The 57,671-nt window shown below is 43.9% G+C and carries 47 protein-coding genes (2 of these 47 only partly in view); 25 read left to right on the forward strand and 22 right to left on the reverse strand.

Annotated features, from left to right (window positions below; translation table 11 throughout):
- The 3 genes in view from MHM87_RS05010 to MHM87_RS05020 are tightly spaced (at most 1 nt apart) and all read right to left on the reverse strand, a layout consistent with a single transcriptional unit that may run on beyond the window.
- Positions 1–1,172, reverse strand: the 5' portion of a protein-coding gene (locus tag MHM87_RS05010) for a hypothetical protein (RefSeq protein ID WP_239257939.1). Its footprint begins 13 nt before the window's first position; the window shows 1,172 of its 1,185 coding nt (coding positions 1–1,172); the start codon lies at positions 1,170–1,172; its stop codon lies off the left edge, out of view.
- Positions 1,169–1,963 carry an outer membrane lipoprotein-sorting protein gene (locus MHM87_RS05015; protein ID WP_014999121.1) on the reverse strand — a complete coding sequence of 265 codons (795 nt, stop codon included), beginning with the start codon at positions 1,961–1,963 and terminating at the stop codon, positions 1,169–1,171. Before MHM87_RS05015 ends, MHM87_RS05010 begins: the two co-directional genes overlap by 4 nt.
- Before the next feature lies 1 nt (position 1,964).
- Positions 1,965–4,259 (reverse strand): MMPL family transporter, encoded by a 2,295-nt coding sequence (locus MHM87_RS05020; RefSeq protein WP_239257940.1) that lies wholly within the window; start codon positions 4,257–4,259, stop codon positions 1,965–1,967.
- A gap of 260 nt (positions 4,260–4,519) precedes the next feature.
- Between MHM87_RS05020 and MHM87_RS05025 the strand changes: the two genes are divergently transcribed.
- Positions 4,520–6,769 (forward strand): acyl-CoA dehydrogenase, encoded by a 2,250-nt coding sequence (locus MHM87_RS05025; protein WP_014950257.1) that lies wholly within the window; start codon positions 4,520–4,522, stop codon positions 6,767–6,769.
- A gap of 152 nt (positions 6,770–6,921) precedes the next feature.
- Entirely contained in the window at positions 6,922–7,629 is a 708-nt protein-coding gene (locus tag MHM87_RS05030; protein WP_239257993.1) for a hypothetical protein, read from the forward strand.
- Positions 7,630–7,702: 73 nt separating this feature from the next.
- Here MHM87_RS05030 and MHM87_RS05035 read toward each other — a convergent pair whose 3' ends face one another.
- Entirely contained in the window at positions 7,703–10,213 is a 2,511-nt protein-coding gene (locus MHM87_RS05035; protein WP_239257941.1) for a TonB-dependent receptor, read from the reverse strand.
- A 479-nt stretch (positions 10,214–10,692) separates the two neighbouring features.
- Between MHM87_RS05035 and MHM87_RS05040 the strand changes: the two genes are divergently transcribed.
- From MHM87_RS05040 to MHM87_RS05055, 4 genes are all read left to right on the forward strand, one after another.
- Complete coding sequence (locus MHM87_RS05040; protein WP_239257942.1) at positions 10,693–12,711, forward strand: bifunctional diguanylate cyclase/phosphodiesterase; 2,019 nt, start codon at positions 10,693–10,695, stop codon at positions 12,709–12,711.
- Between the two features lie 5 nt (positions 12,712–12,716).
- The gene (locus MHM87_RS05045; RefSeq protein WP_014950261.1) at positions 12,717–13,295 is read left to right on the forward strand and encodes a thymidine kinase; all 579 of its coding nucleotides are present in this window, start codon (positions 12,717–12,719) and stop codon (positions 13,293–13,295) included.
- Between the two features lie 351 nt (positions 13,296–13,646).
- Positions 13,647–16,550 (forward strand): TonB-dependent receptor, encoded by a 2,904-nt coding sequence (locus tag MHM87_RS05050; RefSeq protein ID WP_014977109.1) that lies wholly within the window; start codon positions 13,647–13,649, stop codon positions 16,548–16,550.
- A 150-nt stretch (positions 16,551–16,700) separates the two neighbouring features.
- Positions 16,701–18,203, forward strand: a complete 1,503-nt coding sequence (locus MHM87_RS05055; protein ID WP_239257943.1) for a tryptophan halogenase family protein — start codon at positions 16,701–16,703, stop codon at positions 18,201–18,203.
- 15 nt (positions 18,204–18,218) lie between these two features.
- Here the strand turns inward: MHM87_RS05055 and MHM87_RS05060 are convergent, their stop codons facing one another.
- Complete coding sequence (locus MHM87_RS05060; RefSeq protein WP_014950264.1) at positions 18,219–19,244, reverse strand: LacI family DNA-binding transcriptional regulator; 1,026 nt, start codon at positions 19,242–19,244, stop codon at positions 18,219–18,221.
- A 185-nt stretch (positions 19,245–19,429) separates the two neighbouring features.
- A complete protein-coding gene (upp, locus tag MHM87_RS05065; protein ID WP_239257944.1) occupies positions 19,430–20,059 on the reverse strand; it encodes a uracil phosphoribosyltransferase in 630 nt (209 codons plus the stop codon).
- Positions 20,060–20,387: 328 nt separating this feature from the next.
- On the opposite strand from upp, the gene MHM87_RS05070 reads away from it, so the two are divergent.
- Positions 20,388–21,671 (forward strand): pectinacetylesterase family protein, encoded by a 1,284-nt coding sequence (locus MHM87_RS05070; protein ID WP_239257945.1) that lies wholly within the window; start codon positions 20,388–20,390, stop codon positions 21,669–21,671.
- Positions 21,672–21,889: 218 nt separating this feature from the next.
- Here MHM87_RS05070 and MHM87_RS05075 read toward each other — a convergent pair whose 3' ends face one another.
- The 8 genes from MHM87_RS05075 to MHM87_RS05110 all read right to left on the reverse strand — a co-directional run bounded on the left by MHM87_RS05075 (position 21,890) and on the right by MHM87_RS05110 (position 29,933).
- Complete coding sequence (locus MHM87_RS05075; RefSeq protein WP_014950268.1) at positions 21,890–22,111, reverse strand: XRE family transcriptional regulator; 222 nt, start codon at positions 22,109–22,111, stop codon at positions 21,890–21,892.
- 365 nt (positions 22,112–22,476) lie between these two features.
- Entirely contained in the window at positions 22,477–22,989 is a 513-nt protein-coding gene (locus MHM87_RS05080) for a WbuC family cupin fold metalloprotein (RefSeq protein WP_014950269.1), read from the reverse strand.
- Between the two features lie 13 nt (positions 22,990–23,002).
- Entirely contained in the window at positions 23,003–25,066 is a 2,064-nt protein-coding gene (locus MHM87_RS05085) for a glycoside hydrolase family 97 protein (RefSeq protein ID WP_239257946.1), read from the reverse strand.
- A gap of 94 nt (positions 25,067–25,160) precedes the next feature.
- Entirely contained in the window at positions 25,161–26,165 is a 1,005-nt protein-coding gene (ylqF, locus tag MHM87_RS05090; RefSeq protein ID WP_014977114.1) for a ribosome biogenesis GTPase YlqF, read from the reverse strand.
- Between the two features lie 38 nt (positions 26,166–26,203).
- Positions 26,204–26,986 carry an RNA methyltransferase gene (locus MHM87_RS05095; RefSeq protein ID WP_239257947.1) on the reverse strand — a complete coding sequence of 261 codons (783 nt, stop codon included), beginning with the start codon at positions 26,984–26,986 and terminating at the stop codon, positions 26,204–26,206.
- Positions 26,987–27,163: 177 nt separating this feature from the next.
- Entirely contained in the window at positions 27,164–27,469 is a 306-nt protein-coding gene (locus tag MHM87_RS05100) for a hypothetical protein (RefSeq protein WP_014977116.1), read from the reverse strand.
- A 4-nt stretch (positions 27,470–27,473) separates the two neighbouring features.
- Positions 27,474–27,755 carry a hypothetical protein gene (locus MHM87_RS05105; protein WP_014950274.1) on the reverse strand — a complete coding sequence of 94 codons (282 nt, stop codon included), beginning with the start codon at positions 27,753–27,755 and terminating at the stop codon, positions 27,474–27,476.
- A gap of 144 nt (positions 27,756–27,899) precedes the next feature.
- The gene (locus MHM87_RS05110) at positions 27,900–29,933 is read right to left on the reverse strand and encodes an aminotransferase class V-fold PLP-dependent enzyme (protein ID WP_239257948.1); all 2,034 of its coding nucleotides are present in this window, start codon (positions 29,931–29,933) and stop codon (positions 27,900–27,902) included.
- Between the two features lie 198 nt (positions 29,934–30,131).
- Here MHM87_RS05110 and MHM87_RS05115 point away from each other — a divergent pair, with 198 nt between their 5' ends.
- From MHM87_RS05115 to MHM87_RS05125, 3 genes are all read left to right on the forward strand, one after another.
- On the forward strand, positions 30,132–30,497 hold the full coding sequence (locus MHM87_RS05115) for a hypothetical protein (RefSeq protein ID WP_239257949.1): 366 nt from the start codon (positions 30,132–30,134) through the stop codon (positions 30,495–30,497).
- A 1-nt stretch (position 30,498) separates the two neighbouring features.
- Positions 30,499–30,705 (forward strand): hypothetical protein, encoded by a 207-nt coding sequence (locus MHM87_RS05120; protein WP_014977119.1) that lies wholly within the window; start codon positions 30,499–30,501, stop codon positions 30,703–30,705.
- A gap of 106 nt (positions 30,706–30,811) precedes the next feature.
- Entirely contained in the window at positions 30,812–31,468 is a 657-nt protein-coding gene (locus tag MHM87_RS05125; protein WP_039231375.1) for a crotonase/enoyl-CoA hydratase family protein, read from the forward strand.
- A gap of 58 nt (positions 31,469–31,526) precedes the next feature.
- On the opposite strand, the gene MHM87_RS05130 is transcribed toward MHM87_RS05125, so the two are convergent.
- Positions 31,527–32,042 (reverse strand): Mpo1-like protein, encoded by a 516-nt coding sequence (locus MHM87_RS05130; protein ID WP_239257950.1) that lies wholly within the window; start codon positions 32,040–32,042, stop codon positions 31,527–31,529.
- A 187-nt stretch (positions 32,043–32,229) separates the two neighbouring features.
- Here MHM87_RS05130 and MHM87_RS05135 point away from each other — a divergent pair, with 187 nt between their 5' ends.
- The 5 genes from MHM87_RS05135 to MHM87_RS05155 all read left to right on the forward strand — a co-directional run bounded on the left by MHM87_RS05135 (position 32,230) and on the right by MHM87_RS05155 (position 39,158).
- Positions 32,230–33,093, forward strand: coding sequence for an META domain-containing protein (locus MHM87_RS05135; RefSeq protein WP_239257951.1), 864 nt, complete (start codon positions 32,230–32,232; stop codon positions 33,091–33,093).
- Between the two features lie 678 nt (positions 33,094–33,771).
- A complete protein-coding gene (gene betB, locus MHM87_RS05140) occupies positions 33,772–35,238 on the forward strand; it encodes a betaine-aldehyde dehydrogenase (protein ID WP_014979913.1) in 1,467 nt (488 codons plus the stop codon).
- 18 nt (positions 35,239–35,256) lie between these two features.
- Positions 35,257–36,909, forward strand: coding sequence for a choline dehydrogenase (gene betA, locus MHM87_RS05145; RefSeq protein WP_239257952.1), 1,653 nt, complete (start codon positions 35,257–35,259; stop codon positions 36,907–36,909).
- Positions 36,910–37,079: 170 nt separating this feature from the next.
- Positions 37,080–38,297, forward strand: a complete 1,218-nt coding sequence (locus MHM87_RS05150) for a choline transporter (protein WP_014950283.1) — start codon at positions 37,080–37,082, stop codon at positions 38,295–38,297.
- 138 nt (positions 38,298–38,435) lie between these two features.
- The gene (locus tag MHM87_RS05155; RefSeq protein WP_239257953.1) at positions 38,436–39,158 is read left to right on the forward strand and encodes a TorF family putative porin; all 723 of its coding nucleotides are present in this window, start codon (positions 38,436–38,438) and stop codon (positions 39,156–39,158) included.
- A gap of 118 nt (positions 39,159–39,276) precedes the next feature.
- On the opposite strand, the gene rlmF is transcribed toward MHM87_RS05155, so the two are convergent.
- Both rlmF and soxR read right to left on the reverse strand, forming a co-directional pair.
- The gene (rlmF, locus tag MHM87_RS05160) at positions 39,277–40,266 is read right to left on the reverse strand and encodes a 23S rRNA (adenine(1618)-N(6))-methyltransferase RlmF (protein ID WP_239257954.1); all 990 of its coding nucleotides are present in this window, start codon (positions 40,264–40,266) and stop codon (positions 39,277–39,279) included.
- Between the two features lie 6 nt (positions 40,267–40,272).
- Positions 40,273–40,749, reverse strand: a complete 477-nt coding sequence (gene soxR / locus MHM87_RS05165) for a redox-sensitive transcriptional activator SoxR (RefSeq protein ID WP_014977126.1) — start codon at positions 40,747–40,749, stop codon at positions 40,273–40,275.
- Between the two features lie 106 nt (positions 40,750–40,855).
- Here soxR and MHM87_RS05170 point away from each other — a divergent pair, with 106 nt between their 5' ends.
- Both MHM87_RS05170 and MHM87_RS05175 read left to right on the forward strand, forming a co-directional pair.
- The gene (locus MHM87_RS05170; RefSeq protein ID WP_069944783.1) at positions 40,856–41,236 is read left to right on the forward strand and encodes a VOC family protein; all 381 of its coding nucleotides are present in this window, start codon (positions 40,856–40,858) and stop codon (positions 41,234–41,236) included.
- Between the two features lie 160 nt (positions 41,237–41,396).
- Entirely contained in the window at positions 41,397–42,740 is a 1,344-nt protein-coding gene (locus tag MHM87_RS05175; RefSeq protein WP_239257955.1) for a M24 family metallopeptidase, read from the forward strand.
- Between the two features lie 204 nt (positions 42,741–42,944).
- On the opposite strand, the gene MHM87_RS05180 is transcribed toward MHM87_RS05175, so the two are convergent.
- The 3 genes from MHM87_RS05180 to MHM87_RS05190 form a co-directional block, all read right to left on the reverse strand.
- Positions 42,945–43,412, reverse strand: coding sequence for a hypothetical protein (locus MHM87_RS05180; protein WP_014950289.1), 468 nt, complete (start codon positions 43,410–43,412; stop codon positions 42,945–42,947).
- Between the two features lie 319 nt (positions 43,413–43,731).
- Entirely contained in the window at positions 43,732–44,844 is a 1,113-nt protein-coding gene (locus MHM87_RS05185; RefSeq protein ID WP_239257956.1) for a hypothetical protein, read from the reverse strand.
- 185 nt (positions 44,845–45,029) lie between these two features.
- Positions 45,030–45,830: a PaaX family transcriptional regulator gene (locus tag MHM87_RS05190; RefSeq protein WP_039228509.1), complete on the reverse strand. Its 801-nt coding sequence runs from the start codon at positions 45,828–45,830 to the stop codon at positions 45,030–45,032.
- Positions 45,831–46,079: 249 nt separating this feature from the next.
- On the opposite strand from MHM87_RS05190, the gene MHM87_RS05195 reads away from it, so the two are divergent.
- Positions 46,080–47,762 carry an acyl-CoA dehydrogenase family protein gene (locus MHM87_RS05195; RefSeq protein ID WP_239257957.1) on the forward strand — a complete coding sequence of 561 codons (1,683 nt, stop codon included), beginning with the start codon at positions 46,080–46,082 and terminating at the stop codon, positions 47,760–47,762.
- A gap of 316 nt (positions 47,763–48,078) precedes the next feature.
- Here the strand turns inward: MHM87_RS05195 and MHM87_RS05200 are convergent, their stop codons facing one another.
- Both MHM87_RS05200 and MHM87_RS05205 read right to left on the reverse strand, forming a co-directional pair.
- Positions 48,079–48,630: a DsrE family protein gene (locus tag MHM87_RS05200; protein WP_239257958.1), complete on the reverse strand. Its 552-nt coding sequence runs from the start codon at positions 48,628–48,630 to the stop codon at positions 48,079–48,081.
- A 17-nt stretch (positions 48,631–48,647) separates the two neighbouring features.
- Positions 48,648–49,709 carry a major royal jelly family protein gene (locus MHM87_RS05205; protein ID WP_239257959.1) on the reverse strand — a complete coding sequence of 354 codons (1,062 nt, stop codon included), beginning with the start codon at positions 49,707–49,709 and terminating at the stop codon, positions 48,648–48,650.
- Between the two features lie 249 nt (positions 49,710–49,958).
- Here MHM87_RS05205 and MHM87_RS05210 point away from each other — a divergent pair, with 249 nt between their 5' ends.
- The 7 genes from MHM87_RS05210 to MHM87_RS05240 form a co-directional block, all read left to right on the forward strand.
- Positions 49,959–50,537, forward strand: coding sequence for a DUF4136 domain-containing protein (locus tag MHM87_RS05210; RefSeq protein ID WP_014977133.1), 579 nt, complete (start codon positions 49,959–49,961; stop codon positions 50,535–50,537).
- A gap of 175 nt (positions 50,538–50,712) precedes the next feature.
- Positions 50,713–51,372: a hypothetical protein gene (locus tag MHM87_RS05215; protein ID WP_239257960.1), complete on the forward strand. Its 660-nt coding sequence runs from the start codon at positions 50,713–50,715 to the stop codon at positions 51,370–51,372.
- Positions 51,373–51,541: 169 nt separating this feature from the next.
- Entirely contained in the window at positions 51,542–53,527 is a 1,986-nt protein-coding gene (locus MHM87_RS05220; RefSeq protein WP_239257961.1) for a class I adenylate cyclase, read from the forward strand.
- Between the two features lie 162 nt (positions 53,528–53,689).
- Positions 53,690–54,082 (forward strand): BlaI/MecI/CopY family transcriptional regulator, encoded by a 393-nt coding sequence (locus MHM87_RS05225; RefSeq protein ID WP_014950296.1) that lies wholly within the window; start codon positions 53,690–53,692, stop codon positions 54,080–54,082.
- Positions 54,075–55,316 (forward strand): M56 family metallopeptidase, encoded by a 1,242-nt coding sequence (locus tag MHM87_RS05230; protein ID WP_239257962.1) that lies wholly within the window; start codon positions 54,075–54,077, stop codon positions 55,314–55,316. The genes MHM87_RS05225 and MHM87_RS05230 overlap by 8 nt, the downstream gene beginning before the upstream one ends.
- Before the next feature lie 306 nt (positions 55,317–55,622).
- The gene (locus MHM87_RS05235; protein WP_239257963.1) at positions 55,623–56,213 is read left to right on the forward strand and encodes a DUF2780 domain-containing protein; all 591 of its coding nucleotides are present in this window, start codon (positions 55,623–55,625) and stop codon (positions 56,211–56,213) included.
- Positions 56,214–56,358: 145 nt separating this feature from the next.
- Positions 56,359–57,671 carry the 5' portion of a DUF748 domain-containing protein gene (locus MHM87_RS05240; RefSeq protein ID WP_239257964.1) on the forward strand. Its footprint extends 2,185 nt past the window's final position, so 1,313 of the gene's 3,498 nt are visible here — the first part of the coding sequence; its start codon is at positions 56,359–56,361; the stop codon falls past the right edge of the window.

Raw genomic sequence — 57,671 nt, forward strand, 5'->3', positions numbered from 1 at the left:
TCTAATGAAAATTGGACGTGGTCATCACGTCTTAAGAAGAAAAATGGATCTTCTTCGTCATTCGATGAAAAGAAATACCCGTCCACTTTCCAGCGCCAGTTGGCAGACAATCGACTGCTTGCCTCAAGATATGCGGAATAGGTGGATTTATCATCCAAGTCTTTTACAAAACCCAACAATATTTCCGACCCAGCGATATCATTGGCAATAATTCGCAATCCTAACATTAAGTCGTTTTGGCCAATAGCGAAAAAGTTATCATCTCGCTGGTCATACTGATACTCAGCCAAATAACCTAAACCATAACGACTGCCAAGGACGCCTTCTTGGGTATATTCGAATCCAGCAACGACAGCTGCAAAGTCCTCAGACTGCCCTTTACGATAAATACTCTCAAGTTTAAGTAACCAAGCGCCGCTCACCTTTAAAAGATCCAAGCCCACTTGATCAATTTGGGCGTAAAAAGGATTTATAGACACTGTTCCATCAGAAGATTGAGTGGTTACCAACTCAGGCTCTCTTGTCGTTCCTGTAAAATATGACAATCCCACTTCCCAATCACCAATTGATGACTGCCAACGCAAGGCATAGTCAACGTTGCTTTCTTCATTGGATGATTCATAAATCGCATCAGAAATTGCCAAAGGTGGACGTATACGCCCTTCACTGCTTTGGAACGTGCGTTCTCTAAAATACGGAAGAACAAAAGCAGAGAAATTGCCGTAGTTAGAAAAATAGGAAAAACTAACCATTGGCTGGCCTAGTTTGGCTTCCCCGTCAACCGATTCAACCGCATCAGTCTGGTTAATAATATCAACAAGGTGAAGTGACTCTGTCTGGCCCCAGAAAACCTTACCTATACCAACTTTTGTTTCCCAGTCATCTTGATAGTGTGCCCATTGTAACTCTCGGATGTCGCCATGAGTTCGCTCAGAATCGTGCTCATCAACACGATAAAATGGTTTGAAAATAAGCGTATCTTGCCCTTCGTTGAACTCACTATAGAGCTCAGGAGAGACAAATAGTGAGCTATATGTGCGCTCTTGCTGTGGATATAACGCATCTTGTAAGTAGTAACGCAAATCAACGCCGGCTGAACCTGTCACTTCTACCGCATTGATTGAGGGGGTTAAACTTACCGAGAGTGCGAGGCCGAGAATTTTTCTAATCATCTAACTCTCTTTAAACTGTTTTTATCAAAGTCGCTGTCTGTTAGTTCTGTATCAAATGACATTTCTTCAGTTAACAGATACGTTGACTTCCTAGTCTGTACGTTGCGCATAAAGCTTTTCATTGGTCTCCAATACTTATCTTTAAAAAGCTTATAATCAGATAATTCAAGCGTTTTCAACAGCGCTTCTTTTTGGTCATAAAATTCTATTTTTTGTACGCGATAATGTGATTTATCTATCCACACTTTTTGGTACGAATAACCAGAAAACTCGTATTGAGGAGTTTGCTTTAGAACATAACACTCCTCTCCATTTACTTTTTCTTCACCTAAAAACACATAAGAAAATTTCTCTACCTCAAACGAGGTCATATCTTCAAACGCAAATTCACTCCCGACAAAGGGGCCGCTTTTACTTTTAGAAGATATTCTTTTAACTCTCTTCAACGCAGGCAAAAAGATCCATTGTTCATCTGCCTCCAACGCATGTGAAAAGCTCAGAAAAGCAGTACCTTTCACATCACGTGGCGATTCAAAGATAGTTAATGCTTTGTCACCATCGTCCACTACTTCCAATGTCTTAACTTTGAGCTCTCGTGTTGCTTCATTTCCCTGTGCATTTTTCAGCACCATAAGAACCTTAGCTTCGTTTGTACCCCAGCCAATGTCTCTTGCTTTACGCTCTTTAGCTATGGCAATAGCCTTTTCGTCCCCCTGAATCTCAGCAGCTACGCTAAAATGCACCGCGATAAATACGATCAGTAAAAAAAACCTTTTCGATAATCTCTTCATATTAAGACTCCTTATGGACCGTCTTTGAATCTCCCAACCATGCAAGTAAAGCTGGCAAGAAAATAAAATCAACCAATAGCGCCGCCAGTATAATGATAATCGTCAACATACCCATATGGGCATTTAAAACGAAACTTGAAGACGCTAGTACTGCAAACCCCATTGCTAGTACAACTGTAGTAGTTGTTAATGCCATACCTACGGTTTCAAACGCATAAACAACACTGTCTGCCGCAGATAAATCTTGTGATTTCGCCACTTGATACTTCGTTAAGAAGTGAACTGTATCGTCGACAATAATGCCCATCGTCATGCTGATTACAACAGACAAGGCCATATTTATTTCACCAGAGATCAGCCCCCAAACACCGAAACCTATTGCAGCAGGTAATAAATTAGTAATTAAACTAATACCGCCCAGTTTTATCGACTTAAGGGCGAATAATATGAGTATTGATATTAGAACCAGCGCAAATACACTCCCCCAAACCATATTTTTCATATTGCGCTCGCCAATGTGCGCGAACATGAGAGGTGGACTAGCCGCTTCGATACGATACCCGTTTGTCTGGTTTAAAAAGTATGCTTTAGCCTCTTTTTCTAAGGCAGTGATATCTCGACTACCTAGATTATCTATTACCGCAATGACCCGAAGAGCAGACTTATCAATATCAATTTGATTTCCAAGGTCTAACCCAAACGGTAAAGACATCTCATACAACAGCAAATATTGAGAGGCCAACTCTCCGTCTGTAGGAATAACAGCGTAATCTGGGTTATCCCCATTCATGTTTTTGTTCAATCGTTTAAGTGTATCAGTAAATGAGAGGACATGATTAACCTCTTCCCTCGCCCTAAGCCACTCTGCGAACGATTCAATCTCCTGCAAAAAAGTGGGTTCTGTAATGCCGTATGGGGTATCCGTATAGATAACGAAATCAATGTTAGACATTCCACCAAGCTTTTCTTCGTTGACTTGCACCGCCTGCCTAAAGGTACTGCGTTCATCGAAATATTTAACTGCCACATCATTTAAAACATTGTTTGTCGCAAATAAACTAATGCCAGCAATTACGATAAGCGATACAGGAAGTAACTTGCGATGATGCGTATTAACTACTAGCGCCCAATGCTTAAACACAGTGTTGCGAATTGCTGTAGAAGGCTTAAGGGGGCGTAAGGTCAGCAAAGAAGGCAGTATCGTAAGTGAGAAAACGCAAGCTAACATCACACCAAGTGCAGTCATATTGCCCAAATGAGCAAGCACTGGCACTGCTGAAAAGTTGAGCATAATGAATCCGATAGCAGTCGTGATACTGGTTATGAATATTGGCTTTCTATTTACATCTATACTTTTCTGTATCGCTTCTTTTGTTCCTAGCCCTTGGCTTAGATAATACTTTACGCCGACAATAATATGTATGCAGTCTGCCACAGCAAGGGTAGTGATCATTGTAGGTGCGTTAACAGTGGCAGTACTCAAATAAATGCCGAACCAGCCGGTAATCCCGATGGTAATAGCGACTGACACTAAAACAACAACAATGGTAAATGCTGCGGCCCATAACGAGCGGACAATGAGGGCGATGGCAACAAAAATCAGCAAAAACATAAGTGGAATAAGTGTTTCCGCGTCCTGTTGAGCTGCAACAGCAAATGCGTCGTTCATTACGACCATACCGGTTAGATATATGTTGTGCCCTGGGTACTTGGCTTCATACATACTTTTCATTTCTTTTGCCGCAGCGGCAATTTCGATAACTTGCTGTGTTTGGTCTCCGTCTGGCAACTGAATAGTCGTATCCACCACCGTCACATCAGCTGATCTAGAAATTAAACGACCGTAGAGCTCAGGGCTATTGGTAAGGACATCACCGATATCATTAATAGCCTCTGCACTCAAAGATTGCTGGGTAATTAAATCCTCTACCACCAAGTCCCCATCTTCGTCATAGGTATGTTGAAAATTAGATATAGACTCGACTCTTGTAGAAAGGGGCAACTGCCACGCTTGTTCGGTAAGTTCGACGACAAGCTCAAGCGTAGCAGGCTTAAGTACTTTGCCGTCCTCCGGCACAATCATAAACGCTACGTTTTCACTTTTATTAAATATGTTCTGCATTTCTTCAAAGGCGAGCCGCTGAGGATTATCTGGTTCGAAGAACACTTTATAATCGCCTCTAAAATACAAATTCTGAGCCCCAATCATTGCGACCACAGTGACAATGAAAACGAGAGCAAGCGAAATAATAGGCGACCGGATAGCGAAAGGCAGGCGGTTATATTTATGGGGCATCACAACGTCCTTAGTCTGGTATAAGGAAATTTTACATTCAAAACAGTGATTAACATAACCCACACAAAAATTTAATTATCCATAAAATTCTCACGTACGTATATTTCACTATAAACAAGCCTTTTTATATTAAGCATAAACCATTGATAAAGATGGAGAAACATGTTGCACAGGGCTTGACGTAGCGAATTTTTTTGATCTTTTGTGAATTTGTTGTAGTATAAAGAAATACAACTGGTCAGATGAGCGGATGAGTTATTATGAGTATCAGAACTAGCTTAAAGAAAGTATTACCCCCAATTTCAATCACAGAGCAAGAAGCCTTAGATGCAGGCGACGTGTGGATTGAATCTTCTATTTATCAGGGTAAGCCTGACATGCAGGCGCTACGCGATATCCCTCAGGCAAAACTGAGCGCAGAAGAACAAGCATTCATGGACGGTCCAGTAACCGAGTTGCTGAACATGATCGATGATTTTGAATTAGGCAACGGCAAGCACATTCCTCAGGACGTTTTAGACTTCCTAGGTAAGAACCGCTTCTTCTCTATGATCATTCCAAAGAAATTTGGTGGTCTTGAGTTCAGCCCGTATGCAAACTCTACAATCGTTGCCACTATCGCAGCGAAAAGCGGTGCAATTGCAGTAACCGTAATGGTTCCTAACTCATTAGGTCCAGGCGAGCTTCTTATGCACTACGGTACGACCGAGCAGCAAGATTACTGGCTACCTCGTCTAGCAGACGGTCGCGATATTCCGTGCTTCGCGCTTACCAGCCCTGAAGCAGGTTCTGACGCAGGTGCTATTCCTGACGCGGCTATCGTGACTAAAGGCGAATTCAACGGTGAAGAAGTGCTTGGTTTACGCGTAAGCTGGGACAAGCGCTACATTACACTTGCACCAATTGCTACAGTACTTGGTCTTGCGTTTAAAGTGTTCGATCCAGACCAACTACTTGGCGACAAACTAGAGCTTGGCATTACCTGTGCCCTTCTACCTAAGTCTCACCCAGGTGTTGAACTAGGTAACCGTCACGACCCAATGGGTGTACGCTTCTACAACGGTACTACTCGTGGTCAAGATGTGTTCATTCCTATGGACTTCATCATTGGTGGTCAAAAGAACATTGGTCGTGGTTGGCAGATGCTAGTTAGCTGTCTAGGTGCAGGTCGTGGTATTTCACTTCCAGCAATGGGCGTAGCAACTGCACAATCAGCATTTAAAGGCACGGTTGAGTATTCATTCGTACGTGAGCAGTTTGGTCTTCCAATTGGTCGCTTTGAAGGTATTCAAGAGAAAATGGCAGACATCGCGGGTAAGACGTTCTTACTTGAAGCGATGCGTGTGTTAACAACTGAAGGTCTAGGCCTAGGTGTTAAACCATCAGTAGTTACCGCTATTGCTAAATATCACATGACTGAACTAGGTCGTGATGTGATGAACTCTGCTATGGACATCCAGGCAGGTAAAGCGATTCAACGCGGTCCTCAGAATACGTTAGCGGGCGGCTATGCTGCGCTTCCTATCGCGATTACGGTAGAAGGTGCAAACATTCTTACCCGTAACTTAATGATCTTCGGTCAAGGTGCAATGCGTTGCCACCCGTACCTGAAAGACATGGTTGACCTAATCCACAGCAACGAAAGTTCAGCGGATGCAGAGTTCAACAAGGTACTTCGTAAGACTGTTGGCTTCAGCGTTAAAAATGCATTCCGCAGCCTAGGTAAGGGCTACCTTCCTTTCCTACGCGAGAGCGAGTCTGCACTACCAGAAGTTCGCAAGTACGAGAAGCGTGTTAACAGCATCTCTGCAAAACTAGCACCACTTGCTGACTTGTCACTTGCGGTACTAGGCGGTGACCTTAAGAAAGCTGAGCTTTTATCAGCACGTCTAGGTGACGTAATGAGCTACCTATACGGTGCAATGGCGGCAATTCGTTTCTACGAGCAGCGCATTGAAGACAGAAAGCTTGCGCTACCGTATTTCGAATACGCTATGCAGTGGTCTTTACAACAAGCGGATCAGGCAATTGTTAACTTTATCAACAATTTCCCGAACACGGCGACACGTGGCTTAATGCGTCTTCTTACCAACACCTACACCAACAGTGTTGCGGGTATCAGCGATGACCTAGTGCGTGAGCTTTCTATTGCGTCTATGCAAGACAACAGCGTGAAAGAGCAGCTTACTCACCTTGTTCGCGTTACGCCTGGAGATGGCAACGACATCAACGAGCAAGCGTTCAAAGCGAAGCACGCGGTAGCGCACCTTCTTGGCAAAGTGCAAAAAGCACTTCGCAAAGAGCCTGTAGTGCCGTTCATTTCTTTTGAACATGCACTTAACAAGCTTCAAGAAAAAGGCGTAGTAACGGCTGATGAAGCTGCTAAGCTTCACGACTATAACGAAAAACGCAAGCTAGCAGTTCGTGTAGACGAATACACGTTCGATATGGAACTTGTTCCAGCGTCTCAAACGCTTAAAGCGATTGATGGCGGTCAAAACGCTGCGTAAACTGTCATAATTGCGGTAACTTGATTAACAAAGCCCCATCCTTGAGATGGGGCTTTTTATTTGCCCGTTAAATTACCTTTCTATTGTTTCGTTCGTACTCTACCCTTAGCTTATCGTGGTTTTCTTAAACAAGGATTTGTAAAGTGAAAACGATGCGCTTTATTGGCATTCAAACCGTTTCAACATTTTTTATTCTCTTTATCTCGTCGCTGCTATTCAATTCAAACACCAGTGCCCAGCACGATGATACTAACTTCGTCATTGGAGAACTAACTCATCCTCGAGTAAGTAGCTTCTATAAACCCCTAATAGCACGTGCGTACCAAGATATCGGCATTGAGGTTACATTCGAAAAAGTGGGTGGGGAAAGAGGCTTACGGCTTTTGAATGAAGGAATGACAGATGCAGATATTATTCGCTATGACGTAGTGTCTCAACCTGACAATAACATTGTAATTGTTCCTCCAGCACTGTCTCATGGCGCATCATTTCTATTGTGCATACGAGGAGCTGAGTGCAATAAAAGCATAATTCAACAACCAGATAAGGCAATAGCCGTTACTACCCGATTTTTCTTCAATATGCACGCCAAACCTGGCGAGTTAAATGCCAACATCTTTGAATTTGATGACTTTCACCACGTCATAAATTTACTGCTCAACGGGCGATTTGACTACGCTATTTTACCGAGTGACTATTTTGAAGAAGCCATTTTCGAACAATCTGGAATTGAGTATATACCTCTAGTGGAACACGAATTGGTACACGTTATTCATAAGAAACATAGCCATTTAATTGACCAACTTTCCGCAGCAATCACCAAGCAGCTTCAATTACTCAAAACCGCGGAGAGCAAATAAATAAAAAACGCCCGCATCAATTGCGGGCGTTAATTGAACAATAACTAGTACCTTCGCACTAGATATTTGCTCGTTAGTCGAACATATATTTAAGCGACAGCACTGTAGTACGGCCGTTCAATGGACGTGCTCTGATGTAGCTACCAACTTCTGCTGAACCCTCTTCTGACTCAGTGATGATAAATTCATCAGTGGCGTTATTCACATTAAGCGACACAGAAAATTGATCGTTTACCCAATAAGTGGCAAACAAGTTTACAAGGTTATAACCCTCCTGTTTAAGGTCGTTATTGTCCTGAACATAGTACTCTGTCGAGCCTTGTAGTGAGGCACCAACAGACCATGTATCAGTAACGTACTCAGGGGTAATAGTCCAAATCCAATCTGCTTGGCGGCGTGGAGTATTTCCTTCAAGTGCAGGATTGTTTACGTCTTTACTGATTTCAGCGTCTGTCCACGTTAAGTTACCGGATAGCACGAAATTATCAGTTGCTGTCCAGCGGCCTTCAAGCTCTAAACCTGTTGCTTCATATTCGCGCATAAAGGTTAAACCACTGGTTACCTCTGCTTGCGTATCTTCAGTAACAGTATCAAACAAGGTTGCGTTAACCATGAGGTCTTTCGTACCGTATTTGTAACCTACCTCGAATTGCTTCGTTGTATCGTAACCCGATGTTGTGCTTGTTAAGCTGCCGTCTGTATTCAATGTACCGCCAATCTGCAGTAAACGATCTGCAATAGCACGGCCACCTTTTGAGTAACGGGCAAAAAATGTCTGACTGGCGCTTAGCAGGTACGAACCACCGATTGAATAAGACGTATTATTCGCGCTGTAATCAACAATTTGAGAAGACGCACCGGCGCGATTTAAGTTGATAACACCACCGCTAATGAAGCCGCTGTTGATTGCTGAAGCATCTTCAATTTGTTCAATAGTTCCGTTACCGTTTAGGTCGAAGTCAGCATTTCCACCGCAACATGAGCTGATGAGTTCACCTGAAGCTTCGGTCGTGTCATGACGTACCGATGCATCAATAAGAATGTTATCTGACAATTCAAAACCAACGTTCATGTACGGCGCTTTTGTTACATAGTTTAAGTCCCACTCCCATGAAAGGAAGCTTGGTGACAACAAACCGTTTGAAACAAGTTCCACGCCATCGCCATCGGTAATTGTTAGAAGCTGTGAATTGTCACCGTCTAGAGTTTGTATAAATGTCTGCCAGCTTGACCAGCTTGTGGCGATGTCCTGGTTTGAGTAGTAATAACCTACTGTGAGGTCGATACCGTTATCAAATTCTTTACGCAAGCTGAAATCGTTGATCATATTACCCAGATCGTTGATTCTTGTGTCGAACTGAAGGTTTGTAAATGCTTGTCCTGTGTACACTTCACCAGCGCCAGGTCCGTTCGCGAGCACAACACTTGTGCTGTCGCAATTCAGCGCATTTCCGTCACCGTCTGTAGCGCCGGCACAAAGTGCAGAAGCGAAATTCGATACATCGCCAGGGCCCGCTGGAAATCCATCAGTAAATGGAGCAATAAAACCACCTGAGATATCTGAAATACGGAACTTGTTTAATAAGAACAAGTTTTCAGCCACTTCGAGGTCAACTTCAACGCCAAATGAGTTTACTTTTGATTCAATACCATCGCGGACGTCGCGATTCTCTGGGTTACCATAGCTGTCAAAAGTAGAAATGTTTGTGTTGTAAGCTGAGTTTAATGCCTGTGAGCTGGCATCGTAACCAGGTACCGGGCCATATTCACCATCGCCTTTCACCAATACCGGAGAAGGAAGGTATGTTGATACTTTGTCATCAAGGTTTTTATAGAAGAAACGGATGTGACCGTTATCTAGCATCTTAGTGATATTGAACTTAACCTGACCGCCTTGGTCGCCATTGTATCCCGTTTCTCGCGGGCCCTCTCCACCACGGGCAAAGCCAGCAATGTGGTAGTAAAGGTCGTCGCTAATTTCACCGCCATAGCGAAAGTCTAAACGAAATTCTTCGTAATCAACGCCAAATGACGTTCCAATGGCACCGCCACCTACTTCGCCCGTGTTACTGATCAAGTTAATAACACCGCCTGGCGAGTTACTGGCGAATGTTGACGCTGAACCACCGCGCACTGCTTCCACATTCGCTACTGACCAGTCGTAGCGTAAAAAGTTATCGGCATTGCCAAAGTTAATATCACCATATTCTAAAACAGGTAAACCGTCTTCATGGATTTGCAAGAATTTAGAACCACCCGTCGCAAGTGGGATACCGCGAATAGTAATATTTGCGTTACCGCCTCCGCCTGAAGACTCGGCACGAATACCGGGTAACGCGCGAAATACCTCAGCGGTAGAACGAGGAGCTAGTTTAAGAATATCGTCTTCGTCGAATGCACTTACAGAAACACTAGCTTCTTGCATCGTTGCACCACTCGGTGCAGCGGTAACCACAATCTGTTCGAATTTTTCTTTCGACTTTGCGTCAGCATCAGCTGTTGATGATTCCTGCGCAATAACCGAGCCCGAAAAAGCGGCGCAAATCGCTAGGGTCAAAGCGTTGAGTGTGTGATTTTTGTTCATTTTTTTCTCCGGCAATGTGTTGAATTTGTTAAATCCAAGGTAGCCTCTGCCCCTTTAACGTAGGGAGGCGGCAACACAATTCAAACTTAATCGATTAAGAATTTATAACAAAGGAACAACATTGTAAACATCCTGTGAAGAATTTTTACTCTTGCGCAGTGCCTTATTTAACATTTATATACTAAAGTTTTAGCTATATTTAGCGGTTCACATCGCAGATAAAAAATAAAAATCAATATCGATTTAGAACACTACACTTTCAGGTATTTAGAACGAACTGTGAAAAAACATAGACAGACTAAAAGCGGGTTGCTTTAGTCGAATTTTAAAATGCCCCCGTCATATGTATTATATTTAGCCTATACTACAATCATTTAGTGCACTTAAGTTTGTACGCTTCGTTCTATTCTGTACGACTAAATTTGCTTTTGAAGTAACGCATTAAATTTGAATCACAATGTAATTAAGGCTTTATCCGGTTGAACACGTATCAAGAATCGATATCACAAACTGAAATAGAACGAGACACCACCGACATGCTAATTGGCAATAGCTTTGTCGGCTTCTTGATGACGATATTTGCCTTTTCTGGCCTGGTATTTTTCTTTGAAAGCGACTCCCCTTCAACATTTGCAAACAAACTACAGATTTGGGGAGTAATGGTGTGCGTCTCACTTCTGAGGCTAATTGATGCATTGTATTGGCGCACTAATTTAGCAGGAAAAGCTTATAACCCGCGCCCTGCTTTGATTCGGTTTTCGACCGGGCTTTATGTTACGGGTTGTATTTGGGCGCTTTATTCAGTGCTTTTCTATTCATCCATGGCAACTGTCGAACTAGCAGCGACTATGGTTGTACTCGCCGCGATGTCCGGCGGAGCTGGTACAGTCCTGTCTCCTAACATAAAACTCGTCGGGTTCTATCCTACTGCTCTTCTTGTACCTATGTCGTTATGTGCGTTAATAGATGCTAGCGGGAAATTTTTTATTTTAGGTGTGCTTGGCTTGGTTTTCTGGTTTGGTATTTTCGCCAGTGCTTTTCGCTACCATCGCTTTTTCATCAGTACGTTACACCTTAAAGCTAAGAATAATAGTTTGATGGAACAGATGCGTATTGAGCGTAGTGAAACAGTTAAAGTAAACAAACTACTCATAGCTTCAAACGAAAAGCTCGATGCATCTAACGCCAACCTTGAAGCGGAAGTGGAAAGAAGAACGGCGGATTTATATCGGTTGTCTAACAGAGATCCACTGACAAATTTGCTTAATCGCAACGGCTTTCTCAAGCATCTCAACAATTTGATAGACACCACACGTGCCCTAGATAACTCGCTCGCCCTTCTATTTATCGACTTAGACGGATTCAAGCAAGTTAACGACAGTTTAGGACATAAAGTCGGCGATATTGTCCTTGCCGAAATTGCCAACAGACTTCGTAACTATACGGAAGAAAATCACCTGGGAAGATGGGGAGGAGACGAATTCGTCGCCGTAATTCCTTATGCTAATGTTGATACCGCAAAGGCCGCAGCACACGCTATGCGCAGTGGCGTCACTATTCCCATTATTGCGAACGACAATCAGGTAACGTTAGACGCCACTATCGGCATCGCTATGTTCCCCGTCCATGGCGACAGCGCAGTTGATTTAATTCAACAGGCCGACCTGACTATGTATGATCAAAAGCGTAAGCAAAGAGGCTCTATTGGCGTATTTAACGAAACGTTGCACAACGAAATAAAGCGAGAGCAGCGCCTTTGTGAACGCTTAAGATTAGCCATTGAAAATAGTGAGTTTACTGTTTTTTATCAACCTATCATTGACGTCACGACAAACTCCTTGTCGTCAGTAGAAGCGCTTTTACGGTGGAACTGCGACGGAGAAAACATCTCTCCTGCGGTGTTTATCCCCCTTGCAGAGCGCAGCGGGCTAATGCCTGAAATAGGTGCGTGGGTATTAAATAGAGCGCTTATCGACCTTTCACATTGGCAGTTCAAACCCGGCCTCGCAATGTCGATAAATGTATCAGTCGCGCAGCTGCTCGATGACAGCTTCTTTAAAGTTTTAGACAATGCCCTTAGCACAACTAAAATTTCACCAGAACGCCTCTATCTAGAAATAACTGAAAGCGTATTCGCTATTGATAAAGATCTAGTGACTAAACGAGTGAGCGAACTCGTAGCCCGTGATGTCAAAATATCAATTGATGACTTTGGTACAGGTTATTCATCTTTAAACCGTCTTCAATCTATGCCATTCAATTTTATTAAAATTGACCGCTCTTTTATACAGAATAGCTCTGAAGAGAGTGATACCATAATAAGAGCAACACTTTTAATGGCTAAAGAGTTTGGCTGTAAAACCATTGCAGAGGGCATCGAAACTGAGCAGCAAAGGCAACATTTGTCGCAGCTTGGAACCGACTATTTGCAAGGCTTTTACTTCGCTAGACCAATGAACGCCAACGACCTTATTTCTTGGTATAACGAAAACTACTAATAACCATGGCTCAACTTTATTTTTATTACTCTGCAATGAACGCAGGGAAGTCTACATCACTCCTCCAATCAGCTTATAACTACCGTGAACGCGGTATGCATTCAGTGATTTATACCGCAGCGCTTGACGATCGATACGGCGTTGGGAAAGTCACTTCTCGTATCGGCTTACAAGCAGATGCCAAGCTATACGCAAAAGGCGATGATTTGTTTGCCTCAATAAGCAAAGACTGCGAAGCGTTAAAGCCCGACTGCATTTTTATTGACGAAGCACAGTTCTTAACAAAGGCACAAGTAAAGCAGCTAGTGGACGTAGTTGATGAACTTGATGTGCCGGTACTAGCCTACGGCCTGCGTACCGACTTTTTAGGTGAAACCTTTGAAGGCAGTCACTATTTACTGGCTTGGGCAGATAAACTATCTGAACTAAAAACCGTTTGCCATTGCGGCAAAAAAGCAAGTTTCGTGGTGCGTTTAGACGAAAATGGCAATGCAGTAAAAAATGGTGATCAAGTACAAATTGGCGGCAACGACACCTATGAATCAATGTGTCGCAAGCACTTTAAAGAACTGGTTTGGGACTAAATCCCAACGTCGAGTAACCTAACTAAAATAAGCGGTCACTGAACCTCATATCTGTTGCGGGCTATAGCATTTATTGTCCGCTTCTCATTCTCTCAAAAATTTGCCACTCCCCCTTCTGCCCTTTGCCAGATTTCAATCGGCGTTATCCAAACTTTCTCGATACTATCTAGAGGTAGCAAGAAAAAGCATTAAGCATTCTTGCTAGCCACGAATAGCCGTTTATGACCTGTATTTGAAAACACTTTTCTTAAACAATTAAGAAAACACTTGCGTATAAGTAAAACAACTACTATTGTTAAAACGTTGTAAATAATAAAACCTTTGTTTAACACACTCAGCAAGGTATGACTCATGAAGCACACCAGTACGTTTAAACCTGCGTTAATCGCTATTTCAATTACCGCCGCCCTTAACAGCGGTTCAGTAGTAGCACAAGACACACCAGACGACGAACAAGTAGAAATTATTCAAGTTTCGGGTATTCGAGGCTCTTTGATGCGCGCCCAAGCGGTGAAAATGGACAACGATTCCATTGTTGAGGCCATTTCCGCAGAAGACATCGGTAAGCTTCCAGACTCTTCAATCGCAGAATCACTTGCCCGCTTGCCAGGCCTATCAGGTGAGCGCGTAGGCGGACGAACGTCGGGTATTTCGGTACGTGGCTTCAAAGAAGACTTTACCGGCACCTCGCTGAACGGACGAGAGCTTATCGGTATTGGCGATAACCGTGGCGTAGAGTACGACTTATACCCTGCTGAAATCATGACAGGTGCCACAATTTACAAAACCTCTGACGCGTCGCTTATTGTCCAAGGTATTGGCGGTACAGTAGACTTGCAAACAGTACGCCCTCTAGCAGCCCAGGAAACCCTTACCGTCACTGGGGTCTATGAACTTGGTGGCAACGATTCAGATAATCCAGAGTTCGACAATAGCGGCAACCGTTTTGCCCTTTCCTTTGTAGAAAAGTTTGCCGATGACACTGTGGGTCTCGCACTTGCCATTGCATCAACGGAGTCCCCCAGAAACGAGAGAAAATACGGTGTTTGGGGTTATGGTGAGAATGACGATGGTCAGGTGCTTCCGTTTGGTTTAGACACTCAGGCCATTAGCCGCGTACTAGAACGCGATACAATTTCAGCCATTCTTCAATGGCGCCCTACTGATAGACTAGACATCGTATTTGATGCGCTAGATATTGATTATTCTGACTCGGGTGTTATTCGCGGTTTCATCGAACCCTTCGCTGCGGCAAATGTTAGCGGTACAGGCATTAACAACTCGGGCACGCAAGTTAACGCGAATCCAGTATTGCGTACAGATCCCGCGCAAAAAGATGGCGAGCTTCAAACCTTCGGTTTAAATATCAAATACGACATAACCGATGAGTGGTCTCTTACTTTAGACGTGGCAGACAGTGAGTCGAACAAACGTGACTTGCGTGGTGAATCATACGCTGGTTTAGCGCGTTCTGGTGCGCTCGGCGAAGGGCAATTAGGTTCACGTCAATTCGAAATGAGCACTGATGGTATTTACTTTACCGGCAGTAGCGGCCTTGATGCATTCTCTGATCCCACCATGTTACAGCTTGCGGGCCCTCAAGTTTGGGGGGGCGGTATGGCTAACATTGCCGATCAGTTTACCACCGATGTGTTACAGGCAAATGGTCAACCTTACAGCTATTTCAACGCCCAAGACGGCTTCCTGAACTTTGCTGATTTTGAAGAAGAGCTGACCACAATACGTTTTGAGGCAGTTGGTTATGTAGATTGGGGAATCTTCAACACTTTTACGGCCGGCGTAAACTATAGCGACCGATACAAAGCAAAAGATAACAAAGGTTTCTTCGCAACCGCATCATCTTATCCATTTTCTGAAGCGATCCCTGAGCAGTATCTGTACAACGGTTTAGCTGACTTAACCTGGGCTGGCATGGGTTACGTTGTAGCCTACGACGGATTTGCCCCTTACAACGATGGTGAATATACGCTTAATGATGCAGGGCTTCTAGAACCTGATCGTTTAGGTGATACCTACACCATTGATGAAGAAGTAACTACATTATACGCCCAGCTAGACTTTGAGACTGAAGTTCAAGGTTTCAATGTAAAAGGTAACGTGGGTGCACAATATGTACAAACAGACCAAAGCTCAACGGGTTTCATTGGTATTGTAGGCCCGAACTTTGCCGTGTGTGACGACGATGGCAACCAAGTGGTTGATGCGGACTGTATTATTACCGATGGCGACGATTACTCTCACTTCCTGCCTAGCCTGAACGTAAGTGTCGAACTTAATGAGAATCGCTACTTGCGTTTGGCGGCATCGAAAACCATTAGTCGAGCGCGTATCGATCAAATGAAAGCATCGGGCTTTGTTAAGTTTGATCAAAATATTGAGCTGATTGCCACAGAAAATTCTGAGGCAGCGGTGAGAGAGTTCGGGTCGCCTTGGTCTAAATTTACGGGTAACCCAACCCTTCGTCCGTTAGAAGCCAATAACTTTGACATTTCATTTGAAAACTACTTCGATGAAGAAGGTTATGTCTCGATTGCGCTTTTCTATAAAGATTTGGTTAATTGGACCCGCGATGGCAACCAGCTTATTGATTTCACGAATGACGTGACCAATGACGGTGCTAACTACTTCATCCCTGGATTCCATGACAGGATCGTGGACGTTGCGGGTAACTACGGCCCGCAAGACACGCCTTACGAAGTGGGCGATTTAGTAACTCCGCCAGACCAAGGCTTCTATTCATTCTTCGAAGATGGCCTAAAAGGTGAAATGAAAGGGGTTGAGCTAACGGCCAATGTTCCTTTGAGAATGCTCACTGACTCTCTGGATGGATTTGGTATTGCCGCTTCTGCAACAATCCTAGATGCGGAGCTTGAAGATGGCACAGCCATTCCAGGCCAATCAGACAATACGTACAGCATTACAGCGTACTATGAGATGAACGGCTTTGAGATTAGGGTTGCGGCAACCGATCGTTCTGAGTTCCTCACATATCAGCGTGGAGGTTCAAACAAAATTGAGCCAGCAACTCGTAACGCCGTTACCCAAGTCGATGCTCAAATTAGCTACGATTTCGCAGATAGCGGAATTGAGTACTTGGAAGGGCTAAGAGTATCGTTACAAGGCGTCAACCTGACTGATGAGAAAGAAGAAACCATTGATGATGCGGGCATTGTTACGCTCCGCCGTGAGTTTGGTCCTTCTTATATGCTAAACCTCAACTATTCGTTCTATTAAAAGGGACCATCTCTTTTGAACGTACGAAAATAATGGCACGCATCTTTAGATAGTGGATACGTGCCTTGCATTACTGCCATGTAAAGTGTGGCAGTAATGCGCAACTCTGATACTGTTTAATTTCACCCTTCTTTTATTGCAGAGCCTTTAATGACAACACCACACCGAATTGTTATTGCTGGAGGCGGCACAGCAGGTTGGATGGCTGCCAACCTTTTAGCTCACCGCTGGGCTAATCAAGCTGTGACCATCACACTCATAGAATCAGAAGACATTGGCACAATAGGCGTAGGCGAAGGCTCGACTCCTACTCTCAAGCGTTTCTTCCAAACTCTTGATATTCCTGAGTATGATTGGATGGAAGAGTGCCAAGCAACGTATAAAGTTAATATCAAGTTCACGGGCTGGAATGGCAATAATTCACACAGCTACTCTCACCCCTTTATTAGCCAGCTAGATGTTTTTAGTGAACGAGCATTTCACGTTAATGCCTTAACCAGAAGGCTGGGGCTCGATGTTGAAACTCGACCTGATAAGTTTCTTATGGCGGGGTATTTGGCAAAGAAAAACCTTGCCCCTCTTCCCTCACATAATTTTCCATTCGATATAGAATACGGCTACCACTTTGACTCTCTAAAACTTGGACGATTCTTACGCGAGCGCGCTAAATCAAAAGGCGTATATCACGTTGTTGGTAATATTGAATCGGTGCATACCTCACCATCTGGCGACATTTCACATCTCGTCTGTCAAGACGGACAAAAACTTGATGGAGAGCTGTTCATAGATTGCACGGGGTTTTCAGGGCTCCTTTTACAAAAGACGCTAGGCGTACCGTTTAGGGACTTTAGTGACAACCTATTCAATGACTCGGCCGTTGTGTTGCCTACACCAGCATGCGCTAATTTACCGGTTGAAACCGAGTCGGTTGCCATGTCGAACGGTTGGCGTTGGCAGATACCGCTTCGCAACCGCACGGGAAACGGATATGTGTATAGTCAGCAGTACCAAGAGAAAGACGCTGCAGAATGTGAATTGCGACGCGCATTGGGGATGGAAAATACCGATGTTGAAGCAAAGCACTTGTCTATGCGTGTAGGTCAATGTGAAAGGCATTGGGAGAAGAATTGTCTTGCACTAGGCTTGTCGCAAGGGTTTATTGAACCTTTAGAAGCAACGGCACTACACCTAGTTCAAACGAGCATCGAGCTTTTCGCGGACAACTATTCTTTCAACGAAACAAGTGCTCAACAGAGACAGGCGTTTAATCAGGAAGTTTCAGAGCGCTTTGAACGCGTCCGAGATTATATCGTGTGTCATTACAAGCTAAACGGGCGCAACGACAGTGACTATTGGAGAGACAACAGAGCTAACATGAAGCTGTCCGAATCACTGCTTAGTTTACTAGATGTGTGGTACAGAAAAGGGGATATTGTTGAGGAAATAAAGCGCCAAGGTATTGGTCGACATTTCAGCACTACGTCGTGGCACTGTTTGTTGTCTGGCTATGGTGTATTCCCGCCACCGGCACTCAATCAGCCCGCTTCTTTGAAGGAAAGCGGCGATCTTTTTGAAGAAAAGAAGCTTGCCGCATTTTTTAATCGCTGCTCGTTAAACTTTGATAAGCAATCTACCTTATTTAACGCGGGCTGAACCTCTTGGCTCAGCCTATACCGTCTCGCCGACTTGCAATTCAAAAGGCAGCGTACTCTTTGCTGTTACTTGATTAAGCAGTGCTTTTGTTGCTTCTACGCCTTTGCCACTGCTGGATTGGCAAACTGTAGTAAGACGCGGGCGCGCACGCTCGGCTTCCCCAATACCATCAAACCCTGTAATTTTAAGCTCTTCCGGTACCTTAATATTCATATCCAAGGCTAAGTGAAGTAGCTCAAGGGCTATAATGTCACTCATACACAAAACCACATTAGGTCTTGGAGAGCTGGTCAGTACTTCTTTGGCTGCCTGTCTTGCAAAGTGTCTGTCACTTTCTGGAAGGTGCCAAATACGCTCATTGCTTACCGTGATGTTCTTTTCTTCAGCGGCCCTTAAATAACCATCAAGTCGACGGTGAGCAATTGAGCTGTCTACGTCAATCAACGGACTATCGTAAATACGACATGTAGAAGGCGAGTCAATCAGGCGAAGCCCAAAGATTGCCACATTGTCACCTTCATTTAACGCATGAGACGCAACGCGATAGGCCGCCTCTTCGTTATCAATATTAATAGATGGTTTGTCTTCGATATCAAAGTCAACGGTGACCACAGGTTTTGGCGACACTGCCAACTCCGCTACCAAGTTGCTGTTGCGCGGTTGTCCGTAACAGATAAAACCATCAACAAAATCTACAACATCAAGAATGCTGTCAGAGTCGCCCGCGTACAGTAACAAATGCTTGCCATTTTCTTGAAGCGCAGAAGAAACACCTTTAATAAAAGTACTCGCGACGGGGTCACTCACCATATATGAAATGCTGTCGGCTAATACTAAAGCCACAATATTTGATGTGCCCTTTCTGAGGATCTGTGCTGCTTTATTGGGGCCGCTGTAACCAATCTTTTTGCACTGCGCTAAAATCTCTTCGCGCTTCGCTTTTGATAATTGGTCCGGGCGGTTAAATGCATTTGAAATGGTTGCCGTTGAAACGCCCAACTGTTCAGCAACATCTTTTAGGGTAAGTTTTGTTTTATTCATTATTTTTAGCTCTTTTCACGAAACTAACTACCCAGAGTTAAAAACAAAAAAGGGTAGCAAGCGTGCGCTCTGACTACCCTCTGACTATATCATTAACTTAAACGTTTAACGCGTGAAATTTAGCGCTAATTCGATGAGTTGTGTAACAAATTGCTCAATGGCTTAATTTTTAGAGATTTTCGCTCTTAGCGCGTGCCAAAGATTTTGTCTCCAGCATCTCCTAATCCCGGTAGGATATAGCCTTTATCATTCAATCTATCATCGATTGCGGCGGTAAAGATATCAACATCAGGGTGTGCTTCAACAACGGCTTTAATGCCTTCAGGCGCAGCAACAAGGAATAGTCCCATTATTCTTCGACAGCCTTTCTTTTTCAGAAGATCGATTGTTGCAATCAACGTTCCGCCTGTTGCCAGCATGGGGTCAACAATCAGTGCGGTACGTTCATCAATGTTTTTTACTACCTTGTCAAAATAGGCAACTGGCTGCAGTGTATCTTCATCACGGTACAAACCGACTACACTAATCTTCGCATTTGGAATAAGTTCCAGTACGCCTTCAAGCATACCTAAGCCAGCACGAAGAATAGGGACAACAGTTATTTTCTTACCTTTAATTTGTCTTACTTCTACCTCATCTCCCGACCAACTTTTAATCGTCGCTCTTTCCGTAGGCAGTGTTCGCGTTGCTTCATAAGTCAGAAGGTTCCCTACTTCAGAGGCAAGCTCGCGAAAGTCTTTGCTGCTAATTTTAGCGTATCGCATAAGCCCTAGTTTGTGCGCAATAAGCGGGTGGGTAATTTCGTGAACGGCCATGTAAGACTCCTTGTAATCGATTTAGCTATATTTTAACCCAGAAGTATTTTAGTTAAAGCGATTAGTCGTAAAAATATGTTTATTCAATGCTTTAAAACGCCACATCAACGCTAGACAGAGTGGATAAATGCTATAACCTATTGCGTAGGCTATAGCCACAGTTCGTGGCGCAATTCACGATCATGAATGTATAGCGCTCGCTATGAATTGTCGTAGTTACGCGCTAATGAGATCGATTGAGAAAGTTTCAGGAAGTTCAATTTTCTCAAAACAGCCGAATCAAACTTACTATTCAAACCATGTTTATCTATGTCAAAAGGAATTGTTTATGCATTCTTACGCTAAACGTTTTCGCTATTTTGCTGTAATGGCACTGAGTTTCTGTGCCCATAATGCCTTTGCACAATGGGAGCAAATCACTCCTGAAAATGAGGTGGTGGTATCAGTACCTGGCGGCGGTGAAAAAACCGTGTACCCATCATGTTCTCTTCCCGCTTTACCGGGACCAGAGGGGTTAGCCCCCAACCCATTCTCGTTTTATTTCGAACAAGGAGAAAGTGATAACCTACTTATCTACTTCAATGGTGGCGGCGCCTGCTGGGACAGTGCCACTTGCTTAGCGTCAATGCAGCTTGAGTTTGACGACAACCCGATGTCGCGAGCCGCTTATAACCCATCAGCCGTAATCGAAAATACGCCATTTATTTCAGGCGGAATATTTGAAGATACACAAGAGAACCCTTTTCAAACTTGGTCAAAAGTTTTCATTCCCTACTGTACTGGCGACCTACACTTAGGCTCAAAAGACACGCAGTACGTTGACGAGCTTGGTATCGTTACAGGTCTACCTGGTGCCGAAGTTACTTTAAAGCACCGTGGTCACGACAACGCGCTAGTTGTTATGCAGTGGATTAAAGAAAAACTGAACAACGATGATTTATCACCCAACAAAGTGCTACTCAGTGGAAGCAGTGCGGGCGGTTATGGTGCAACGTTCAACTTCCCCTACTTCCAATCGCTGTTTGGTCGCACAAAGGTTGCCCTCTTCGCTGATGCGTCGCTTGGTGTTATATCCCGAGGCTTTACGCAAACAGTCCTAAACTATCAAGGACCATGGGGGATAGAAGATACACTACCACGTAATTTCCAATCACTGATTGGCAATTTTAACCATCTAACGCTCAATAAGCAGGTGATGCTGCGATTAGCTTATCAGTACCCTTGGAACCGTTTTGCGCAATATTCAACAGGAACCGACATTGTTCAAATTCAGTTTTCTAAAATCTCTGATCAGGTCTCTAGAGATAATTTAGACCCAACGACATGGGGTGTAACAGAATCTGATTTAGGCTACATACTTGGCTGGCAACTTCAGGCTAATGCGTCACTTCATGCGCTGTCAGCTTTCACATGGAATTATCAATTTTACCTTGGTGAAGGCACCTGCCACATGGTGCTAAACGATTTTTGTGAAGATAATGCCTTCCCAGTATCCTCACCTAGCCCATTTTATAATGAGCAGAGTGCGCGGGGTATTTCCTTTAACGAATGGCTACACACGTTTGCTACGTCACGCCGCTTTAGAGAAAATAGCGCGGCATACTATCACTAGGATACGTAGTGCGAACTTGTAATAAAAAGTAATCAATAACATGGCAAGTCCAACCCAGCAGTGGTTGGATTAGCCATATTTTTACCTGCGGTAACACGCCGCGATTACGAACATTTTAAGTCTCGCTGAGTGGGTAATTATCTATGAGGACTGGTATTAAAACTAGGATTTGTCGTTCCTTGCTGTGCATTTATGCAGCAACAAATTAACACGCCCTACTACCCTACTTGTAAAGTAGCGCCATCAGGCATAGTTACTTCAATTTTCATGTTCCCGCCAACCGCAGCTAAATATGCAGCCGCACGTTGAAGTGAAACGTCCTGAATACGTTTCGATTCCAATTTGCTTACGCCAGAAGCCGTAACCGATAACGCCATTGCTACGACTTCCTGTTTAACTCTGTGCTGCTTTCTGATGTCACCTAGTGTGATTTCTTTCATTGTCTTTTACCGAGAATTACGGGCATTAAAAAAGCCCAGATGGTGATACCTTCTGGGCTTTTGCAAAACGTTCTACCTGCAGTGCCCAGAAGCCAATACTTGCCCCTGAACACCGACGGTCAGGTGCAATCAGTAATTAAAATTATAAAAATAACCAGTTGAAACGTTTTGCATGATAATTCTCTTTTCACAATGTGCTTGTACATACGACCCTGTGCCGCGACTAAGCTAAATGTTGAGGCTTCGGTGCTTTTCAAAATTTAGCAGCGGCCTTCTGTCACTTATCCTTAACCATACCATGTAGATAAGCAATAGCAATGACTTTCCAAAAAGGAAAGTACCGAAAGCCGGCTATAAGCGCTTTATTAGGCAAGTAGAGGCTTTAAAAAACGTACGTTATCGCCCACCGCCGCTTGCTTAAGTGATGCTAGAAAATTGGGGACCTGGTCGCTTCCTTCTTCAGGAGACCAGCTTGCAAAACCCTTATCATCGGTGACTTCGTAAGGCCCTTGTTTAACTTCCATGAAAACTACTGGGCTATGACACACCGTTGCGTGCCAGGTATTAGGAGGAATCTCAATTCCGCAGGTCTCTCCGCGAGCGGTTAGCGTTACTCTGTTTTCGACTTCGCCATCGTCGCTGAAAAATAGAATGTCTAATTCGCCCTCTACCACCATGAAGAACTCCCACTTATGAGACTGTACATGTCGATGAGGCCGCACGTAGGAGTCAGGCATCATTGCAATAAACAAACGCTGTACCATGTCGGTATAAGATTTATGTACGTTCAAATTAGCCCGTCGGCGAGGACTTTCCTCAGCCGACTGTTTAAGCGTTTCAAACAACGCTTTATCAAAATACTGAATCTTATCCAACATCACACCCTGTCTATTATTGCGATAGTAATTTAAAGCGTATCGCTCCTCCCCCCGATGGCGCAAGCTTTAATGACAAGACATCAGCAGACGTCACTACCTTTTTCTCGATGTTCATTGCGTAGGGGTTTGTTTTCCAATGCGCTTTCTCTCCATCCAGATAGAACTGCGCTTCATACTGCCGACCTTCCTCTAGAAAGGTTAGCGGTAGTGATAACTCTCTGGCTTCTTCATTCGTAATTGCACCAACATACCAATCATTTCCAGAGTAGGATTTGTGCTTGCTCGCTTTACGCGCCATTACAATATATTCGCCCACTTCCCCTTGAAGCGCTTTACTATGAGACCAATCTGTAGGGACGTCTTTAATAAACTGAAACGCCGGTAAATTATTCTCATAATTACGAGGCAAGTCTGCTGCCATTTGGATAGGGCTGTACAGCACTACATATTGGGCCAGTTGCTTGGCAAGCGTTGTTTGAGGGCGCATAACCTCTCCTTTGCCCCACTCGATTCCGCCGTCATTAGTTCTTACATAGTCAAAGTTGAAAATGCCAGGTGTGAAATCCATCGGACCAGCGAGCATGCGAGTAAACGCCAACATAGGAATATGGTTGGGTGGATTAGGTGCTGCCCACCCTGAGTTGTATTCCTGACCACGAGCGCTTTCTCGCGATATCCAGTTTGGATAAGTACGGCGAAGGCCGGTATCTTTTACCGATTCATGAGTGTTGATAGACAACTGATATTTCGCAGCGGTTGTGACGTTCTTAATAAAATGGTTTACCACTTCTTGGCTGTCGGTATATTCATAGCGCAGTACGTTGTTGTCGTCGCGCACTTTGAGATTTTGGCCATGGGCAACATAGCCCGTTTTAATTTGAGAAACCCCCAGCTTGTTGTACAGGGCAAAACCGTCTTCCATCTGCGCTTCGTAGTTGGTTATTCCTCCTGATGTTTCATGGTGTCCTATTAACTTCACGCCAACTTTCTCGCCGTAGCTGGTCACCGCTTCAATATCAAAGTCTGGATAACTTTCTGTGAAAGAAAATAACTCTGAATTCGCTATCCAATCACCATCCCAACCTTTATTCCAACCTTCAACCAATACACCATCAAAACCGTGTTTAGCGGCGAAGTCCATGTATTGCTTTGTGCGCTGAGTAGTAGCACCATGCTTGTCTCCAGAGCCCCACGTATACTCATCAATGTGCATTCCCCACCAAATACCTATGTATTTTCCTGGTTCAACCCAGCTCACGTCACCGAGTTTATTTGGCTCATTAAGATTCAAAACAAGGTATGAATTAACCAAATCCGTTGCGTCATTTCCTAACGTAATGGTGCGCCATGGGGTAACAAAACTATCGGTTTTATGCACCAAACTCCCGTCGTGACGAGGTGCCAGCGACGCTGTAAAACGCCCTAACTCTTGTCTTTTAAGGCTCATACCCGCGTAATCAACAAGGGCAGCTTCATGAATAGCGACATGAGTGCCGTTTTCATACTTCACCGTGAATGGCGTGTGAGCGGTGTGAACGTCTTGCAGATTAGTGGATTGATAAACATATTCATATCTATCTCGACCATGGGCAGGGATCCAAAACGCTTTTGCTTGATGAGAATCGACTAAGTTAAATTCAGTCAGCTCTCTAGTAATTATGCGATTACCGCTTGCAGGTAGCTCGTAGCGAAAGCCGATACCATCGTTAAAAACTCTTGCCCTTACAAGAAAAGTGCGGTCTTTATCGCTTGGGTTATAGAACTTGACCAAAAGCTCATTGTGGTTGTCGCGAATGTCTCGCTGCTCTCCCCACGGCTGCTGCCATGTTTGATCCACCGTATTCCTGCTTATCTCTTCTACTTTAAAGTCGCGATATAAAGGGGCGGCTTTTGCAAAAGTAAAGCCAAGCTTACCGAGCCCTAAAACGGGTTCTCCGTTAAATGACACCCAATATTGCGCTAATTCGCCATCATCTGTGAACGATAACTTTACTTTTTTATCTGGGGAGAGAACCGACAACTCATTAGCTATTGAAGGCAAGGAGACGGCCAATAGAAGGAGCAAAAATACGCGCATAAATTATCCAACAAAAGTTGTTAACCTAATGTTAGTATCAAGTAGTAGTGAATTTTTGCAACCCATTCCTTAATCGATTAAGCCTATTTTTTGGTTAGCGCTTGTTTTTCTTCATCCTACGGCTTTGTTCTTGACGCTTCTCTTCTCGTTTTTCTTTCCGATCTTTCTTATCCGGCGTTAACGAGCCTGTTTTGAATTTTGCTTTACGCTTGGCTTTCGCTTCAGCTTTCTTCGCCGCCTCAAGTGCCATTTCTTCTTTTTCGACTTCCAGCATTTCTGGTGTCTCTAGGGTTATTCGCCCCAACTTACCCGACTGCAGTTCTTTAAGCAGGATCTCGCATATTTTATGAAGATTTACGCGACCACCCGCTTGAATTGCTCCACGCGTTTTGGCGGCGGCTTCCAAAAACTCTATTTCAGTATCTGGCAACTCGTCCAGCTTATAGCGCTCCTTCATTACTTCTGGATACGCTTTAATAAGGTAATCTGCCGCAAAAAAACCGACATCGTCGTATTCCATGGCAGTATTTTTAACAGCGCCCGATGAAGCTAACCGATAAATTGAATGTGGGTTTTCAAGCTTAGGCCACAGTACTCCCGGTGTATCAAACAAGATAATACCGCTGCCTAAATTTATGCGCTGCTGGCTTTTCGTTACAGCTGGCTCGTTGCCTGTTTTAGCAATGATTCGGTCGGCTAAAATATTAATTAGCGTCGATTTACCCACGTTAGGTATACCTGTGATCATAGCTTTAATTGCTTTTGGCTGACCTTCTTTATACGAACAAATGCTTTTAACCAGCTGCATGATTTGCTTGCTGTTGCCCGGGTTATCGCTAGAGGTCGTGATCGTCTTCACGCCGCGCTCTTTCTCTAAGCTCTCCTGCCAGCGCGCAGTAATTTCTGGGTCTGCCAAATCATACTTATTAAGAATTTTAATACAGGGCTTATCGCCGCGTATTTTTGCAATTTCGGGGTTTTCACTGGAATATGGAATACGCGCGTCAAGCACCTCAATAAGAATGTCTACTTGATTAAGCGACTCTTTAATTTCTTTCAGGGCCTTGTGCATATGCCCTGGGAACCATTGTAATGCCATGGTTGTTTCCTATCGTAATCGAGTTGAGGGGAGTGTGCTTAACGGGTTAATTCATAAGCGCAGATATTCACAGCGCTGGCTAAGTTTAACGAGTCAATCTTACCGCTTCCCGCAATGGTATACGCCGTTGCGTTTAGCTTTGATAGTGCCTCAACAGGCACGCCACGGGCTTCGTTACCAAACAGATAACACTGATAATCACCAAAGGTGTTAGAGGTGATATTACTACCATTTATATCCAAGAAAGCGAAACGTTCGAACCGCTCGCCTAGGCTTTCAAGCGCCACGTTTAATTCCATGTTTACATGGAAAATAGCCCCCATACTTGAGCGTACAACTTTCGAGTTGTATGGATCTACGCTATTTGGGCTTAGTAATAATGTAAAATCCCCAAACCACGCTAGCGTTCTTAGTATGGTGCCTAAGTTGCCAGGGTCTTGAACTTCATACAAATAAATGTACTTTTCGGCACTGGATTTGTTTGCTGAAATGCTGGTTTGTGACCGCTCTGAATATAACGCGGAGTTAGGAAGTGGAACGCGAGCAATAATACCTTGAGGTGACTTAGTATCGCTGAGTTGCTGCATTTGTTGAGACGATACCGTTTCTACCTTCATATTAGAGACTGAAGAATCAAGTTTTTCTTTCAGCCACGCCTCATAATCAGCTGTCACATAAAGGGTGATATCACCTAATGTACTGCTGTCATGCTGAGCAACATTAATTAACTCTAAAACTAAGTGCTCTCCTTCCACCAAATAGAATCCGAACTGCGTTCTAAATTTCTTTTGATGAAGCTTTTTCACGTCACTTAGTTTCATTTGCACTGCCCTTTTTATAACTTTCGGCGCAAGTGTAAGGTATGAAACCCAAAACGCAAAGCGGCAACGCTTAATAGTGAAACAAATAATGAGAGAAAAAGATTGTAGTGGAGAAATACAGGATAAAGGGGAGTATCAAAAAGGCGTTTCAAATATACTTGTAAACGCCTTTTTTAATTACCGAGATACCAAGACACCTAAAGCGTTCCAACGTTTGCGAGGCTCACCAATTGGAATACATAAGCAGGCCTCTTCTTTTTCACTTGGTAAAATCTGACATACAACATTTGCACTTTTAAACTCGTGAGCAAGTTCTGTTGCAAATATCTCCGTCACACCTTCCACCAGCACAAACTCGTTTTGCTTTTTCAACGCTGTAGCCAACTCTTCTACCGCTTTTAGTGAAAGCGGCCATAAAGTACGCAATACTCTTAACGATGCAACTGAGGTGATATCGCCACCTTGAATTTGTACTTTAAACATTGAATTACTCGTCTAATGTTGTTGCTTCTTGAGTATCATCACTCGTTGACGCTAATGACGTGCCAGCGGCAAATCCACCTGCGCCTGCTAAACCAATACCAACGACACCAACTCCGATTTCACCAAGCGTTGCAGCGCCCGCAAGAGCAATGGGCACAGTTGCTAACCCTGCTGTGCCAACAATGGCAATACCCAAACCAATCATAGCAATGCCAACGCCTAGCTGCTCCCAACCATCAAAGCCGCCGGACACCATTTCAATTTCACTTGTATTTAACTCTTTCATTTACATTTCCTTGTTTTATTAGGCTTCCATTCGAAGCCAAAAACAGGGTAAAAAATGGAATAACAAATAGAAACTGTTCGATGGACGGGTTTTAACACTTAAGAGCTAAAGCACCGTCCAAACTGGTTTGGTTCGCTTTTTTTCCTACTGTTGGTCAGCTACAACATAAATTTCACCGTCGTAAATACCTTGGACGGTAAGCTTCTGGCTTGCCAGTGCCTGAAGGTAATCAATATGCGCTTGTTCCACTTTCTGTCCAGGAACAATAAGCGGAATACCAGGCGGATACGGTGTAATTAAACCTGCTGCAGTGCGTCCAACGCTGTTTTGCCATGGAATGGCTTCCCTAGGGCTGAAAAACGCTTTTGACGGAAGGTCGTCTAAATGAATTGGCGGAATGTCTGCCGGTAACGGACTCTTGCTCTTGCGCTTGCTTAGGTTAACGGCGCCATCATCAAGACGTTTTAACGCGTTGTATAGCCTTACAATTTTAGAGCGCATTCCACCTAGCGTAAGCAGTACTAGAATAGTGCTATGAGTAAACTTCTCGATTTCTAAACCAACTTCGTCCATTAAGAAACGATGTATTTCTTGGTTTGAATAATCAAGCGCCGATACGTCAATTAAGATTTTAAGCGGGTCGTGCCCAATGTTGTCACTTTCAAAGTGAGAAAACATATTCGCAAAGTCACTAGGCGAAAGTATTTTAAGTCGCTTAAACTTGGCCATTTGCGATTTGAGTTCGGCAACATTGCTCAATAGCTCATTAAGGATTTTGTAGCCTTCCATTTCCAGCTGCTGACGACATACATCAAGCGAGGCAATGAGTTGATACTTGGGCGAGGTACTGGTGTGAATTGCAAACACTTCTTTAAAAAAGTCTTTATCGAAATCTGGATCGTTTACATGAATAAAGGATGCTTGCGAGAACGCCGACACCACTTTGTGCGCAGAGTGAGTAATATAGTCTGCCCCAGCGGCGATAGCCGAGTAGTCACGCAATGCAGGATGGAACAAGGAATACGCAAACCATGCTTCGTCAATGAACACTTTAATGCCATGCTCGTGGGCTAAATTTACGACTTGCTTAAGGTCAGTCAATAACCCGTCGTAGGTACAGCCCGTCAGTACGATAAGTTTAGCATCAGTATTTTCTTCAATAAGCTGCTTAATTTGCGCCATTCTAGGCGGTGAGAAAATACCGTATTCAGGGTTAAATACACTGTCTAAATACACTGGCATAGCGCGCGCCTGAATAATGCCGTAGTGCACTGACTTGTGGCAGTTTCTGTCGGCAATTACTTTGTCGCCCTCACGCAACAGCGTCTGCAAAATGATTTTGTTTGATGTCGAAGAGCCGTTCGTGACGAAATAGGAATGGCGAACTTCAAATGTATTCGCGACAGCGGCTTGCGCTTTCCCGATAGCGTGAGTGCCATCTGATAGTGAGCCCAGCGAGTCTACGCTTACCGATAAGTCACTAACAAACACGTTACGACCAAAGAAGCGATAAAAATCACTGATATAGGGTGAATTTCTAAAGCTTGCGCCACCGCTGTGACCTGGCGTATGCCACGAGTCATTAGACTCTACTACATAGTCTTTGTATTCAGTCCAAAACGGCGTTTCGTTTCTATCATCAAAGTCATTGATGATATAACCCAAAATAGACTCTGGGTCTGAAATAATGTCGTTACGATAGAAGAATGATTCAATGCCATTGGCTTGGTTTACAATATCCAACCCTTTTACTGCATCGCCTAAGACATACACGGGGAGTTCAGGGCGAATGCGTTTAATGGCGTCTATAACTCTGGCGTTATTATCAATAACAGCGTTGCGTGCGGACGACTTTTCGCCTGTGGTTTTCTCGTTCGCGTTTTGTGAACTAACGCTTTCGGCTGCGGGGCTCGTATTTTCATTAAGTACGCCATTTAATGGCACAACGTCTGTTAGCTCTTTGACCTTCGCCACCACATCCCAGCTAAATACCACAGCTTGAATGTCACCGTCTTCACGAACAAATTGTAGTGCCTTTGCAACAGAGTTCGCTTCAAGCAGGCTTATTTCAACGTCACTTCGGTCAAAGTAAGTGATGGTGTTGCCTATACTCGAGGTGATTTGTTCCAATAAATCAACAGCATCTTCTATAACAAGAATTTTTAAATGAGGGCGCATTAACCAACCATGTAATTAATAATGAGCATTTAGCGCTAGGCTAAAACTCATAAAACTAAGAATCAATAAACTAAGAATCTATAAACAAAAACAGTAAAACTAAAAATAGTGTAACTCTGAATTTCACTGGTGTCGTGTAAACTCTTGCTATGTCGTAATAAAAGTGCGTAAACGAATTGGACGAGGGCTAAATCACGCATGCACACACCTTCCCTTCAGAACCAATTCCCACACGCTTATCTCTCAAAATCAACGGAGCACACGAAGAACCTACGAGAATTTCTACACTACGCGAAAAATGTGCTCCCTTCTATTGCATCTGCAAAGAAAAACGCCTGGCCAATACATCATGACCACTGCTTTATGCGAGTGATTTTAGACAATATTGTCGGCTGTGCGTGGTATGAGGTCATTCCCTCGCCGGCCTATAAAAACCTGACCGACGAGCAAGCCAACGCAGCGTTAAACCTCGCGAGACAGATAGCCACTGAGAGTGTCTCGCTTCACGTACTCAACCAACGCTCGAAACAATGGCGCAATAAGCAGCTAAAACTGGAGTTTTAGTATGACAAAACGAACAACCATTAACGACGCAATTTTGATAGAGGATGGTCAAGACCTAGAGCGAATTGTGAAAGACAAACGTGCGCAATGGCGGGCTAATAACGCGAAAGCGCGTCGCAGACAACGCCGATATAAAAAGAAGCTTATTGCAGAACTTCCGCGAATTATCACCGATATTCATAGCACATATCCCGAAGATGAAGCCTAAAGCACTATCATAAAAGAAATCAATTACCTACAATCACTGCTAGAAAGTTGCGCTTAACAGAGCGTAACGTAAATTAATTCCTCCCCAGAAAGTGACAGGACATACCATGGCGTTTAATTTAGCTATTAATAACGATATTGCAGTAATCACCTTTGACGACGGAAAAGTTAACGCCGTAGGCTTTGATCTTATTCAGCAGTTCAACGATGCCTTAGATGAAGCAGAGCAAAACGCAAAAGCGGTTGTATTACACGGTGGTGAAGGCAAGTTTTGCGGCGGGTTTGATTTATCGGTAATGAAAGCCGACGACAAAGCAAAACAACACGAGTTGGTGTCAAAAGGCGCTGAGTTAATCGTACGTCTTTATAGCTTCCCACTACCTGTAGTCGTTGCTGCAGAAGGTCACAGCATTGCAATGGGCGCAATTATGCTTATGGCTGCTGACCTGCGCATTGGTAAAGACGCAGATACTAAGTATGGGCTTAATGAAACCGCCATTGGTATGGTGCTACCGCCTTTCGGTATGGAGCTAGCCAAAGCCAGACTAGCGAATACGTCTCAAACTGAAGCATTGCTTTTTTCACGTATTTACCAAGGTAAAGAAGCAGTGAAAGCGGGCTTTATCGACGCTGCGGTGCCTCAAGAGCAGGTTTTAGCAACGGCCATGGGTTATGCAGAAAAGTTGAAGATGTTGCCTAGACAGTCTTTTGCTGAATCTAAGCTTCAGTTGCGTAAAGAGACAATAGCCAAGATGCAAGCCTAGGCCCTAGTTTGTAATAACGCGTTGAGACTGGTTATTTCAACGCGTTGTTTAGAAGTGATTACTTTACAGGCCCCGACCGGCGTTCTATCTCTTCCTTAAGTGCGCTTCTAAGGCCTAGCTCAAAACTTAATTCCGCAAGCACAAATAGTGGTCCTATCGCCAGCCCCATTATGTCGTCGACAAACGCAGGCTTTTTACCCTCATAGTGATGACCAATAAATTGAAGCACCCAACCACCAATAAAAATACCAAGTGAGATAGCAAGCCATGTTCCCACTTCATTCTGTGCGATGGGTTGAGCGAAATAGACCATAGCCCCCGTGATAAACGTCATCACTATGCCAAGTTTTATATCTAACTTAATGTAGAACGCATTACCAATTGCCCAAACAAAGAGCGCTGGGCTTATGATCATATCTCCAAAAATTGGCGCGCTAACTAGAAACGCAGGCTTACTTAGTAGACAGAAAACCGAGAAAACAATTAGCGGAATACCGACGTAATGGGTGTATATGTTTCTTTGATCTCTGTGGTACTTGGCGTACTCACTCAAGTGCTGTTCTAAATTTTTCATACTGCGTCACCCATAAGTTATATCAAGATGTTAGTTTACTCCCTTCTTTCGCTTACGAACTGTCGTTTTGACGACAAAGTGGAGGTATAGTGGTGCTCTTCGTGCTATTTGAGCTCAACGATTAAAGATGAACTTAGTTGTCTATCGCGAATCATAGTGAAATTGATTAAAAACAATTGGAGTTTTCATGACTTACAGGAAGTACCTTCGGGCTTTGACAGGTTCTGCGCTTCTTTCTTTAGCAGCGTGCAGCTCGGTCTCCTCTCTCTATTCAAATGAAAGTGAAGGTAGTGAAAAGCATACCGAAGGCAAACCCCTTACGTTAGCGGACAGTCATTGGCAGGTTGAAAGTATAGACCGAGCAGGAATTATCGATTTCAGCCATGTTACGCTTAACGTAAATTCAAACGGAGACACTAGCAGAGTAAGCGGCAGTACAGGTTGTAATCAGTTTACCGGAGCGCTAGATGTTGATGAAGCCGATACGGTATTTAGTGATAAAAGCTCAGCTGAATCCTTTTCCACTGATAAGCTCATTCTCACCAAAAAGGCATGTGCGCCTGCACTGATGAAACAAGAGCAACGCTTCATCGAAATGTTGGCCGCATCGGCAACTTATTCGATAGTGGAAAATACTTGGTTGGTGCTTTACGACAGTAATGGCAATGAAACGATTAGAGCGATTGCTTCACAGATTTCTCAATCGACGACAAACAAATCGGCAAGTACGACAAAAAGTAATGTAGATACGAAATTGTCTGACCTGGCTTCATCGCAAAAACAAGATGTGGTTGGCTCAAATGAACAAGAGTCGACCAAAACGTACAAATGTGAAACGCCTAATGCCAATCTCGCTACATTACGTGTAAATACGCTGGGGCCTGACACATTGGCCTTATCATTAAACAATACCCATCACATTGTGCAGTTATCACGTTCAGCATCGGGGGCAAAATACACCAACAACAAGAACGTAGTGTTTTGGAATAAAGGGGATGTTGCTACCCTATCGATCAACTCAGGTTATTACCATTGCAGTTTAAGCACCTAAAGCGAAATCGACGCTTACTTGTCTGTTTTAGGCTTAGTCTCTACCTTAATATTTACCTCACATGATGAAAGGGCCTAAGCTGCCCTTTTAACTTCTCTTTTCAACAGTATCAAATTGCGAAGAGCAATTGCTTTTAGCCCCGCAAGGTTAACCCTTACCTCCAACTCAATTAGTTTCAGTTAAACATTTTCGCACCTTTAATTGGTCAATCAAAAAGGAATTAAGCATGGGGATAGCTAATTCTTTATATATTTAATGTTTACAATTTTACTATTTAAAATCATTCACTTACCAGCAAGCTTCGCAGGTTACTCCTAGCCATTCCGCTTCTGTAACAATGCTCACAAGTTGAAACAATAGTTAGAACACTATACAATTTATTTTTATTGAACGACCAATTAAAATAAAAACATCAGTAAAAAGACGTGCGACATTACGTTTTAAAACCTTCAATAATGCGTCATTGGCGCAGTAGGTAATGATGTTTTTTACAGGGTGACTTTTACAAAGCGAAAGTGTTCTATTCGAGCAAGTTAGCACTTCAATAAAGAAAATAGTTTCAACACTATTCATCATTTTGAAACTATTTCTACGTATTAGGTATTCGTAATGGAAGTTAATTCGCAGTACCCGCAAATTGGCGAAAGTTTTAGTCCTTTTAAAAGTAGGAGTTTATGCATGTCATTACCGACTTATCAGAATTTCATTCACGGCAAGCCGATGGCAAACAAAAGCAAAGAAACCTTTGCTGTAACCAACCCCGCAACCGGTGAGGTAATTTACCACGTAGAAGTGGCTGATGAGTTTATTCAACAAGAAGCAATCAAAAGCGCTAAAGAAGGCTTTTCAGTGTGGTCAGCAATGATGCCAATTGAAAGAACCCGCATTCTTAATAAAGCGGTTGCATTGCTTCGTGAGCGTAATGACGAACTCGCTAAGCTTGAAGTACTCGATACCGGTAAGCCTATTCAAGAAGCCGACTGTGTTGATATTGAAACTGGCGCTGATGTCATTGAGTACTATGCCGGCCTTGCTCCTACTCAACTAGGTACCCAGCAACCTGTGGGTGGCGATTTCTTCTATACGCGCAAAGAAGCGCTAGGTATCTGTGCCGGTATTGGCGCATGGAACTACCCTATTCAAATCGCTTGCTGGAAATCAGGCCCTGCCCTTGCCGCAGGTAATGCGTTTATATTTAAGCCGTCAGAAGAAACCCCAATGGGTGCGCTTAAACTGGCTGAAATTTTCACCGAAGCTGGCGTACCTGACGGCGTATTTAATGTGGTTCAAGGCGCAGCACAAGTAGGTCAGTGGCTTACAAACAGTCCTGACATAGAGAAAGTATCGTTTACTGGTGAAGTAGGCACAGGTAAAAAAGTGATGCAAAGCGCCGCTGCGTCGAACTTAAAAGACGTAACAATGGAGCTTGGCGGTAAGTCACCGCTTGTGGTATTCGAAGATGCCGACATTAGCCAAGCTATTAGCGCCGCTATGCTTGGTAATTTTTATACCCAAGGTGAAATCTGCACTAACTGCACCCGTGTTTACGTTCAACGTTCTGTTTATCAAGCCTTTATTGATGAGCTTAAAGCCCGTACCGAAAACAACATTGTTATGGGCGATCCGCTTGACCCTAACGTAAACCTAGGCGCACTTATTTCTAAAAAGCACCAAGAGCTAGTACTTAGCTATATTGCCAAAGGAAAAGAAGAAGGCGCAACGCTGTTAACCGGCGGGAACGCTGCCTCTCCGGCATCTGCGCCAAATGGCTATTTTGTTGAGCCAACAATTTTCACTGACTGCACTGACGATATGACTATCGTTAAAGAAGAGATCTTCGGACCAGTAATGAGCGTGTTAGTTTTCGATGATGAAGACGAAGTGATCGCACGCGCGAATGACACTGAGCTAGGTTTAGCTGCCGGTGTATTTAGTAAGGATATCCAGCGCGCGCACCGCGTTATCCACCAGCTTCAAGCCGGTATTTGCTGGATAAATGCATATGGTAACTCTCCGGCTGAAATGCCTGTAGGCGGCTACAAACAGTCTGGCATTGGACGTGAAAACGGCGTTGAAACGCTTAATAGCTACACACAGACCAAATCGGTTTATGTAGGTATGAGCCAAATTGAGAGCCCGTTTTAAGCCGCAGTAGGAGTACATATGCAGACATTTGATTACATTATTGTTGGAGCTGGTTCTGCCGGCTGCGTGCTAGCGAACCGCTTATCGGAAAACCCAAAGCACAAGGTGTTGCTACTGGAAACCGGTGGCTCAGATAAAAGCATTTTCATCAAGATGCCAACGGCGCTGTCTATTCCTATGAATACCGACAAGTATGCGTGGCAATTCAACACTGAAAAAGAGCCCTATTTAAACAACCGTGAAATGCACTGCCCACGCGGTAAAGTGTTGGGCGGCTCGTCATCCATTAACGGTATGGTGTATGTACGCGGCCACGCTAAAGACTTTGACGAATGGGAAGCTCACGGCGCAGAGGGCTGGAATTATCAGGCGTGCCTCCCCTATTTCCAAAAAGCTGAAACCTGGTACAAAGGTAACGACGCGTACCGAGGTGGCAATGGTGAACTCGGCGTTAACAACGGTAACGAAATGAAGAACCCGCTTTATACGGCCTTCATTAAAGCCGGCGAACAGGCGGGCTACGATATCACTAGCGATTACAATGGTAAGCAGCAAGAAGGCTTCGGCCCTATGCATATGACCGTTAAAGATGGTGTACGCAGTTCGGCAAGCCGTGAATATCTTGACCCGGTAAAATCGCGTAAGAATTTAACTATAGTGACTGGCGCGCTGGTTACTAAAGTCGTGCTGGAAGATAAAGTCGCAAAAGGCGTTGAATATGTGGTGAACGGTAAAACCGAAACTGCCGCCGCCTCTAACGAAGTGATTTTAAGTGCCGGCTCTATTGGCTCGCCACACATCCTGCAACTTTCTGGAATTGGCGACAAAGATATTCTTGAAAAAGCAGGTGTCGATGTTAAGCACCACCTGCCGGGTGTGGGTCAAAACCTGCAAGATCATTTGGAATTTTATTTCCAGTACAAGTGCAAACAGCCAATTACGTTAAATCGCAAACTGGGCTTAATTTCAAAAGGGTTGATCGGCGCTCGCTGGTTGCTAAACCGTTCTGGGTTAGGCGCTACGAATCACTTTGAATCTTGCGCCTTCATTCGCTCGAAAGCAGACGTAGAGTGGCCTGACATTCAGTACCACTTCTTGCCTGCCGCTATTCGATACGACGGAAAGTCCGCGTTTGATGGCGATGGCTTTCAAGTGCACGTAGGTCACAACAAACCTAAAAGTAGAGGTAGCGTAACCCTTCAGTCGGCTAACCCGACGGTTCCACCTAAAATTTTGTTTAACTATTTGCAGCATCCAGATGATATCGAAGGGTTTAGAGCATGCGTAAGACTTACACGAGAAATCATCGCACAGTCAGCATTCGACGACTTCAGAGACGGCGAAATTCAGCCTGGCGAGCACATTCAGACGGATGAAGAAATAGACGCTTTTGTGCGTGAAGCCGTTGAGAGCGCTTACCATCCATCATGCTCTTGCAAAATGGGTGAAGATGAGATGGCAGTGGTAGATTCTCAAACCAATGTTCATGGCATAGAAGGATTGCGAGTGGTGGATTCTTCTATCTTCCCCACAATTCCAAACGGAAACCTAAATGCGCCAACCATCATGGTGGCGGAAAAGGCGGCAGACATCATTCTGGGTAAACCCGCTTTGCCACCACAAAACGTGCCCGTGGATATTCACCCGCATTGGCAAACAGAGCAACGCTAAATTTTTAGACTATCTCGCACCAGTGTGCTTGTTGTTAATACAAGCGCACCTTCCACAGTGCCTACATGCCGCCTTTACTATAAGGCTTTAATGTGTAGTTGGGTGGACTGTTTAATAACGAAAAAAAGGAAAAAACATGTTTCATTTTTATCAATATTGGGAGGGTGATAATGACAGTATGGCTTAGTGCAGGCATTATTTTCACTCTACTTTCTGTAGCCTATATTTTGTTTAAATGGGGCAACATGAAAGTGGTCGGCGTAACGCCAGTTAGAACCTTTACCTTTATTGCCATTCTCTTTACCTCAGGTTTGGACGTGGGCCTTATTATGTTCCCGCTCACTGAATTTGCTGGTTATGCTGACATAAGCGCAAGTCCTGAATATGCCTTCACCAATCCGCTCGCCATTGAGTTTGGGTTCTGGGGATTCTTAATTTGGGGATTCTACTTTCTTACTTGTTTTTATTTCTGCGTAATCGAACCGAAAGTAAAGTTCTTCGAGCTTCCCGTTGTTAAGTTCGTAAACAACGTTGTAATCATCGGAACCTGTGCTTTCACGGCGTTTCTACTGCTGTCTAACCTTCCGTGGTATTTACCGTCGATAGGCGACGGAGAATCTGTCGTGCCTGCGTTCTACCTGATTGTGTTTGCAGCCATTGCTTTTGCCGTATATTCGAGCACTAGCATTAAATACGTGCGTATTTTAAGCCTAACAACCACATGGGTATTCATCGCCCTCATTGTTGGCATGTGGGCGGCAGCATTTGTATTTGGCGAAAGTGAGATAACGGCTTATTTTACCAACCTAGGTCTTATTGGCGGGTACTTTGCGAACATCGATAACTTCGTATTGCCCATTAATGAGTATCACGAGTTCTATCTATTCTGGTGGTTCAGCTGGAGCATCATGATTGGTCAGTTTACGTCTCGTTTCGTGGGCGGTCTTAAAACTTATCAAGTCATGTTGGCTATGATGGTCATTCCATCTATTCCCATTGCGGCTTGGTTTTCAGTTCTGTACCACTATCACAGTGCAGGTATTCCTACTGAGGGGATAACCAATTTAGCCATGGTGTGCGTGGGTGTCGTCTTTGTGATCAACTCACTTGATTCACTGATTAGACTGTACACAGATAATCTAAACATGACCGTTGAACGCATCGGTAAAGGCAATTACATTGCTCTCAATATCGTGGCGCTTTCGCTACTCACGCTGCTGTTCAAACTAGACTTCTTGCAAATTCAGTGGGTGGGTGCGTTAGTTATCGCTATCTTCTTTAGCTGCTTTGCTTTCATTCTAAGTCAGAAGTTTAAATCGGTTACGGCCATCAAAACATCGCCGAAAGAAAACAAAATCGACTTTACCAAGATAGAAAATCTCAACTAATTAAATCAATCACTTCTTACCTCATTAACATTGGCTCACTTTGAGCCAATGGGGGTAAGTGTTGCCCGAAACCGGCGTAAAAGCGCATTAACTAGAAAGCGGGCCAAATAAAACAACGATAAAAACAGGTGTTTAACAATGAAAAATTTGAATTCTTTTTTTACATCCACGCATATTTTCACAGTGGCTATTGTCGCAGCGTTATATTCTTCAGCTTCATTCGCTGATTGGAGCGCCAATATCTCTGTGGTTTCAGATTATACCTTCAACGGCGTTAGCCAAACGCAAAACGACCCTGCACTACAAGGCGGTGTTGATAAAGCATTTGATAACGGCACTTATGCAGGCACGTGGGCATCAAATGTAGATTTTGGTGGCGATACAAACCTTGAATGGGATTTTTACGTGGGTCGTTACCAAATGCTAACCGAAACGGTGAATTTGGACTACGGCATCGCTTATTATTCTTATCACGGTGGCGATGATTCAAGTGATGGCAATTACCCAGAGGTGTATACCAAGTTTGGTTATGCCAGTGACTACGGTAGTTCAGAACTAAACTTCTGGTACACGTGGGATTACTTTGGAACCGGCGCAAAACACGCTATCGCAATGGTAGCTCATACCTTTGAACTCGCACCCAACCATCATTTACGTGCAAGCTTTGACGTATCTAACTCACTAGACAGTGACAAGTGGCTATGGAATGGTGATGACACCTCTTTCTACCACTACCGTTTGGCTTACCAAACAAGCTATGAAGGGTTCGATTTCGAAATTGCTGCTGAAAACACCAATCTTGATTTTGATACCGCCGATGAGCGCATTGTGTTTGGTGTATCAAAAACCTTCAGCTTCTAAACGTTGAATTGGAAAGTGGTTCTTCAGAACAAGAGCCACTTTCCTTAGCAAATGCTATGCGTGCTCGCACTACGCTGCTTCAACTGTACTCGGTCAATTTAACTTAGCGATACGACGGTTAAAAAGTCCACGCAACAAAACGACTCAATTTACTTCCCTGTCCCATATCAATCACTTTACACTGCGCAGCACCGTAATAATCAATACTGGTTTTAATTGGTTTCAAATGGGCACTCTTCGACACCAAGCAGGTGAACCATTCTACATTGTCTTTTACAGAGACACTCTCTTTAACCATTCGCTGAATAAAGGCAAGTTCACCGCCTTCGCACCACAGTTCATTCGCTTGGCCCGCAAAATTTAAGTTTGCGTCCTTACCTTGGTAAGCGGCATTTTTACCTTGTAGCTTGGATGTACGATGCCCAAAACCTTGCTTACGATTATCGGTGAACTTTGTACCACTTCGTTTCTGTTTATTGCGGGTTAAATTAGATGTCTTCCTTCGCGTGCCTGACAGTGCCTCTTGCGCAGACTTATGAAACGGAGGATTGCACATAGTAAACGTAAATCGTTCATTTGCTTCAATCACGCCGTTGAAAATACTTGCTCTATTCGCTTGTTTACGCACTTGGAACTTATGGGCTAACACACTATTTTTACTAGCAATAGCTTTAGCACTTTTTACTGCGACGTCGTCAACATCACTCCCTACGAACGACCAGTCATAGGATGTAACGCCGATAATAGGATAGATAGCATTTGCGCCCACGCCTATATCAAGCCCACGAACGTTTTGATCTTTCCCCTGTTGACTCTGCTCACCCTGCGCACTGCTGCTCGTTGATTTTAATAAATCAGCAATACCGTGGATATAATCTGCTCTTCCAGGTACTGGGGGGCATAAGTAGCCATCAGGAATATCCCAATATTCAAGGCGGTAGTAGTGATGAAGTAAGGCCGCATTAAGCACCTTCACCGCTTTTGGGCTGGTGAAATCTATACTGGTATTGCCGCTTTTAGCACGAACGAGAAAAGACTTGAGCGCTGGGTATGTCTGGCACAGCGTATCCATAGGATAGCCGTTCTTGTGAAGATTTTTTGGGTGCATGAAGCGCTACTTTTTGTGTGAAACTAAGAACTGGGATTGCACGTTTTCATCGAGCAACTGGGCACCGCTACCTTGGGCTGCCACTTTATCGTCGGTATTGTAAAGCCTACAGCGGTCTAATGACAAACACCCACAGCCAATACAGCCTTCTAACGACGTCTTCAAACTGGTCAGCGCCGCAATTTTTGCTTCGATATGCTGATTAAACACCGTGCTTAATTTAGCCCAATCAGCTTGTGTTGGCGTTCTGTTGTCTGGAAGTGTAGACAACAGACTCTTTATCTCAGCAAGGGAATACCCCATATTTTGCGCAATCAAAATAAAGGAAACTCTGCGAATGACTGAGCGAGGAAATGCTCTATTTCCGCCATTTGTGCGCACAGAAGGAATTAGTCCTTCGTTGGCATAATAGCGAATTAATGAAACAGCATTACCAGTACGTTTAGCAATAAAGCCAATGCTTACCATAGGTTCTGGTGCCATAACGCCCCTTTTCCAATTTCGAAATAGCGGTAAAAAAACGCTTGATCTAAAGTTAGCTTTAGATATTAAGCTGTTTTTCGTTGATTATCTACACAAGGAAAAACACATGACAACTGCATACTTAGAGCACGCGAATATCACCGTTGAAAACCCAGATGAGCTAGCCAGCTTACTTTGTACGCTATTTGGTTGGAAAGTACGGTGGAGCGGCGGCGCCAAAAATGACGGCTACACGGTGCACGTAGGAAACGATAAAGACTACCTAGCCCTTTACAGACCTAAAGCTATCAATGATATTGAAAGCGATTATAAAACCCTCGCCAATATCAACCACATCGGTATTGTTGTGCCTAATTTAGACGAAACAGAGCAGCGGGTTCTGGCACTAAATTTCAATACTTTTAGCCATGGCGATTATGAACCAGGTAGACGCTTTTATTTCATGGCTCAGCAAAACATAGAGATTGAAGTCGTTTCATATAACTAGGGCTATTAAGTGATACGCCTAGCTGAACTTTCAAATTTAGTGTTAGATTGACGTTACCCCACTCGTGCGCGTTTTACTTTGTATTTTTGTTTGCTAAGTTTGTTTACTAAAAATGAACGCGCACTGTGATCATTTTAATAATAATAGACAGGAAACATGGATGAGAAAGTTACTAGCGATAAGTTTAGGTTTAGTAATGTTGTCCCTATCGGCAAACGCATGGGCGAATAAAATTCTTAGTATGAAACAGCGAAGCGAGCTGATTGATAAGATCACCGTTGAACGCTTCAATTCTGTGCTGCCCCAAATTATGGAGCGTGAAGGCATCGACATGTGGGTGTTAATGTCCCGGGAATACAACGAAGATCCCGTTTTAAAAACCATGTTACCTTCTACTTGGATTTCCGCACGACGTCATACCATGTTAGTCATTTATAACCCCGGCAATGGTCAACCGCTAGAACGTTTGGCCGTTGCAAGATATGCGGTAGGGTCACTATTTAAAAAAGCGTGGGATAAGGAAGCACAACCCGACCAGTGGAAGGCATTGAAACACGTTATCGAAGCCCGGAATCCCGCTAAAATTGCCATTAATACGTCTGATTCATTTGCGCTCGCTGATGGCATGACCTCTACCGAACACGATAAATTTATGGCCGTACTTCCTGAAGCGCTGAAAAGCCGCGTTGTAAGTGGCGAAAGACTCTCAATCGGTTGGCTGGAAACGCGCAGTGACCTTGAAATGCAATATTATCCGGTACTTACTCAAATTGGTCATTCACTGATAGCAACGGCATTTTCAAATGAAGTTATAACCCCTAACGTGACAACTACAGACGATGTGGTGTGGTGGCTGCGTGATCAAACGCGCGCTTTAGGGCTGACCAACTGGTTTCATCCTACTGTCTCAATTCAACGTAAAGACAGTGAAGTCTTCGACCAAATTACCGCGTTTAGCAAGCGTCCTGGTGAAAACATCGTTCGGCCGGGCGATCTCATTCATGTCGATTTCGGCATTACTTACCTTCGACTTAATACTGATCAACAGCAGCATGCTTACGTGTTAAAGCCTGGTGAAAAAGACGCGCCAGCTTCACTTAAGGAAGCACTTAAATCTGGAAACCAGTTGCAGGACATTCTGACCGGTAATTTTAAAGTAGGCAGAACAGGTAACACTATTTTGAGTATGTCGCGGCAGCAGGCTATCGAACAAAGCATTACACCCGCTATTTACACCCACCCGCTTGGTTTTCATGGGCACGCGGCAGGTCCAACGATAGGAATGTGGGATGCACAGGAAGGAGTACCAGTTCAAGGTGACTATCCAGTGTTTGCACAGACGGCTTATTCGATAGAACTCAATGCAGCAAGCTTTATTAAAGAGTGGAACAAAGAAATTAGAATTATGCTGGAAGAAGATGCATTTTTTGACGGTCAGTCAGTAACCTATTTAGATGGCAGGCAAACTGAGTTTCATTTGATTCATTCAGATGAAAACCAATAACTATAGGTGGAGCGTTATGCCTATTTTAAGGCCTAAACGAAATGAAAAAACTGAACGGTGCGGCTAAAGGTTGGTCGATGCGAGAAGACTTACGTAGAATTAAATCAAGCGAAGCGTAAAGTGTCAGGCCTTTCGCCCTTTCAAGCGAAAGGCCATGAAACTGTACTAAATATTAGCAGTAGGTTGCTATCCTAAAACGCAGTCTTATTCAGCAGCAGTGCGAACAACTACGTTCTCTGCACTGTATTCGCGAACGAAATCAGACATTGTTTTGTGGTTACAAATAATGTTCTCACCTTCCAAACCAAACTTCGCTAGTGCCGCTTCTTTACCTACTGAAAGCGCTTCTAGACAAGCCTGTGACGCAACATCTTGGTTTTTAGCAACAAGTGCTACAGTTTTCGCGTTTTCAGTCGCCTTGTTGTTTTTGTACATGTAAGCAAAAGTGCGAAGTGATTCGCCGTTGCAACGTACAGATGCACTGAACTCTTCTGCGTTAAAACCTTTTGAACGGATAAGACGCAATGCAGGACCAAAACCATCTTCAGCAGCAGTTAAACATGCTTGTGTTTCGATGTTGTCGTTAATTGGCTTTAGTACGACATCTTTTGCGAAAGATTGAGTGGCAGCAACAGATAGTGTTAGAGCAATAGCGAAAGTAGACAGTTTCATTTTTGAATTCCTATTTTGTAACTAAATTAGATATCACCTGAGTGATGAATACATTATGAACAATACTTTCAAAAAATAAAGCATTTTTCGTAATTTAATTACAGAAATAGCAAAATAAACAGACAGATCACGACAAAACTGAAAGTTATTTACAAAAACCAACATATTTTATATAAAATTTTACATATAAGTCTTTTTAGTTACAGAATGACTTCAGAAGGAATATAAAAAAGCGCGCATGAAATTGCTTTCAGCGCGCCTAGCCTTGTGAACGTTATGAAATAAAATCGGGCAGTAGAGTAATCTTAAAAGTTTAAACCTATAAAATCAGATCATGCATCCAATTTAGTGAAGGCAACTGCTGCTCTGGTTGGTAAAAGAGTCGATTTAGTCTACCTAATAAATTAACCGAACGGCTAGGATCGTGCGCTTTAACCCTATGCTCACTTTCGGTTAGCATGAACTCCCAAGGCTGAAGATTGAGTTCGTCTACTTCTTCCTGCCTAACGCCCAGTGATTGCAATGTTGACAAAATTCGCTCCGTTTTACTTTCGGCAATAGGAATGATTTCGTTGCCGTATAAATCATCGAGCGGCGCACTGATAGCTTCTAACGTGTGATTTATTGCTGCCCACACTTCATCGTGGTCAAACGCCCAGCCTCGCGGAGCATAGTACCCCTCTATTTCCCACTCAAACTCTGCGTTGCTTACAGCAATAGAGCTTTCTGCTTCAGGAGAATAAGCTAGATCAGGTTTAGCGCCAATGTTGTAGGCGTCTACACTCATGGCGACGCAAATTATCAAATCACCACAATGTTGCTTGTTTGTGTAAAGCGCTTCAAATGCTGCCCGCTTAACCCCCATCCAACCGTGTACTCTTGAGGGTTGTTCAACAAAGCGTCTTACATCATCGGGTAAGTCTTCGCCATAGGCATTGATGAGCAAAGGAAGCGGATTTTGATCTGGCGCTTCATCTGGCATCCACACTTCGTATTCTTGTCGGTTGTCAGCTTTTCCGCGACTTTTAATTCCGAACGACAAATTCACAGGGCGGCAAATACTTCTATCTTCATCCACTTTGTGAAAATACTCAGAACGCATACGTTTAATAAATGGCGCGTCTAGCCCAGCCAACGCTGCCGTTGGGTAGCGATAGCCTATTTCACTATGCTCAACCATATGTAACGTGGGAATAGCCTGTGTCAGCTTATTCTTCAAACCCGACAACGCATGAACTTTAGGCAGTACAATGCTTCTCTCTGGTTCGATGGTAAGCCGACTCCCATCTTCGGTTACGAACTTTGGCGTTTTATGAAATTCATATCCCGTAAACCCCAAGGTATCTACAGCGGCGTTTCGATACTGAGAAAGCTCATTGAAAAGCGCTGTATGATTGCGAATATGCTTAAATAACGGTCTTGATGCGGTCATCTTCTCTCCATTTACGCTACTTCCATTAGAGCTAATTACACTTAACGTTCTATGCGGCCAAATAATTACTTACCGTCTCATCTTTCTGACTGTTCTCACACAATACATCTATATGTGAAATTTACGCTCAACTGTGTGTAACGTATCTGTAACCCTCTTTTTGAGCTGTTTACCTTTAATCTCGCTTAGTTTTGATTTAAAAAGCGGTGCCAAATTTGTGCGCCAGCATCATCGTACCGTTTTACTAGATTACGGTAGCGCTCACGCATTGCTACATCTGCAAGTGGCGATGGCAATAAGGGGTCAAACACCAAGTGGTATAACGCCCTGTCTCCTATCACATAAGATTCTTTGGTTGCTTCTTCAAGGGGTAAAGACGTTAATCGAGCAAGAGATTCCTCTATTTCGATGCATCCGTCTTTATAAAGTGCCTCTAGGTTTAGGTGGCTCCATAATCCCATTGCCCTGCTGTGTGATTTAGTGTCAAAGTCGCTGGCACTAAACACGAGCGCCTTTCTCGATAGACCAAGTGTGTAAAGTTTGTCTCTTACTTCGCCTGCTCCGCCTGAGAAATTGTTCGGTCTGAGGTAAACGTCGTTTGTCAGCTTTCTCATCCCCAAAAGCTTCAGCGCTCGTTCATTATTTCTGAGCTGCTTTTTATCACTTTTAGGAAGCGTGCTGGTTTGAGCGACAACCCAATCGTTTTGCCAGGGTACAAGCCCATCCTCATCCTCTCGCCACTGATGAATTTCCTTTGCAAAACGAATGCCTTTGTCGCCCAGCTTGTAAAAACCGCGTTCAACCAAGGTAATAAGCTGTGCAGACTGTAAACGCGTGAGCGTTACCCGAATGTTATTTTCAGAAATACCAAACAGCGCCCCTACGCGAACAGCTGCGCTGGCATTCATTTGAATATTGTCACGGGAGCCCAATAGCTTTAGCAGTAGCTTTCTTGCATTGGGCTTTTTCTGTTTTTCTAATTGCAAACTCTATTTACTTCTTTGTCTCAGATAGGACGTAATTTTAATTAAAATATAAGTTGGCTTAAGGCCAAACATATACGCATTCATCATTATATAAACACGCGCCGCGCACAAACATTACATGAAATATCAATTTACAACTATTAATGTAATGTTTTAAGGTAGTACTTGGAGATAGTGCTTTAACGTAGCCCTTTAAAGTAAAAGCCCATTTCAAGGGTACACCTTGTATATTCACCAAGTGGAAATGCCATGACTTCATCAAATCGATTTGTTACGCACGTTGTAGAAAACCAACCCACCATTTCCACGCCCTACAATTTGTGGCGTGATGACACCTTACTGCGCGTGTTAGTCGATCAGCATTTGCCATCATCCCACCAGCATGACGAAGGGTTATTAGGCCAGTATGGTCAAATCGCGGGGGATGCACTTATGGCTCACGGAGAGCTTGCTAATAAGAATAAGCCAACTCTCCACACATTCGATCGCTATGGCCGCCGCATTGACGATGTTGAGTTTCATCCCAGCTATCACGCGCTTATGGAAAGTGCGATGCAGCACAATGTACACAACTATTCGTGGAAGCATGAAGGCATTGAAGGCGCACACACCTTCAGGGCAGCGCTAATGTATATGCATTATCAGGCTGAGTCTGGCACGTCTTGCCCGCTGACTATGACCCACGCAGCTATTCCGGCCATGCGGTATGGAAAGCAGCTGCCACCCGTATACCTAGAGAAAACCATTAATGGTGTTTATGATCCTCGTTCCCTGCCTGCTAGTCAGAAACATGGACTGACCATTGGTATGGGGATGACTGAGAAACAAGGTGGGTCGGATGTTAGGCGTAATACCACTACAGCGGTTAAACAGGCTGATGGAAGTTACCATATCGTAGGGCATAAATTCTTTTTCTCAGCCCCCATGTGCGACGCTCATCTTATACTTGCGCAAGCCGAAGGCGGACTAACCTGTTTTTTACTACCAAGGTTGTTGGAAAATGGTGCACTCAATAACGTGCGAATTCAGCGTTTGAAAGACAAGCTGGGTGACTGGAGCAATGCATCGTCTGAAGTTGAATTTCAGGAAGCCACGGCATATTTGATTGGCGAAGAAGGCCGTGGTGTGCCGGTGATCATAGATATGGTGTCGCTTACGCGGTTAGACTGTATGATTGGCTCATCAGCACTTATGCGACAATCACTGATTCACGCCTTACACCACGTAAGTCATCGCGACGCATTCGGCAAGACCTTAGTCAATCAGCCTTTAATGCAAAATGTGTTGGCAGACCTCACCATTGAATGTGCGGCTGCTACTGCACTCACTATGCGCGTTGCCAAAGCGGTTGATAGTGCATCGAGCGATAATCATGAAGCTGCACTGGCAAGGCTGGCCACCGCCATTGGAAAATACTGGGTTTGTAAACGCACGCCTATGTTTGTTAACGAAGCTCAAGAGTGTTTAGGCGGTATTGGTTACGTTGAAGAAAACCCCATGCCACGATACTATCGCCAAGCGCCTCTGAACTCTATTTGGGAAGGAAGCGGAAACGTACAATGTTTAGATGTACTGCGCGCACTCGCCAAAGAGCCCAATGTTAAAGAGGCTTTGTTTAGTGAGCTTAAAACACAAGCAGGCAAAAACAGGCACTATGATATTCATCTTAGTAAGCTATTCGACGAGCTATCAAACACGCAGAATATGGAAACGCGCAGCCGATATTTAACAGAACAAATGGCGCTAGCGCTACAAGCATGTTCACTTCTTGCTACGTCACTCGATAACGACAACGCCCTTATCGACATTGCCCACACCTTCTGTGAATCAAGGCTTGGCAATGCATGTGGTTTTGCCTTAGGTACATTACCCGACACCACGCCGTTTGAGAAAATTATTGCGTTTGGGCAGGTATCGTCTAGGGCCTGTTGACCTTTGGTGTACGAATTTTGGTCTAAATGGAAGCCTTTTAATCGCGAAACAGTCCTGCAAGCCTAGCGGGCTAAGTTAAGGGACTGTGACAAAGAGTAAAAGGCTTCCATAACGACCCCTTCGGGCAGCGCCTTTGTGCCATCTATACTGCGTTGAATGTTCTCGATTTAGAACCACTAAACCGTCAAACATTCGCCTTGTCTAGATGGCACACAGACCGCTGCAAAAATGTACAGCAAAGGTCAACAGGCCCTACCTAGACAATGCACAGAAGCTATAGTTAAGCTCCTGTGCGCAAGAGGAATTAACTCACAACTTAAAAAGGGTTAACCGAATACCCTTTTTGTGCCAGGCGCGCGTGGGCTGTCATGGCTGACAAATCCATTTTCACTCCGTCTATCAACGCATTTTTTTCAACGCCATGGGCAGCGGCAGACTGCCCACACACTATTATGTCTACACCTTTCTCCATCAACGCTACAAGTAGCGTTTCGTTTCCATTAGGTAAGCCCTTACGCTCTTTGAAGTTTGCAGTTTTAAGCACTTCTTCTGTGGCAGAGCCGTGAACGACAAGCGCAAGCGAAAGATTTTCCTGCTTAACGCCGTTGGCTACGTGCATATTGATAAACCGTGCCAGCGACTCAAACTTGCGGTTTACCTCACCAGGGCTTGCCGCTTTGGCTACGTCAAACGCAACCTTAAATGTCTGATTTTCAGGAAAACTTACGCCCTCAACATGAGCATGCTTGCCGAAAGTGTCAAACACAGGGCCATAATCAAAATCTGATTTAGCTGAAGCTTGCCCGGCTACTATGAGTGCTGCTGCAAACCCCAGTGACGCGCTGCCGCTCCCTTTTGTGATGCTCATCGCTAATTCCTCGAACTTTAACGCGCAGGTAGCGCTGTCTTATACACTTCAAATGTCATGTCGCTAACATCACTACCCGCATCTTGTATTTTGCTATTGGTATAGTAAAGCGCATTGTTGTAGATACTAAAGGTATCAGCCCAATTCACCACATCACCTTTCACAAGGGTGCGAAGGTCTAGACTTGGCGTAAGGTACTGTACTTCTTGCTTTTCCAGGTCAGCTAAATAAACATTACCTTGATGAAAAATCATGCCATCTGGTGCGCCTGTCGTCGCTACTTTTCGCACTTTTTCTGCCAACACGTCGTTTGACGATTTCTCGATGTCTGATGTGTTGATGGCATACAGCGAATAACCAGACAATGCGTGAAAATATAGTGTGTCGTTTAACGTATCTAGCGCGATCCCGTCAGACTGAACAGGCATAGTAAAGGGTTTGCCCTGAATACTTAACGCATCGACTTCAGCTTTAGTGGTTTTATGGTTATCTAAAATACGATAGCTGGTATTGTCATCAAGGTTATATACCACTAAACCCGCGTGAGCCGAGTCGGTCATATAAATGCGATTCGTTTTTTCGTCTACTCGCAAGTCATTAATGTACGAATCAGGATGGTAAGCGTCTTCGCTAAGTATCAAGGTTCCTTCTATCTCGTTTGAGGCTAAATCAACAACAAATAAGCGAGGTGCATCCACTATACCTTTAAACTTAGGGTTTCGGGTGTCCAACACATACAGCTTATCCTTGTGCGCAACCACTGACTGCACCGCTAAAAAGCAGTCTTTTCTTACTTCGCTTTGTGCCACACATTCATTTGTTTGGCTATTAGGGTAAGCGACAAATTCTCCAGTGTCGGTAACCTGAGCTACGGAAAAGCGAACGCCGTCACGCCAGTTAGGCGCATTCACAAATACACGACCATCATTACTTACCGTAACACCAGTAATTTGCGTGCCCTTTATGTCACCCACTAATTCAACATTCGCGTCTGGTGAATGTTGCGCGATTGCATTTACAGAAAAAAGTGCGGCGACACTCGTGGCAAGTACCCCTTGTTTTATACGCTTTGTATTCATGTCCTTTTACCTTTAATTAGTGGCTTCGCTTGTCAGCACACACCACAAAGCGGTGCGCATTAACAAAACTGAATGGAATAAAGCATACGGTCTTATTGTGAATGTGGAACACCTTTTAGCGGCTTATCTATGCAGGCTGACGAAAATCAATCGGTGAAACTTGCTTTACCACTTATGAGATCCAAAACACGCTATGCTTTCGTTTAAGTTAAGAGCTAACAAACTTTATTGAAAATTATGCACAGCAGTATGATGAAAAAACGTGAAACTGGTTTAATGCAAAAGGCAAAGTATTTGAAACAAGTGCTACTTTTAACAGCATGCATGGTCGTGGTTGCCGCATGCAGTAGCAGTAAGCCTCAGGTAAATATGGATGAAACACAAAACTTTGCCGATATTAAAACGTTCTATATTCAGCCTCCTCTAAACCCAATCAACGCAACGCTGGCCAATCACCTTTCCTCAGCCATTACCCAGCGCCTCATTGAGAAAGGTCTCACCCCATCTTCAGAGGAGGACGCCGATATCGCGGTGGGATACCTACCTTCCACCACCACTAAAGAGGATGGCACCACCTTGAATCTAGGGCTGGGCACCGGAAGTTACGGTCGCTCTGGCGGCATTTCATTGGGCAGCATTTTTAGCATTCCGGTTGGAGAGCAAACCACGCTTCAACAAGGGCTTCAAATTGACATGGTTAAAGACGGTACATTTGTTTACAGCGCGTCAGGAGCGGTAGAGCTGGAGTCGAAAGACAGTATCAGCATTCAAAATAAACTTGATGAACTCGTCATCAAGCTCCTTGAACAATATCCGTCTAACAGATAGCTCACATCTGGGTCAGCAATAAGAACCGACTTTTTCGCTAAGGGCTCGCAAGAGCCCCTACTCCATAAAAACTCTTCATAACGATGAACTTGGCGCTGATTTTGCGTATGAATGCCTATATTAGGTCCCCCACTTTTATGCCCCACGCTATGAAGTGAGCTACACAGAGTCAGAAATGGATACCACATACAGCCACTTGTCATCTTCACCTTCACTATTCAATTACTTGGGCGACACAGCAAATGCCCAAAGCGCACTTCAAGATGTTGTAGAAAAATCCAAGCAGGCTAATGCTCTCGGTGATGCGTTCAGTGCGTTTAATGGTGAACTACAGGGCAATCAAATTGACACATATCTTGAAAAAATAGAAAGCGGCGAGGCCTCACTCAACGGCAACACAATTGCAAACTACCTCGATTTTAATCGGCAAAAGCTTGCCTCGGAATTAAGTGATTTAGCGGCAAAACTTGGTATTTCAGACGATACAAAGCTAACGGTGAGTAAAGGCGAGCTGGTAATTGAAAGCAGTCAGGGCGAGCAAGAGCTTGATAAAACCACGTTGCGCCTACAACAGTACCTAGAAAAGGACACCAACCTTACGTCACTTATTCAACAAACATCTCGTCTGTCTCAGTTCAAAGAATGGGGAGATGCCACGACATTTGCATCAACACTACAAGAGAAAGGCACTGACGAAGCGACTATCCAGTCATTTTTAAAAGAAGCCCGAACGTCAGTGACGTCTGACAATACGCTGATATTCAATAAAAACGGGTTCGGCTTTTCTTCCGATGGTAAAACTGATGCGCTAATTGATGCATTTGATAAGCAGTAAGGGCAATCTTACAAAGTGAATAAGTCTCTATTCATTACCTCCCTCTTACACGAGAGCAGGTAAGTACGGAATATCACAAATTAAGAATCACTTTTTCTGTGCGAAATTAGAGGAAGTCGACGCGAAATAACGCTATGCTTGGCTGCATGATGAAGTGCAGATTGACATAATGGCAGCGCAACAGCCGCTTTCCGTTCAGCAAAACCTTACCATTAGGTTATTGCGCGTATTGCGATACAACAAAGCACGTATTGAGCGTGCACTTACGCTCATGCCTGAAAAGCACAGGCCGCTTTTTCATGTGCTTCCCTTTCTTGTACATGTTAACCACGAAGCCCTTCCAGGATATGTGGCCCCACTCACCTCGGGTGAAACCGTTCCATTTGGTATCAACAATTACTCGTTTAGACCTGATGTAGAACAAGCTTTGCAGCGCTGTTTTCCTGCACAGAGTCACTTGTTTTCAGACATTAAGCAAATTTGGCCAAGACAGCGGGCGGTTGATGCACTGGTTTTAATGGGTAGCGTGGGGACTATTGCTCAGACTGACGACTCAGACTTTGATTTTTGGGTGTGTATTGACGGTAAACGTTTTTCGACGACTGAGCTGACTTTACTTCAACAAAAGCTAACAGCCATTGAAAAATGGGCGGATAACACCTTTGGTATTGAAGTGCATTTCTTTTTATCTGAGATAGATAAAGTTAAGCAAAACGATTTTGGCGTCGCTGAAGGTGAAAGCGCGGGCTCGGCGCAAGCCCTGTTTCTAAAAGCTGAGTTTTACAACACCAATATAGTAGTAGCAGGCAAAGCGCCGTTTTGGTGGCTTACTCCAGAGAAAACATCAGAGAAGCAGTATCAGGCTATTTACAATAGTTTGGAAAAAGGCGGCTCACCAGACGTAGACTGGTTCATGGACTTGGGTCACCTAGAGCGACTAGACGCAAGCGAACTTTTTGGCGCCGCCATCTGGCAATTAGGCAAAGCCATGGACTCGCCATTCAAGTCCGTATTAAAAATGGCAAAGCTTGAAGTATACCTTGCCAATATCTCTCACGGACAACCACTGTGCAACCTTTTGAAAAAGCATGTACACCGCGGTGCTGAAGCTCCAGGGCATGTTGCAGATATCGACCCCTACGCACTCATGTTTGACGAACTCATCGCTCATTACAAAGCCAATGGTCAGGCGGAAGATATTGCTGTATTGCAGCAGTGTTTATATTTGAAATGTGGGTGTACATTGAGCCACCCGCTTGTAGAAGGTGAGCAAGCGAATTTCAAACGCAAAATTATGGCCTCGTACGCAAAACAGTGGGGGTGGAGCCGCAAACTACTTGCCCACTTGGATAACCAACAAGATTGGACATTCAATGAACGTGTGCAGCTGAGCCGTCGAATTCACCGCTTTTTATTAAAGTGTTATCGCCGCATCTCCAAAGAGATTAGTCACCATCAACAGGTGATGGATCAAAAAGACATGACCGTTCTAGGTCGCCGATTAAGTACCTATTACGCTAAAAAGCCGGATAAAATTGAGTTTTTGCGACGCGCTTTTGACGAAAGCCTTTACTGTGAAAAGATCACCATTGCTATGCGTCAGCTCAAAAATGGTGATGAAGTATGGTCAGCCTATGCTGGTGATTTACTGAGCAAATCGGGCATTATCGACGATTCACAGAAAGTTACTCAAGCGGCTAGCGCCATTGCACTGATGGTCTGGCTTGTGTCGAGCAAAATAATAGATACAAACAGTAAGGTTTATCTCGATTACAATTACGGTGAAGTGAGCGAACTAGACTTGAACGATTTGCTTAAGCATTTGTGCAAGTATTTTCCTCCAGTCAAAGTGTCGTCACTACCGCGTAATGACTTGCTGGCGCCAGAACGCATAACCGCATGTTTTGCCATTGTGAACTTCCCCACCCTACGCCAAAAAGCCACGGTAGAGAATGTATCCATCCTATATACGACGTCTTGGGGTGAAACCTTTTTGAGACACGGCAGCGACGTGCTGGATACGCTGTGGTACGACTTACAAGAAGTAACCCCAAAGCCGCCGTGCTATGTAATGGTGCCACGTGGAAATCAACAAGCACGAATACTCGGCGAGTTCTTAGAAGCTAACGAGCTTAATTTCACCGTTTTATACTGATACACCCAACGTAACGCTTTCAAAGAAGCGCCAAGCGTAGTACTCCATCTCACACTATCTCTCCGTTTAAAAAACATGCAGAAAAAGCTTGCGCTTTAGAATTACAAGCGTAATCTAAAAGCATGGACTACAAATGTAATCAAAATAAAAGACGTCGTAATTATGAGTAAAATGTCAGACAAACCCGAAATTTCAAACGCTGAATTTGAAGTGCTGGACGTACTGTGGGACGACCATCCTGCCACGTCGAACGAGGTTATTGCGCGACTTAATGACAAAAAAGACTGGCACGAAAAAACCGTCAAAACCTTGTTAGGCCGCTTGGTAAAAAAAGAAGTGTTAGGGTTTGAAAAGCAGCAGCGCCAGTATCTTTATTATCCACTGATTGCTAAAGAAGACTATACAAAAAAAGAAACCACAAGTTTTGTTAGCCGACTGTTTAAAGGCAAGATCGCCCCTATGGTCGCTGGTTTTGCAAATCAAAACTCGTTATCTAAACAAGATGTGGACGAGCTCAAAGCCCTTATCAAGAAATGGGAAGAAAACAATGATTGATTGGATTATTGCTCAGCAGGGTGTTTTGTCGCTAGCGCTTGTTTTACTCATGGTGTGCGAACACTTTTTCACTATTAAAATTGGGGCTTCGCTTACCTATAAGCTATGGGCGCTGATACCAGCCTGCCTCATAGTCAACAACCTTCCAATGTCGCTGGTTAACATTCCATCAAATAGCTTTGCTCGCTATGTGGTTGGCGTTAAGCCCACATTAAACACCGTTGAGTTTGAAACCTGGTTTACTGTATGGGCAATTGGCGTAAGCGCAATTACAGCCTATGTCTTAGCGCATCATCTGAAAATATGGGCATCGATAGGAAAGCGCCACGCTATCCACACCAATGCCTACTATTCCAGTAAAGCTACCACACCTATGCTATTTGGTTTTATCTTCCCAAAGGTGCTTATTCCCTTCTCATTTAAAAGTGCATTTTCGATTCAACAACAAGCACTGGTATTAGAGCATGAGAACGTACATCGCAAGCATTACGATCACCTGTGGAACGCGTTAGCGCTGGTTATCGCTATTGTATTTTGGTTCAACCCACTGGTTTGGCTTGCGCTAAAATCCTTCAGAATTAATCAAGAATTGGCTTGTGATCACGCAGTACTGAAAGACAAGACAGACAACGAAAAACTTACCTATGCAAAAGCACTTGTGCAGTGTGCCGAGCATGGTTCAGACGCCCTGCACTTTACACGCGGGCTTTACCCAACCTTTGGAGAAAAAAGGACTATGATCAAACGTTTAAACGCGATAAAGCAACCTATGCGTAACAATAAGGTACTGGCTGCAGGCGTACTTTCAATTGCCGCCATGCTCACCATCAACACGGCTTTAGCCAATGCGCCAGTAGCAGAGACCAAATCTGAAGCTAAGATTAACCAGGCATCGCCGGTTAAACGCGTTCCACCAAGCTATCCAGAAAAAGCAGCACAGCAAAATGTTGAAGGTTTCGTTGTACTCTCCTTCGATATTACTGAAACGGGCGCTACAGATAATGTAAAAGTAGTAAAATCAGTGCCTGCTGGCGTGTTTGATAAAAGCGCAAAAGTTGCCCTGAAACAATGGGAATACAAACCTCGTATTCAAGGTGGCAAAGGTGTAAGGCAGACCGGCCTTCTGGTGCAGCTAGACTATCAACTCGGAGTCTCTCTTGATACGGCGAGTGTTGAAAAGAATGCTTCCCCTGATGTAGAGCGTATAATCGTTCCACCCAAACAGAGCAAGTAAGCCCCAAAATTATCAGAATACTAAAAGGAGCGTATCGCTCCTTTTAGTGTTTTGTCTAATTGACTTAGTTCCTGCCTACTGCACACTACCACTCGATCACCCAAGTCTCTTATAAAATGTAAAGTGCCTTTACAATTTCTATAGAGAATTTACGACCTCACTACGTTAGAATGTGAGTATTTACACACCTGAAAACTTCTAATTTATGGAAGGTTTAAATAGTCGATAGCGCAATTGCTATGGTTATTTTCAATCAAGTTACTCCAGACGGGCTTTCGCTGCTGGTGTACAAAAAGGAAATCTATAATGAATCGTATCGTTTTAGCACCTACAGTGCTTGCCCTTACTTTTTTTACTACTTGTGCTAATGCCAATATTGATCAGCTTAAAGGTCTGTTAGGCGGTAAGAAAGCGGAATCGACAGTAACTTCCAGTAGCCTAACTGAAATGGCAACCAGCGCAGCATCTAATATCGACTTGGCTAGCTTAGTGAGTTCAGTTGCAGGTAACCTTGACGTGTCTGAAAACCAATCAGAAGGTGGCATAGCGTCAATTATGAACTATGTACAAGGCAACCTTTCAGGCGCTGATTACGCCCAGTTGGCAAGCAGCATTCCAGGTATTGATAGCCTGCTTGAAGATGTTCCCTCTCTTAGTGGTAACTCAGCAGCAAGCTCAAGCTCTTCACTATCAGGCTTACTCAATAAGGCCTCTGAGTACAGCTCTACACTTAAATCGGTAAACGACTTAAAGCAACAATTTGAAGCGCTAGGCCTTTCAACCGATATGATTGCCAGCTTTGTCACTCAAATCAGCTCGTATTTAAATGTAAATGCAGATGAAGAAACACAGGCGTTGTTTAAATCTGGCCTAGATAATTTGCTAACCGCTCTGTAACCTGTATAAGGCGTATTAATTCTCTTCTACAATCCAAATTAATACGCTTTAACTTTTTTGCAGGGGCTTTTAGCTTGGTGAAATAGCAACTCCTGTTTATCTTTTTACACTTAAATACACAGCCTAATCGCCTATGCAAAATGCAATGTCTCGGTTTTCTACGAAGCCCAAATGGTTTCGACTATCCACTTATCTTGTTCTCATCTACCTTACTTACGCGCTTCTTATCGGCGTAGTTACGCCTGCGGTGTTAAAGGCAAAGTTACCCAACATAGTGAAAGAAAACACTGGAAGAGATGCTGCTGTTGAAGATATTGCAATCAACCCTTTCTTGCTAAAAATAGAAGTGACTAATTTTGTTATCTATCCAAATATACACTCTTCAAATGAAAGCGAAGATAACGCCGTAATCCAGAACCAAGAAAATCATTTCTTTAGCGTAGGCAATGTTTCACTGGACGTTGGATTCTGGCAATCACTTTTCACCTTCACTCCTGCCGTTGAATCGCTAACCATAGACGAACCTTTTGTTTCCATTGCACGTTTAAGCGAAAGTGAAGACACACAAATCTTCAACTTCTCTGACATTCTTACCCACGTAGAGAAACGCAGTACAAAAGCTCCTGAAGAGCCTAATGACACTAGCGAAGGGCAAATTCCCCGAATTACGTTACGTGATTTTGCACTTAACGAAGGGCGAGTGGTTATTGAAGACAAGGTGACCAACACCCTACTTGATTACCCAGAATTTAGCGTTGACTTGCAAGATTTGGATACTCACGCTTTGATCAGTTCAAGCAGTGTTGGCAACAAAAACGCTAACCCTAAAAGCGATAAAAGTGAGAGCGCTCAGTCAAAAGGTAAGTTAGCGTTCAACCAATATCAATTTAACTTGCTCACCGCAGAGAAAGGTAACATCGCCATTGATGGCGAGTTTCAATTATCTCCACTAAAAGTTACGACAGACATCACGATAAACGATGTAGCGCTTACGCCGCTTTGGTCACTTTCGAAAAATTTGATAGAAGCAGATTTAGTAGACGGCAAGGTTAACTTAAGCTTACATGCTGAAGTTTTTGAACAAGATACAGCCTTCCAGTTTATTCTAGAGCGTGGCGAATTTGCTGTTAACAACCTTGTGTTTAACGCTGGTTCTTCGCCTGCCACAACAGGCACCGCCAAGAGTTCGCAAGAGATCATTGCCATACCCGCGTTTGCCATACACGATATAAACGTAAACGCATTAGAACAGCAAGTTAGCATTGCTGAAGTTGCTTTTGACAACGTTCGAGTATCGGGCCTATTTGACAAGTCAGGGCTTGATTTACAGCGTCTGTTTACCCCAAAAAGCCCAGCGGCAGATGCTACATCAGCTAACGCTAACCCCAGCGCAGCGCAAGAAGGAAATAGCGCAGCGCATATAGGTAATAGCGCAGCGCATACAAGTAATAGCACAGC

Origin of the sequence: Alteromonas sp. Cnat3-28 (genome assembly GCF_022348265.1) — a bacterium.
Taxonomy (GTDB): domain Bacteria; phylum Pseudomonadota; class Gammaproteobacteria; order Enterobacterales; family Alteromonadaceae; genus Alteromonas; species Alteromonas macleodii.

What these genes read in the sequence shown, in the direction of transcription:
- MHM87_RS05015 (WP_014999121.1), bottom strand. Translation starts at nt 1,963, where the DNA reads ATGAAGAGATTATCGAAAAGGTTTTTTTTACTGATCGTATTTATCGCG.
- MHM87_RS05020 (WP_239257940.1), bottom strand. Translation starts at nt 4,259, where the DNA reads ATGCCCCATAAATATAACCGCCTGCCTTTCGCTATCCGGTCGCCTATT.
- MHM87_RS05025 (WP_014950257.1), top strand. Translation starts at nt 4,520, where the DNA reads ATGAGTATCAGAACTAGCTTAAAGAAAGTATTACCCCCAATTTCAATC.
- MHM87_RS05030 (WP_239257993.1), top strand. Translation starts at nt 6,922, where the DNA reads ATGCGCTTTATTGGCATTCAAACCGTTTCAACATTTTTTATTCTCTTT.
- MHM87_RS05035 (WP_239257941.1), bottom strand. Translation starts at nt 10,213, where the DNA reads ATGAACAAAAATCACACACTCAACGCTTTGACCCTAGCGATTTGCGCC.
- MHM87_RS05045 (WP_014950261.1), top strand. Translation starts at nt 12,717, where the DNA reads ATGGCTCAACTTTATTTTTATTACTCTGCAATGAACGCAGGGAAGTCT.
- MHM87_RS05050 (WP_014977109.1), top strand. Translation starts at nt 13,647, where the DNA reads ATGAAGCACACCAGTACGTTTAAACCTGCGTTAATCGCTATTTCAATT.
- MHM87_RS05055 (WP_239257943.1), top strand. Translation starts at nt 16,701, where the DNA reads ATGACAACACCACACCGAATTGTTATTGCTGGAGGCGGCACAGCAGGT.
- MHM87_RS05060 (WP_014950264.1), bottom strand. Translation starts at nt 19,244, where the DNA reads ATGAATAAAACAAAACTTACCCTAAAAGATGTTGCTGAACAGTTGGGC.
- upp (WP_239257944.1), bottom strand. Translation starts at nt 20,059, where the DNA reads ATGGCCGTTCACGAAATTACCCACCCGCTTATTGCGCACAAACTAGGG.
- MHM87_RS05070 (WP_239257945.1), top strand. Translation starts at nt 20,388, where the DNA reads ATGCATTCTTACGCTAAACGTTTTCGCTATTTTGCTGTAATGGCACTG.
- MHM87_RS05075 (WP_014950268.1), bottom strand. Translation starts at nt 22,111, where the DNA reads ATGAAAGAAATCACACTAGGTGACATCAGAAAGCAGCACAGAGTTAAA.
- MHM87_RS05080 (WP_014950269.1), bottom strand. Translation starts at nt 22,989, where the DNA reads ATGTTGGATAAGATTCAGTATTTTGATAAAGCGTTGTTTGAAACGCTT.
- MHM87_RS05085 (WP_239257946.1), bottom strand. Translation starts at nt 25,066, where the DNA reads ATGCGCGTATTTTTGCTCCTTCTATTGGCCGTCTCCTTGCCTTCAATA.
- ylqF (WP_014977114.1), bottom strand. Translation starts at nt 26,165, where the DNA reads ATGGCATTACAATGGTTCCCAGGGCATATGCACAAGGCCCTGAAAGAA.
- MHM87_RS05095 (WP_239257947.1), bottom strand. Translation starts at nt 26,986, where the DNA reads ATGAAACTAAGTGACGTGAAAAAGCTTCATCAAAAGAAATTTAGAACG.
- MHM87_RS05100 (WP_014977116.1), bottom strand. Translation starts at nt 27,469, where the DNA reads ATGTTTAAAGTACAAATTCAAGGTGGCGATATCACCTCAGTTGCATCG.
- MHM87_RS05105 (WP_014950274.1), bottom strand. Translation starts at nt 27,755, where the DNA reads ATGAAAGAGTTAAATACAAGTGAAATTGAAATGGTGTCCGGCGGCTTT.
- MHM87_RS05110 (WP_239257948.1), bottom strand. Translation starts at nt 29,933, where the DNA reads ATGCGCCCTCATTTAAAAATTCTTGTTATAGAAGATGCTGTTGATTTA.
- MHM87_RS05115 (WP_239257949.1), top strand. Translation starts at nt 30,132, where the DNA reads ATGCACACACCTTCCCTTCAGAACCAATTCCCACACGCTTATCTCTCA.
- MHM87_RS05120 (WP_014977119.1), top strand. Translation starts at nt 30,499, where the DNA reads ATGACAAAACGAACAACCATTAACGACGCAATTTTGATAGAGGATGGT.
- MHM87_RS05125 (WP_039231375.1), top strand. Translation starts at nt 30,812, where the DNA reads ATGGCGTTTAATTTAGCTATTAATAACGATATTGCAGTAATCACCTTT.
- MHM87_RS05130 (WP_239257950.1), bottom strand. Translation starts at nt 32,042, where the DNA reads ATGAAAAATTTAGAACAGCACTTGAGTGAGTACGCCAAGTACCACAGA.
- MHM87_RS05135 (WP_239257951.1), top strand. Translation starts at nt 32,230, where the DNA reads ATGACTTACAGGAAGTACCTTCGGGCTTTGACAGGTTCTGCGCTTCTT.
- betB (WP_014979913.1), top strand. Translation starts at nt 33,772, where the DNA reads ATGTCATTACCGACTTATCAGAATTTCATTCACGGCAAGCCGATGGCA.
- betA (WP_239257952.1), top strand. Translation starts at nt 35,257, where the DNA reads ATGCAGACATTTGATTACATTATTGTTGGAGCTGGTTCTGCCGGCTGC.
- MHM87_RS05150 (WP_014950283.1), top strand. Translation starts at nt 37,080, where the DNA reads ATGACAGTATGGCTTAGTGCAGGCATTATTTTCACTCTACTTTCTGTA.
- MHM87_RS05155 (WP_239257953.1), top strand. Translation starts at nt 38,436, where the DNA reads ATGAAAAATTTGAATTCTTTTTTTACATCCACGCATATTTTCACAGTG.
- rlmF (WP_239257954.1), bottom strand. Translation starts at nt 40,266, where the DNA reads ATGCACCCAAAAAATCTTCACAAGAACGGCTATCCTATGGATACGCTG.
- soxR (WP_014977126.1), bottom strand. Translation starts at nt 40,749, where the DNA reads ATGGCACCAGAACCTATGGTAAGCATTGGCTTTATTGCTAAACGTACT.
- MHM87_RS05170 (WP_069944783.1), top strand. Translation starts at nt 40,856, where the DNA reads ATGACAACTGCATACTTAGAGCACGCGAATATCACCGTTGAAAACCCA.
- MHM87_RS05175 (WP_239257955.1), top strand. Translation starts at nt 41,397, where the DNA reads ATGAGAAAGTTACTAGCGATAAGTTTAGGTTTAGTAATGTTGTCCCTA.
- MHM87_RS05180 (WP_014950289.1), bottom strand. Translation starts at nt 43,412, where the DNA reads ATGAAACTGTCTACTTTCGCTATTGCTCTAACACTATCTGTTGCTGCC.
- MHM87_RS05185 (WP_239257956.1), bottom strand. Translation starts at nt 44,844, where the DNA reads ATGACCGCATCAAGACCGTTATTTAAGCATATTCGCAATCATACAGCG.
- MHM87_RS05195 (WP_239257957.1), top strand. Translation starts at nt 46,080, where the DNA reads ATGACTTCATCAAATCGATTTGTTACGCACGTTGTAGAAAACCAACCC.
- MHM87_RS05200 (WP_239257958.1), bottom strand. Translation starts at nt 48,630, where the DNA reads ATGAGCATCACAAAAGGGAGCGGCAGCGCGTCACTGGGGTTTGCAGCA.
- MHM87_RS05205 (WP_239257959.1), bottom strand. Translation starts at nt 49,709, where the DNA reads ATGAATACAAAGCGTATAAAACAAGGGGTACTTGCCACGAGTGTCGCC.
- MHM87_RS05210 (WP_014977133.1), top strand. Translation starts at nt 49,959, where the DNA reads ATGATGAAAAAACGTGAAACTGGTTTAATGCAAAAGGCAAAGTATTTG.
- MHM87_RS05215 (WP_239257960.1), top strand. Translation starts at nt 50,713, where the DNA reads ATGGATACCACATACAGCCACTTGTCATCTTCACCTTCACTATTCAAT.
- MHM87_RS05220 (WP_239257961.1), top strand. Translation starts at nt 51,542, where the DNA reads ATGGCAGCGCAACAGCCGCTTTCCGTTCAGCAAAACCTTACCATTAGG.
- MHM87_RS05225 (WP_014950296.1), top strand. Translation starts at nt 53,690, where the DNA reads ATGAGTAAAATGTCAGACAAACCCGAAATTTCAAACGCTGAATTTGAA.
- MHM87_RS05230 (WP_239257962.1), top strand. Translation starts at nt 54,075, where the DNA reads ATGATTGATTGGATTATTGCTCAGCAGGGTGTTTTGTCGCTAGCGCTT.
- MHM87_RS05235 (WP_239257963.1), top strand. Translation starts at nt 55,623, where the DNA reads ATGAATCGTATCGTTTTAGCACCTACAGTGCTTGCCCTTACTTTTTTT.